This window comes from Pseudomonas sp. Marseille-P9899 (assembly GCF_903166565.1).
In the GTDB taxonomy this organism is placed as follows: domain Bacteria; phylum Pseudomonadota; class Gammaproteobacteria; order Pseudomonadales; family Pseudomonadaceae; genus Aquipseudomonas; species Aquipseudomonas huaxiensis.
In genome coordinates this window covers 169,360-226,390 of the sequence record NZ_CAESCG010000009.1, presented here as the reverse complement: position 1 = coordinate 226,390, position 57,031 = coordinate 169,360, and the positions used below count along the sequence as shown (strand labels likewise).

At 59.4% G+C, this 57,031-nt stretch carries 54 protein-coding genes and 1 pseudogene (2 of these 55 running past the window's edge); 41 read left to right on the top strand and 14 right to left on the bottom strand.

Going from position 1 to position 57,031, the window contains the following annotated elements; all coding sequences use genetic code 11:
• The 27 genes from mtnA to HWV67_RS28920 all read left to right on the top strand — a co-directional run.
• A protein-coding gene (gene mtnA, locus HWV67_RS29050) for an S-methyl-5-thioribose-1-phosphate isomerase (RefSeq protein ID WP_175653724.1) crosses the window boundary here: on the top strand, positions 1-289 show its 3' end. 788 nt of this gene lie to the left of the window's left edge; the window shows 289 of its 1,077 coding nt (coding positions 789-1,077); its start codon lies off the left edge, out of view; it ends in the stop codon at positions 287-289.
• A 261-nt stretch (positions 290-550) separates the two neighbouring features.
• Positions 551-3,202, top strand: coding sequence for a DNA gyrase subunit A (gene gyrA, locus HWV67_RS29045; protein WP_175653723.1), 2,652 nt, complete (start codon positions 551-553; stop codon positions 3,200-3,202).
• Positions 3,203-3,277: 75 nt separating this feature from the next.
• Positions 3,278-4,363, top strand: a complete 1,086-nt coding sequence (gene serC, locus HWV67_RS29040) for a 3-phosphoserine/phosphohydroxythreonine transaminase (RefSeq protein WP_110969366.1) — start codon at positions 3,278-3,280, stop codon at positions 4,361-4,363.
• Positions 4,363-5,457, top strand: a complete 1,095-nt coding sequence (pheA, locus tag HWV67_RS29035; RefSeq protein WP_095155495.1) for a prephenate dehydratase — start codon at positions 4,363-4,365, stop codon at positions 5,455-5,457. Before serC ends, pheA begins: the two co-directional genes overlap by 1 nt.
• A 40-nt stretch (positions 5,458-5,497) precedes the next feature.
• Positions 5,498-7,738 carry a bifunctional prephenate dehydrogenase/3-phosphoshikimate 1-carboxyvinyltransferase gene (locus tag HWV67_RS29030; RefSeq protein ID WP_175653722.1) on the top strand — a complete coding sequence of 747 codons (2,241 nt, stop codon included), beginning with the start codon at positions 5,498-5,500 and terminating at the stop codon, positions 7,736-7,738.
• Positions 7,735-8,424, top strand: a complete 690-nt coding sequence (gene cmk / locus HWV67_RS29025; RefSeq protein WP_110969237.1) for a (d)CMP kinase — start codon at positions 7,735-7,737, stop codon at positions 8,422-8,424. Before HWV67_RS29030 ends, cmk begins: the two co-directional genes overlap by 4 nt.
• 122 nt (positions 8,425-8,546) lie before the next feature.
• Positions 8,547-10,220, top strand: a complete 1,674-nt coding sequence (rpsA, locus tag HWV67_RS29020) for a 30S ribosomal protein S1 (protein WP_095155498.1) — start codon at positions 8,547-8,549, stop codon at positions 10,218-10,220.
• A gap of 224 nt (positions 10,221-10,444) precedes the next feature.
• Entirely contained in the window at positions 10,445-10,744 is a 300-nt protein-coding gene (gene ihfB / locus HWV67_RS29015; RefSeq protein ID WP_095155499.1) for an integration host factor subunit beta, read from the top strand.
• A gap of 21 nt (positions 10,745-10,765) precedes the next feature.
• Complete coding sequence (locus HWV67_RS29010) at positions 10,766-10,996, top strand: lipopolysaccharide assembly protein LapA domain-containing protein (protein ID WP_175653721.1); 231 nt, start codon at positions 10,766-10,768, stop codon at positions 10,994-10,996.
• Between the two features lie 134 nt (positions 10,997-11,130).
• Complete coding sequence (locus HWV67_RS29005) at positions 11,131-12,609, top strand: MBL fold metallo-hydrolase (RefSeq protein ID WP_175653720.1); 1,479 nt, start codon at positions 11,131-11,133, stop codon at positions 12,607-12,609.
• 392 nt (positions 12,610-13,001) lie between these two features.
• Positions 13,002-14,060, top strand: coding sequence for an LPS O-antigen chain length determinant protein WzzB (locus HWV67_RS29000; RefSeq protein WP_175653719.1), 1,059 nt, complete (start codon positions 13,002-13,004; stop codon positions 14,058-14,060).
• Between the two features lie 260 nt (positions 14,061-14,320).
• A complete protein-coding gene (locus HWV67_RS28995) occupies positions 14,321-14,641 on the top strand; it encodes an IS66 family transposase (protein ID WP_175653718.1) in 321 nt (106 codons plus the stop codon).
• A gap of 652 nt (positions 14,642-15,293) precedes the next feature.
• Complete coding sequence (locus HWV67_RS28990; RefSeq protein WP_175653717.1) at positions 15,294-15,860, top strand: acyltransferase; 567 nt, start codon at positions 15,294-15,296, stop codon at positions 15,858-15,860.
• 862 nt (positions 15,861-16,722) lie between these two features.
• Positions 16,723-17,997 carry a Wzz/FepE/Etk N-terminal domain-containing protein gene (locus HWV67_RS28985; protein WP_175653716.1) on the top strand — a complete coding sequence of 425 codons (1,275 nt, stop codon included), beginning with the start codon at positions 16,723-16,725 and terminating at the stop codon, positions 17,995-17,997.
• 324 nt (positions 17,998-18,321) lie between these two features.
• Complete coding sequence (rffA, locus tag HWV67_RS28980; protein WP_175653715.1) at positions 18,322-19,455, top strand: dTDP-4-amino-4,6-dideoxygalactose transaminase; 1,134 nt, start codon at positions 18,322-18,324, stop codon at positions 19,453-19,455.
• Positions 19,452-20,744, top strand: a complete 1,293-nt coding sequence (locus tag HWV67_RS28975) for an O-antigen translocase (protein WP_256680227.1) — start codon at positions 19,452-19,454, stop codon at positions 20,742-20,744. The genes rffA and HWV67_RS28975 overlap by 4 nt, the downstream gene beginning before the upstream one ends.
• A complete protein-coding gene (locus HWV67_RS28970) occupies positions 20,728-22,020 on the top strand; it encodes a glycosyltransferase (protein ID WP_175653714.1) in 1,293 nt (430 codons plus the stop codon). The genes HWV67_RS28975 and HWV67_RS28970 overlap by 17 nt, the downstream gene beginning before the upstream one ends.
• Positions 22,017-22,970, top strand: coding sequence for a hypothetical protein (locus tag HWV67_RS28965; protein WP_175653713.1), 954 nt, complete (start codon positions 22,017-22,019; stop codon positions 22,968-22,970). The genes HWV67_RS28970 and HWV67_RS28965 overlap by 4 nt, the downstream gene beginning before the upstream one ends.
• A gap of 393 nt (positions 22,971-23,363) precedes the next feature.
• Complete coding sequence (locus tag HWV67_RS28960) at positions 23,364-24,398, top strand: polysaccharide biosynthesis protein (RefSeq protein ID WP_175653712.1); 1,035 nt, start codon at positions 23,364-23,366, stop codon at positions 24,396-24,398.
• 3 nt (positions 24,399-24,401) lie between these two features.
• Positions 24,402-25,514, top strand: coding sequence for a UDP-2-acetamido-2,6-beta-L-arabino-hexul-4-ose reductase (gene wbjC, locus HWV67_RS28955; RefSeq protein ID WP_175653711.1), 1,113 nt, complete (start codon positions 24,402-24,404; stop codon positions 25,512-25,514).
• 24 nt (positions 25,515-25,538) lie between these two features.
• Complete coding sequence (gene wecB, locus HWV67_RS28950) at positions 25,539-26,669, top strand: non-hydrolyzing UDP-N-acetylglucosamine 2-epimerase (RefSeq protein WP_175653710.1); 1,131 nt, start codon at positions 25,539-25,541, stop codon at positions 26,667-26,669.
• Between the two features lie 6 nt (positions 26,670-26,675).
• Complete coding sequence (locus HWV67_RS28945; RefSeq protein ID WP_175653709.1) at positions 26,676-27,899, top strand: glycosyltransferase family 4 protein; 1,224 nt, start codon at positions 26,676-26,678, stop codon at positions 27,897-27,899.
• Between the two features lie 44 nt (positions 27,900-27,943).
• Positions 27,944-28,540 carry a sugar transferase gene (locus HWV67_RS28940; protein ID WP_175653708.1) on the top strand — a complete coding sequence of 199 codons (597 nt, stop codon included), beginning with the start codon at positions 27,944-27,946 and terminating at the stop codon, positions 28,538-28,540.
• Positions 28,537-29,163 carry an acetyltransferase gene (locus HWV67_RS28935; protein ID WP_175653707.1) on the top strand — a complete coding sequence of 209 codons (627 nt, stop codon included), beginning with the start codon at positions 28,537-28,539 and terminating at the stop codon, positions 29,161-29,163. Before HWV67_RS28940 ends, HWV67_RS28935 begins: the two co-directional genes overlap by 4 nt.
• A gap of 86 nt (positions 29,164-29,249) precedes the next feature.
• Positions 29,250-30,428: a DegT/DnrJ/EryC1/StrS family aminotransferase gene (locus HWV67_RS28930; RefSeq protein ID WP_175653706.1), complete on the top strand. Its 1,179-nt coding sequence runs from the start codon at positions 29,250-29,252 to the stop codon at positions 30,426-30,428.
• Positions 30,429-30,485: 57 nt separating this feature from the next.
• Positions 30,486-32,483, top strand: coding sequence for a polysaccharide biosynthesis protein (locus HWV67_RS28925; protein ID WP_175653705.1), 1,998 nt, complete (start codon positions 30,486-30,488; stop codon positions 32,481-32,483).
• A gap of 259 nt (positions 32,484-32,742) precedes the next feature.
• A complete protein-coding gene (locus tag HWV67_RS28920; RefSeq protein ID WP_175653704.1) occupies positions 32,743-33,060 on the top strand; it encodes a ComEA family DNA-binding protein in 318 nt (105 codons plus the stop codon).
• Between the two features lie 53 nt (positions 33,061-33,113).
• Here the strand turns inward: HWV67_RS28920 and HWV67_RS28915 are convergent, their stop codons facing one another.
• Positions 33,114-33,281 carry a DUF2897 family protein gene (locus HWV67_RS28915; RefSeq protein WP_175653703.1) on the bottom strand — a complete coding sequence of 56 codons (168 nt, stop codon included), beginning with the start codon at positions 33,279-33,281 and terminating at the stop codon, positions 33,114-33,116.
• A 177-nt stretch (positions 33,282-33,458) separates the two neighbouring features.
• On the opposite strand from HWV67_RS28915, the gene pyrF reads away from it, so the two are divergent.
• The gene (gene pyrF, locus HWV67_RS28910; protein ID WP_175653702.1) at positions 33,459-34,160 is read left to right on the top strand and encodes an orotidine-5'-phosphate decarboxylase; all 702 of its coding nucleotides are present in this window, start codon (positions 33,459-33,461) and stop codon (positions 34,158-34,160) included.
• Positions 34,161-34,207: 47 nt separating this feature from the next.
• On the opposite strand, the gene HWV67_RS28905 is transcribed toward pyrF, so the two are convergent.
• Positions 34,208-35,212 carry an NADP-dependent oxidoreductase gene (locus tag HWV67_RS28905; RefSeq protein WP_175653701.1) on the bottom strand — a complete coding sequence of 335 codons (1,005 nt, stop codon included), beginning with the start codon at positions 35,210-35,212 and terminating at the stop codon, positions 34,208-34,210.
• Between the two features lie 229 nt (positions 35,213-35,441).
• Here HWV67_RS28905 and HWV67_RS28900 point away from each other — a divergent pair, with 229 nt between their 5' ends.
• Complete coding sequence (locus HWV67_RS28900) at positions 35,442-36,203, top strand: SDR family oxidoreductase (RefSeq protein WP_175653700.1); 762 nt, start codon at positions 35,442-35,444, stop codon at positions 36,201-36,203.
• Here the strand turns inward: HWV67_RS28900 and HWV67_RS28895 are convergent.
• On the bottom strand, positions 36,196-37,482 hold the full coding sequence (locus tag HWV67_RS28895) for an MFS transporter (protein WP_175653699.1): 1,287 nt from the start codon (positions 37,480-37,482) through the stop codon (positions 36,196-36,198). The two genes, HWV67_RS28900 and HWV67_RS28895, sit on opposite strands and share 8 nt — an antisense overlap.
• Between HWV67_RS28895 and HWV67_RS28890 the strand changes: the two genes are divergently transcribed.
• From HWV67_RS28890 to HWV67_RS32315, 3 genes and pseudogenes are all read left to right on the top strand, one after another.
• A complete protein-coding gene (locus HWV67_RS28890) occupies positions 37,481-38,893 on the top strand; it encodes an aminotransferase-like domain-containing protein (protein WP_175653698.1) in 1,413 nt (470 codons plus the stop codon). The genes HWV67_RS28895 and HWV67_RS28890 overlap by 2 nt on opposite strands.
• A gap of 128 nt (positions 38,894-39,021) precedes the next feature.
• Positions 39,022-40,104 (top strand): annotated as a pseudogene (locus HWV67_RS32320) (HAMP domain-containing protein); the annotation flags it as partial.
• Complete coding sequence (locus HWV67_RS32315; protein WP_371929355.1) at positions 40,096-40,968, top strand: methyl-accepting chemotaxis protein; 873 nt, start codon at positions 40,096-40,098, stop codon at positions 40,966-40,968. The pseudogene HWV67_RS32320 and the gene HWV67_RS32315, both read left to right, overlap by 9 nt.
• Before the next feature lie 15 nt (positions 40,969-40,983).
• On the opposite strand, the gene HWV67_RS28880 is transcribed toward HWV67_RS32315, so the two are convergent.
• Entirely contained in the window at positions 40,984-42,177 is a 1,194-nt protein-coding gene (locus HWV67_RS28880) for a benzoate/H(+) symporter BenE family transporter (protein ID WP_175653696.1), read from the bottom strand.
• 146 nt (positions 42,178-42,323) lie between these two features.
• Here HWV67_RS28880 and HWV67_RS28875 point away from each other — a divergent pair, with 146 nt between their 5' ends.
• Entirely contained in the window at positions 42,324-42,926 is a 603-nt protein-coding gene (locus tag HWV67_RS28875) for a glutathione S-transferase family protein (protein WP_095155539.1), read from the top strand.
• Between the two features lie 68 nt (positions 42,927-42,994).
• On the opposite strand, the gene HWV67_RS28870 is transcribed toward HWV67_RS28875, so the two are convergent.
• From HWV67_RS28870 to HWV67_RS28850, 5 genes are all read right to left on the bottom strand, one after another.
• Positions 42,995-43,366, bottom strand: a complete 372-nt coding sequence (locus tag HWV67_RS28870) for a glutathione S-transferase N-terminal domain-containing protein (protein WP_110969261.1) — start codon at positions 43,364-43,366, stop codon at positions 42,995-42,997.
• 59 nt (positions 43,367-43,425) lie between these two features.
• Entirely contained in the window at positions 43,426-43,971 is a 546-nt protein-coding gene (gene folE, locus HWV67_RS28865) for a GTP cyclohydrolase I FolE (RefSeq protein ID WP_095155541.1), read from the bottom strand.
• A gap of 69 nt (positions 43,972-44,040) precedes the next feature.
• Entirely contained in the window at positions 44,041-44,598 is a 558-nt protein-coding gene (locus HWV67_RS28860; RefSeq protein ID WP_110969306.1) for a Smr/MutS family protein, read from the bottom strand.
• Between the two features lie 53 nt (positions 44,599-44,651).
• Positions 44,652-44,972 (bottom strand): hypothetical protein, encoded by a 321-nt coding sequence (locus tag HWV67_RS28855; RefSeq protein WP_175653695.1) that lies wholly within the window; start codon positions 44,970-44,972, stop codon positions 44,652-44,654.
• Between the two features lie 67 nt (positions 44,973-45,039).
• Positions 45,040-45,630 carry a cysteine hydrolase family protein gene (locus tag HWV67_RS28850; RefSeq protein WP_175653694.1) on the bottom strand — a complete coding sequence of 197 codons (591 nt, stop codon included), beginning with the start codon at positions 45,628-45,630 and terminating at the stop codon, positions 45,040-45,042.
• A gap of 187 nt (positions 45,631-45,817) precedes the next feature.
• On the opposite strand from HWV67_RS28850, the gene prmB reads away from it, so the two are divergent.
• Positions 45,818-46,726, top strand: coding sequence for a 50S ribosomal protein L3 N(5)-glutamine methyltransferase (gene prmB, locus HWV67_RS28845; RefSeq protein ID WP_175653693.1), 909 nt, complete (start codon positions 45,818-45,820; stop codon positions 46,724-46,726).
• Between the two features lie 48 nt (positions 46,727-46,774).
• Here the strand turns inward: prmB and HWV67_RS28840 are convergent, their stop codons facing one another.
• Together HWV67_RS28840 and HWV67_RS28835 are read right to left on the bottom strand one after the other, a co-directional pair.
• On the bottom strand, positions 46,775-47,572 hold the full coding sequence (locus HWV67_RS28840; RefSeq protein WP_175653692.1) for a hypothetical protein: 798 nt from the start codon (positions 47,570-47,572) through the stop codon (positions 46,775-46,777).
• Positions 47,573-47,666: 94 nt separating this feature from the next.
• A complete protein-coding gene (locus tag HWV67_RS28835) occupies positions 47,667-48,629 on the bottom strand; it encodes an alpha/beta hydrolase (RefSeq protein ID WP_175653691.1) in 963 nt (320 codons plus the stop codon).
• Between the two features lie 133 nt (positions 48,630-48,762).
• Between HWV67_RS28835 and aroC the strand changes: the two genes are divergently transcribed.
• The 3 genes from aroC to HWV67_RS28820 are packed head-to-tail and all read left to right on the top strand — an operon-like array spanning position 48,763 to position 51,622.
• Complete coding sequence (gene aroC, locus HWV67_RS28830) at positions 48,763-49,854, top strand: chorismate synthase (RefSeq protein ID WP_175653690.1); 1,092 nt, start codon at positions 48,763-48,765, stop codon at positions 49,852-49,854.
• A 37-nt stretch (positions 49,855-49,891) separates the two neighbouring features.
• Positions 49,892-51,037, top strand: coding sequence for an MFS transporter (locus HWV67_RS28825; RefSeq protein WP_175653689.1), 1,146 nt, complete (start codon positions 49,892-49,894; stop codon positions 51,035-51,037).
• 36 nt (positions 51,038-51,073) lie between these two features.
• Positions 51,074-51,622: an acireductone dioxygenase gene (locus HWV67_RS28820; RefSeq protein ID WP_175653688.1), complete on the top strand. Its 549-nt coding sequence runs from the start codon at positions 51,074-51,076 to the stop codon at positions 51,620-51,622.
• Positions 51,623-51,745: 123 nt separating this feature from the next.
• On the opposite strand, the gene HWV67_RS28815 is transcribed toward HWV67_RS28820, so the two are convergent.
• Positions 51,746-52,018 (bottom strand): DUF3509 domain-containing protein, encoded by a 273-nt coding sequence (locus HWV67_RS28815; RefSeq protein ID WP_095155551.1) that lies wholly within the window; start codon positions 52,016-52,018, stop codon positions 51,746-51,748.
• Positions 52,019-52,291: 273 nt separating this feature from the next.
• Here HWV67_RS28815 and HWV67_RS28810 point away from each other — a divergent pair, with 273 nt between their 5' ends.
• The gene (locus tag HWV67_RS28810; RefSeq protein ID WP_175653687.1) at positions 52,292-52,813 is read left to right on the top strand and encodes an ankyrin repeat domain-containing protein; all 522 of its coding nucleotides are present in this window, start codon (positions 52,292-52,294) and stop codon (positions 52,811-52,813) included.
• Positions 52,814-52,873: 60 nt separating this feature from the next.
• Complete coding sequence (locus HWV67_RS28805; RefSeq protein WP_175653686.1) at positions 52,874-53,404, top strand: hypothetical protein; 531 nt, start codon at positions 52,874-52,876, stop codon at positions 53,402-53,404.
• Here HWV67_RS28805 and HWV67_RS28800 read toward each other — a convergent pair.
• On the bottom strand, positions 53,401-54,342 hold the full coding sequence (locus HWV67_RS28800; RefSeq protein ID WP_175653685.1) for a ZIP family metal transporter: 942 nt from the start codon (positions 54,340-54,342) through the stop codon (positions 53,401-53,403). The two genes, HWV67_RS28805 and HWV67_RS28800, sit on opposite strands and share 4 nt — an antisense overlap.
• Positions 54,343-54,468: 126 nt before the next feature.
• Between HWV67_RS28800 and HWV67_RS28795 the strand changes: the two genes are divergently transcribed.
• Positions 54,469-54,660 (top strand): PLDc N-terminal domain-containing protein, encoded by a 192-nt coding sequence (locus HWV67_RS28795; protein ID WP_175653684.1) that lies wholly within the window; start codon positions 54,469-54,471, stop codon positions 54,658-54,660.
• Between the two features lie 6 nt (positions 54,661-54,666).
• Here HWV67_RS28795 and HWV67_RS28790 read toward each other — a convergent pair whose 3' ends face one another.
• Positions 54,667-55,140, bottom strand: a complete 474-nt coding sequence (locus tag HWV67_RS28790; protein ID WP_175653683.1) for a methylated-DNA--[protein]-cysteine S-methyltransferase — start codon at positions 55,138-55,140, stop codon at positions 54,667-54,669.
• Positions 55,141-55,352: 212 nt separating this feature from the next.
• Here HWV67_RS28790 and HWV67_RS28785 point away from each other — a divergent pair, with 212 nt between their 5' ends.
• Positions 55,353-57,031 carry the 5' portion of an LTA synthase family protein gene (locus tag HWV67_RS28785; protein ID WP_175653682.1) on the top strand. 406 nt of this gene lie beyond the right edge of the window, so the window shows 1,679 of its 2,085 coding nt (coding positions 1-1,679); the start codon lies at positions 55,353-55,355; its stop codon lies off the right edge, out of view.

The window sequence follows — 57,031 nt, the reverse complement described above, 5'->3', positions numbered from 1 at the left end:
GGCGGTCAACGCCATGCACCACGGCGTGCGGTTCATGGTGGTGGCGCCGAGTTCGACCATCGACCTCGCGCTGGCCAGCGGCGACGAGATCCCGCTGGAAGAACGCGACGGCGCCGAGTTGCTGGAAGTTGCCGGTCATCGGATCGGGCCGGATGTCGACGCCTTCAACCCGGTGTTCGATGTGACCCCTGCGGACCTGATTGACGTGATCGTGACCGAGAAGGGTATCGTCGAGCGTCCCGATACCGCCAAGCTGGCCCAGTTGATGTGTCGCAAACGCCTGCACTGATCCTCCTTGTGCGGGTGGTGGTCGGGACGTTTTCCTTCAAGCCGGGCGGCGCTTTGCCATACTCCCATGCCCCCGGCGACTGTGGTAACATCCGGCGGTTTCCAAGACCGCCCACAGGGGCCGTCTTTACTACGCAGATCCATGCTTTAACTCGTTGATTTGTCGTAAGTCGTTGCGGAGGAACTCCTCCGTGGCGGCGAGCTTCGTTTCTCCCCATATGGATGTGACGAAGTTTCACCAGAAAAAGGAATCAGGCTTCTCATGGGCGAACTGGCCAAAGAAATCCTCCCGGTCAATATCGAAGACGAACTGAGACAGTCCTACCTCGACTACGCGATGAGCGTCATTGTCGGGCGTGCACTGCCCGATGCGCGTGATGGCTTGAAGCCCGTGCATCGCCGCGTTCTGTTTGCGATGAGTGAACTGGGTAACGACTGGAACAAACCGTACAAGAAATCCGCCCGTGTGGTCGGTGATGTCATCGGTAAGTACCACCCGCACGGTGACACGGCCGTGTACGACACCATCGTACGTATGGCCCAGCCTTTCTCCCTGCGTTACCTGCTGGTCGACGGTCAGGGCAACTTCGGTTCGGTCGACGGCGACAACGCCGCGGCGATGCGTTACACCGAAGTGCGCATGACCAAGCTGGCCCACGAGCTGCTGGCCGACCTGCACAAGGAAACCGTGGACTGGGTGCCGAACTACGACGGCACCGAGCTGATTCCGGCGGTCATGCCGACCCGGATTCCCAACCTGCTGGTCAACGGTTCCAGCGGTATCGCCGTGGGCATGGCCACCAACATCCCGCCGCACCACCTCGGTGAGGTCATCGATGGCTGCCTGGCGCTGATCGACAACCCGGAAATCACCATCGATGAGCTGATGCAGTTCATCCCGGGCCCAGACTTCCCGACCGCCGCCATCATCAACGGTCGCCAGGGCATCATCGAGGCCTACCGTACCGGTCGCGGCCGCATCTACATGCGCGCTCGCTCCACCATCGAAGACATCGACAAGGTCGGTGGCCGCCAGCAGATCGTGGTTACCGAGCTGCCTTACCAGTTGAACAAGGCACGTCTGATCGAAAAGATCGCCGAACTGGTCAAGGAAAAGAAACTCGAAGGCATCACCGAACTGCGCGACGAGTCCGACAAGGACGGTATGCGCATCGTGATCGAGCTGCGTCGTGGCGAGGTTCCGGAGGTCATCCTCAACAACCTCTACGCCCAGACCCAGCTGCAAAGCGTATTCGGCATCAACATCGTCGCCCTGATCGACGGCCGTCCGCGCCTGCTCAACCTCAAGGACCTGCTCGAAGCTTTCGTCCGTCACCGCCGCGAAGTGGTGACCCGTCGTACCGTGTTCGAGCTGCGCAAGGCGCGTGAGCGCGGGCACATCCTTGAAGGCCAGGCGGTCGCGCTGTCCAATATCGACCCGGTCATCGCCCTGATCAAGGCTTCGCCAACGCCTTCCGAGGCCAAGGAAGCGCTGATCAGCACGCCATGGGAATCCAGTGCCGTGCAGGTCATGGTCGAGCGCGCTGGCGCCGACTCCTGCCGTCCCGAGACCCTCGATGCACAGTTCGGTCTGCGCGACGGCAAGTACTTCCTGTCGCCAGAACAGGCCCAGGCCATTCTCGACCTGCGTCTGCACCGCCTCACCGGCCTGGAGCACGAGAAGCTGCTGGCCGAGTACCAGGAAATCCTCAACCAGATCGGCGAACTGATCCGCATCCTCAGCAGCGCCGAGCGCCTGATGGAGGTGATCCGCGAAGAGCTGGAACTGATCCGTGCCGAATATGGCGATGTGCGCCGCACCGAAATCCTCGATGCCCGCCTGGACCTGACCCTCGGCGACATGATCCCGGAAGAAGAGCGCGTGGTGACCATCTCCCACAGCGGCTACGCCAAGACCCAGCCGCTGGCTGCCTACCAGGCGCAGCGTCGTGGTGGTAAAGGCAAGTCGGCTACCGGCGTCAAGGACGAGGACTACATTTCCCACCTGCTGGTTGCCAACAGCCACACCACGCTGCTGCTGTTCTCCAGCAAGGGCAAGGTGTACTGGCTCAAGACCTACGAGATTCCCGAAGCCTCCCGCGCCGCTCGCGGCCGGCCGCTGGTGAACCTGCTGCCGCTGGGCGAGGGCGAGCACATCACCACCATGCTGCCCGTGGAGGAATACACCGAGGGTCACTACATCTTCATGGCTACCGCCAACGGCACCGTGAAGAAGACCCCGCTTGAGCAGTTCAGCCGTCAGCGCAGCGTCGGTCTGATCGCTCTGGAGCTGGACGAAGGCGACATCCTGATTTCTGCCGCGATCACCGATGGCGAGCGTGAGGTCATGCTGTTCTCCGACGCCGGCAAGGTGACCCGCTTCAAGGAATCCGATGTCCGTGCCATGGGCCGTACCGCCCGCGGTGTTCGCGGCATGCGCCTGAACGAAGGCCAGAAACTGATCTCGATGATCATTCCGGAAGAAGGCAGCCAGATCCTGACCGCCTCCGAGCGCGGCTTCGGCAAGCGCACCGCGATCGGCGAGTTCCCCGAGTACAAACGTGGCGGCCAGGGCGTGATCGCCATGGTCAGCAACGAGCGTAACGGCCGTCTGGTCGGCGCGGTGCAGGTGCAGGAAGGCGAGGAAATCATGCTGATTTCCGACCAGGGCACCCTGGTACGTACGCGGGTAGGTGAAGTGTCGAGCCTGGGTCGTAACACCCAGGGCGTGACGCTCATCAAGCTGGCCAGCGACGAGACCCTGGTAGGTCTGGAGCGGGTTCAGGAGCCGTCCGAGGACGATGATGAGCTGGCAATCGACGCCGAAGCGGATGTCGATGGCGAGGCGGATATCGACGCCCCCGACGGGCAGCAGCGGGATGCCGCCGCTGACGAAGAGGCGCCACAGGACTGAGTTGTAGACGCGTAACCTTAAGGAAGCGGGGCAAGGCCCCGCTTCCTCGTTATCTTGAGCAGAGCGAGAGTGGATGTGAGCAAACGAGCCTTTAACTTCTGCGCAGGCCCCGCTGCGCTCCCTGATGCTGTTCTGCAGCGCGCCCAGGCCGAAATGCTGGACTGGAACGGCAAAGGCCTGTCCGTGATGGAAATGAGCCATCGTAGCGACGACTACGTGGCCATCGCCGAAAAGGCCGAGCAGGACCTGCGTGACCTGCTGACCATCCCCTCCAACTACAAGGTGCTGTTCCTCCAGGGCGGTGCCAGCCAGCAGTTCGCCGAGATTCCGCTGAACCTGTTGCCCGAGAACGGCACTGCCGACTACGTGGAAACCGGTATCTGGTCGAAGAAGGCCATCGAGGAAGCGCGTCGCTTCGGCAACGTCAATGTCGCCGCCTCGGCCAAGCCCTACGACTACCTGAACATCCCTGGCCAGAACGAGTGGACGCTGACCCCAGGCGCTGCGTACCTGCACTACGCCTCCAATGAAACCATCGGTGGCCTGCAGTTCGACTGGGTTCCGCAAGCCGGTGACGTTCCGCTGGTGGTCGACATGTCTTCGGACATCCTTTCCCGTGGTATCGATGTTTCGCAGTTCGGCATGATCTACGCCGGTGCGCAGAAGAACATCGGTCCTAGTGGCCTGGTAGTCGTGATCGTGCGTGAAGACCTGCTGGGTCGCGCGCGCAGCGCCTGCCCAACCATGCTCGACTACAAAGTCGCGGCCGATAACGGCTCGATGTACAACACGCCTGCAACCTACTCCTGGTATCTCTCCGGCCTGGTCTTCGAGTGGCTGAAAGAGCAGGGCGGCGTCGCGGCGATGGAGCAGCGCAACCGGGCTAAGAAAGATCGCCTGTACGGCTTCATCGACAAGAGCGATTTCTACACCAACCCGATCAGCCTGAACGCCCGCTCGTGGATGAACGTGCCGTTCCGCCTGGCGGACGAGCGCCTGGACAAGGCCTTCCTTGCCGGTGCCGACGAGCGCGGCCTGCTCAACCTCAAGGGTCACCGCTCCGTGGGTGGCATGCGCGCTTCGATCTACAACGCCCTGGGGCTGGAAGCGGTAGAAGCGTTGGTCGCCTACATGGCTGAATTCGAGAAGGAACATTCCTGATGTCGGAACAGGAACTCAAGGCGCTGCGGGTGCGCATTGACAGCCTCGACGAGAAAATCCTCGAACTGATCAGTGATCGTGCCCGTTGTGCGCAAGAAGTCGCACGGGTCAAGATGGGTTCCCTGGCTGAAGGCGAGGTGCCGGTATTCTACCGGCCCGAGCGCGAGGCGCAGGTGCTCAAGCGCGTCATGGATCGCAACCCGGGGCCGTTGGGCAATGAAGAAATGGCCCGCCTGTTCCGCGAAATCATGTCCTCTTGCCTGGCGCTGGAGCAGCCGCTGAAAGTCGCTTATCTCGGCCCTGAGGGTACGTTCACCCAGGCCGCTGCGATGAAGCATTTCGGTCACGCGGTGATCAGCAAGCCAATGGCGGCGATCGATGAAGTGTTCCGTGAAGTTGCCGCCGGCGCGGTGAACTTCGGCGTGGTGCCGGTGGAAAACTCCACCGAAGGTGCGGTCAACCACACCCTCGACAGCTTCCTCGAGCACGACATGGTTATCTGTGGCGAAGTCGAATTGCGTATTCACCACCACCTGCTGGTGGGCGAGAACACCAAGACCGACAGCATCAGCCGCATCTATTCCCACGCTCAGTCGCTGGCCCAGTGCCGCAAGTGGCTCGACGCTCACTACCCGAACGTCGAGCGCGTCGCGGTATCGAGCAATGCCGAGGCTGCCAAGCGGGTCAAGGGTGAGTGGAATTCTGCCGCCATCGCCGGTGACATGGCCGCCGGCCTGTATGGCCTGACGCGCCTGGCCGAGAAAATCGAGGACCGTCCGGACAACTCCACCCGGTTCCTGATGATTGGCAGCCAGGAAGTGCCGCCGACTGGCGACGACAAGACCTCGATCATCGTTTCCATGAGCAACAAGCCGGGCGCCCTGCACGAACTGTTGGTGCCGTTCCATGAAAACGGTATCGACCTGACGCGCATCGAGACGCGTCCGTCCCGCAGCGGTAAATGGACCTACGTCTTCTTCATTGATTTCGTTGGTCATCATCGCGATCCGCTGATCAAGGCCGTGCTGGAGAAGATCAGTCAGGAGGCGGTGGCCCTGAAAGTGCTGGGCTCGTACCCGAAAGCAGTACTCTGAGGCGCGTTAATGCATGATGTTTTGAACAGGGTCCTGCGCCGTGATTGAAGTTGAAACGCAACAGGGCGGGCCACTCGTCGGCCGCCTGGTGGTCGTGGGCCTGGGGCTGATTGGCGGATCTTTCGCCAAGGGCCTGCGCGAAAGCGGTCTGTGCCGCGAGGTGGTCGGTGTCGACCTGGATCCGCAATCGCGCAAGCTGGCGGTTGAGCTGGGTGTGGTTGACCGCTGCGAGGAAGACCTCGAGGCTGCCTGCGTCGGTGCCGACGTCATCCAGTTGGCAGTCCCGATTCTTGCCATGGAAAAGCTTCTGGCACGTTTGGCCGGGATGGACCTTGGGTCGGCCGTGCTGACCGATGTGGGCAGCGCCAAGGGCAATGTCGTGCGCGCGGCGCGCGAGGCGATGGCCGGTCGTTTGTCGCGGTTCGTGCCGGGCCACCCGATTGCCGGGTCCGAGCAGAGCGGGGTGGAAGCTTCCAATTCCACGCTGTTCCGCCGTCACAAGGTCATCCTCACGCCGCTGGCGGAAACCGATCCGCTCGCACTTGCCGTGGTTGACCGGCTGTGGCGCGCATTGGAGGCCGATGTCGAGCACATGCAGGTCGAGCGGCACGACGAAGTGCTTGCCGCCACCAGTCACTTGCCGCATCTGCTGGCCTTCGGCCTGGTCGATTCCTTGGCCAAGCGCAATGAAAACCTGGATATCTTCCGTTACGCTGCCGGTGGTTTCCGCGATTTCACGAGAATCGCGGGAAGCGACCCGGTCATGTGGCACGACATCTTCCTCGCCAATCGCGAGGCTGTTCTGCGCACACTGGATACATTTCGCAGCGATCTCGACGCTTTGCGCGACGCGGTCGATGCAGGGGATGGGCACCAGTTGTTGGGCGTATTCACGCGCGCCCGGGTTGCCCGCGAGCATTTCAGTAAAATCCTGGCCCGTCGGGCCTATGTGGACGCTATGAATTCCAACGACCTGATTTTCCTGGCACAACCTGGCGGCCGCCTGTCCGGGCGCATTCGCGTCCCAGGCGACAAATCGATTTCCCATCGCTCGATCATGCTCGGCTCCCTGGCGGAGGGCACCACCGAGGTGGAAGGCTTCCTCGAAGGTGAAGATGCCCTGGCGACGCTGCAGGCTTTCCGCGACATGGGCGTGGTGATCGAAGGTCCGCACCACGGTCGCGTCACGATTCACGGCGTGGGCCTCAATGGCCTCAAGCCGCCGCCTGGCCCGATCTACCTGGGTAACTCCGGCACCTCGATGCGTTTGCTGTCTGGTCTGTTGGCCGCGCAGAAGTTCGACACCGTGCTGACCGGCGATGCCTCGCTGTCCAAGCGTCCGATGAACCGTGTGGCCAACCCACTGCGGGAAATGGGCGCGGTGATCGAGACCGCAGCCGAAGGCCGTCCGCCGATGACTATTCGTGGCGGTCACACGCTCAAGGCGCTGACCTACACCCTGCCGATGGCCAGTGCCCAGGTGAAATCCTGTCTGCTGTTGGCCGGCCTGTATGCCGAAGGCAAGACCACGGTCACCGAGCCTGCGCCGACCCGCGATCACACCGAACGCATGCTGCGTGGCTTCGGCTATGAAGTGAATGTTGATGGGCCGACTGCGTCGCTGGTGTCTGGCGGCAAATTGACCGCAACGCATATCGAAGTGCCGGCAGATATCTCCTCGGCGGCCTTCTTCCTGGTCGCGGCGTCGATTGCCGAGGGCTCGGAGCTGGTGCTGGAGCATGTCGGCATCAACCCGACCCGTACCGGCGTAATCGACATCCTGCGTCTGATGGGTGGCGACATCACCCTCGAGAACCAGCGTGAAGTGGGTGGCGAGCCGGTTGCTGATCTGCGTGTTCGCGGTGCGAAACTCAAGGGTATCGATATCCCTGAGGACCTGGTGCCGCTGGCCATCGATGAGTTCCCGGTGCTGTTCGTCGCTGCCGCCTGCGCCGAAGGGCGTACCGTGCTGCGCGGTGCTGAAGAGTTGCGGGTCAAGGAATCCGACCGGATCCAGGTCATGGCTGACGGCCTGTTGGCCCTGGGCGTGAAATGCGAGCCGACTGCGGACGGCATTATCATCGACGGCGGCCAGATTGGTGGCGGTGAAGTGCATGGTCACGGCGACCACCGTATTTCCATGGCCTTCAGCGTGGCTTCGTTGCGTGCCAGTGCGCCGATTCGTATCCACGATTGCGCCAACGTCGCTACCTCTTTCCCTAACTTCCTCGCACTTTGTGCGCAAGTGGGTATTCGCGTGGCTGAAGAGGGCAAGTCGTGAGCACGCACGCACCGGTCATCACCATTGACGGACCGAGCGGCTCGGGTAAGGGCACGATCGCTGGCCTGCTGGCCCGGCGCCTGGGCTGGAACCTGCTCGATTCCGGGGCCCTGTATCGCTTGCTGGCCTTTGCCGCGGGTAATCATGGCGTCGATCTGACCAACGAAGAACTGCTGAAGGCGCTCGCCGCTCATCTGGATGTGCAGTTCTTGGCTGCGGAAGAAGGGCAGTTGCAGCGGATCATTCTCGAAGGCGACGACGTCACCAATGACATCCGCAATGAGACGATCGGCGCCGGGGCGTCGCAGGTAGCCGCGCTGCCAGCGGTACGTGAAGCGCTGCTGCAGCGCCAGCGAGCCTTCCGTGAGATGCCGGGCCTGATTGCCGATGGTCGGGATATGGGAACGGTGGTCTTTCCGGACGCACCGCTCAAGATTTTTCTGACAGCCAGCGCTGAAGAGCGAGCGCGTCGCCGTTACCTCCAGTTGAAGGCAAAAGGCGATGATGTTAGTCTGTCGAGTCTGCTAGATGAGATACGTGCGCGCGATGAGCGTGACACCCAGCGTTCGGTGGCTCCGCTCAAGCCCGCCGCCGACGCGATTCAGCTGGATTCCACTGAATTGTCCATCGAGCAGGTGCTGGAACGCATCTTGAGTGAAGTCGCGCTGCGCGACATCACCGGATGACCAGGGAGGCTGCAGGATCACCCAGTCAACGTCCTGCAGACGACCCTTACTATGAACGAAACCCACATTGTCTGGAATGTGGCTGATGGGCGGATTTATCGCCCGAATCTACAGGAATTAAAATGAGCGAAAGCTTTGCAGAACTCTTTGAAGAAAGCCTGAAAACCCTCAACCTTCAACCAGGTGCGATCATCACCGGTATCGTTGTCGATATCGACGGTGACTGGGTTACTGTCCACGCTGGTCTGAAGTCCGAGGGCGTCATCCCGCTCGAGCAGTTCTACAACGAAGCTGGCGAGCTGACCATCAAGGTCGGTGACGAAGTTCACGTTGCGCTGGACGCGGTGGAAGACGGCTTTGGCGAAACCAAACTGTCCCGTGAAAAAGCCAAGCGCGCCGAGTGCTGGATTGTTCTGGAAGCAGCTTTCGCCGCCGAAGAAGTGGTCAAGGGCGTTATCAACGGTAAGGTTAAAGGCGGCTTCACTGTCGACGTTAACGGTATCCGTGCGTTCCTGCCGGGCTCCCTGGTTGATGTCCGCCCAGTGCGCGACACCACCCACCTCGAAGGCAAAGAGCTGGAATTCAAGGTCATCAAGCTGGACCAGAAGCGCAACAACGTTGTGGTTTCCCGTCGCAGTGTCCTGGAAGCCGAAAACAGCGCCGAGCGCGAAGCTCTGCTGGAATCGCTGCAGGAAGGCCAGCAAGTCAAAGGTATCGTCAAGAACCTCACCGACTACGGCGCATTCGTGGATCTGGGCGGCGTCGATGGCCTGTTGCACATCACCGACATGGCCTGGAAGCGTATCAAGCATCCGTCGGAAATCGTCAACGTTGGCGACGAGATCGATGTCAAGGTTCTGAAATACGATCGCGAGCGTAACCGCGTATCCCTGGGCCTGAAGCAACTGGGCGAAGACCCATGGGTTGCTATCAAGGCGCGTTACCCAGAGAGCACCCGCGTTATGGCGCGCGTTACCAACCTGACCGACTACGGCTGCTTCGCTGAGCTGGAAGAAGGCGTTGAAGGTCTGGTACACGTTTCCGAAATGGACTGGACCAACAAGAACATCCACCCGTCGAAAGTCGTTCAGGTTGGCGACGAAGTGGAAGTCATGGTTCTGGACATCGACGAAGAGCGTCGTCGTATCTCCCTGGGCATCAAACAGTGCAAGTCGAACCCATGGGAAGACTTCTCTGGCCAGTTCAACAAGGGCGACAAGATCTCCGGCACCATCAAGTCGATCACCGATTTCGGTATCTTCATTGGTCTGGACGGCGGCATCGACGGTCTGGTTCACCTGTCGGACATCTCCTGGAACGAAGTCGGCGAAGAAGCCGTACGTCGCTTCAAGAAGGGCGACGAGCTGGAAACCGTCATCCTGTCGGTTGACCCAGAGCGCGAGCGCATCTCCCTGGGCATCAAGCAGCTGGAAGACGATCCGTTCTCCAACTACGTTGCTGTCAACGACAAGGGCGCTATCGTCAAGGGCACTGTGAAAGAAGTTGACGCCAAAGGCGCCATCATCACTCTGGCCGACGATATCGAAGCTACTCTGAAAGCTTCCGAAATCAGCCGTGATCGCGTTGAAGACGCGCGTAACGTCCTGAAGGAAGGCGAAGAGATCGAAGCCAAGATCATCAGCGTTGACCGCAAGAGCCGCGTAATCAACCTCTCCATCAAGTCGAAAGACGTTGAAGAAGAGAAAGAGGCTATCCAGCAAATCGCCAAGGCTCCAGAAGCCGCTGGCGCTACCCTGGGTGACCTGCTGCGCGCGGAAATGGCCAAACAGAACTAAGTTCTGCTTGATCAAAAAAAGGCGACTTCGGTCGCCTTTTTTTATGCCTGCTATTTCAGTTGTTTAACCGCGACAGCCTGTAGATATGGGGCTTTCAGCGCGAAGCGGCATCATCCAATTCTGGATTTTTTTCTTAAGTCAATAACCGGACTGTTCAAATTCATCAGCCCATGCTAAAACCAATGGAGGCAATGACCTAGCTGCTTGATACAGAAGGGAAAAAGATGACGAAGTCGGAGCTTATCGAACGTATTGTCACCCATCAGGGGCTGCTCTCATCGAAGGATGTTGAGCTGGCCATCAAGACCATGCTTGAGCAGATGTCCCAGTGCCTAGCTACTGGCGACCGCATTGAGATCCGGGGCTTTGGTAGCTTCTCGCTGCACTATCGCGCTCCGCGCGTGGGGCGCAATCCCAAGACCGGGCAATCTGTCAGCCTTGACGGAAAATTCGTGCCGCATTTCAAGCCCGGCAAGGAGCTGCGCGATAGGGTCAATGAAGAAGATGAGCTTCCTGAAGACTGATCTGTGCAAGAGGATTTGATCATGCGCAATATCAGGCGCCTTTTGTTGGTGCTATTTGTAATCGTGCTGGCGGCGCTGGCTTTATTCTTTGTCCTGGAAAACCAGCAGTCAGTCGTGTTGGTATTTTTTGGTTGGACTGCTCCAGCCGTTCCTGTCGCGGCACTTGTGTTGGCTGCGCTTGTTGCCGGTCTGGCCGTTGGCCCGTTGTTGGGCGGCCTTATCGTTCTCAAGGCTAGGCGTGGTCTGAGCTGAAACTTCATCGGACTCCTGGGTTTACAAGACGTCGTAATCCAGACGACTCCTACAGCCTCTACGGAATTTTCCTGCTGAGGGCTCCGAGTTAGATGTGGGGTAATGCTGCTCCTGGTCCAAGGAGTGCAGGCAGCATGGTTTTCCCCATCATTACCCATCACGGGGCCACGCAGGGCGTTACAGGCTCGTGTCATCAGCTTCATCTTGATGCGCAATGCAGCGTGCTGATTGACTGTGGGCTGTTTCAGGGGGTGGAGGCATCTACACAGCCATACCCGGTGATTGATTTCCCTGTTGAGCGTTTGAAGGCCCTGGTGGTGACCCACGTCCATCTGGATCACGTGGGACGCATCCCCGACCTGTTGGCCGCAGGCTATCGCGGGCCGATTCTCTGCAGCGTGCCCTCTGCGAAGCTGCTTCCTGTCGTGCTTGAAGATGCTATGAAGGTTTCCGGGCGTTGGTCGCCCGATGCTATCGAGCGCTGCCTGCGCCTCCTGAGTGTTGCCACTACCCCTTTGGCTTTCGATGAATGGCACGACATTGCTGATGTTTCGTTGTCGAGTTGTCGGGTGCGGCTACAGCGTGCAGGGCACTTGCTGGGTTCAGCCTATGTTGAGTTCGATATCCAGGGGCCGCAGCTGGAATCTGATTGTCGCGTGGTGTTTTCGGGTGATCTTGGTGCGGGAAGCAGTGCTTTGTTGCGTCAATCCCATTCGCCGGAGCGTGCAGATATCCTGGTGCTCGAAAGTACCTACGGTGATCGCTTGCATGCAGGAAGTAGCACCCGTCGGCGGCGTCTGGAGCAGGTTATAGAGCGTGCACTTGTTGACCGCGGTACGGTGTTGATCCCTGCATTCAGTATCGGGCGCACGCAGGAGTTGCTCTTCGAGCTTGAGGGTATCCTGCATGACAAGGCTCTTCTGATGCCGGATACCGGAGCCGGGCAGGTGGCATCCTCCACTCAATTGATCGACTGGCCACAGTTGCCGGTGATCCTAGACTCGCCATTGGCCGGCCGGCTTACTCAGATTTATCGTGATCTGGGTTTGTACTGGAATGAAGACGCTCGCCAGCGTCTGGCACAAGGGCGCTGCCCCTTTAGTTTTCGTCAGTTGATCAGCATAGACAGCCATCAACAGCATCAGCAGGTGGTCAACTACCTTGGCAGTACCGGCCGCCCGGCAATCGTGATTGCGGGTAATGGCATGTGCACGAGTGGTCGAGTTGTCAATTACCTGAAGGCCATGCTTGGCGATTCAAGACATGAGGTTGTGTTCACTGGTTATCAGGCACGGGGTACGCCTGGTGCGGTCATTCAGGCGAGTGAAGGCGCTGAGGGCTTTGTGATGGTCGACCTTGATGGGGAGATGCGCGAAATCAAGGCAAAGGTCACCACGGTCGGTGGATACTCGGCTCATGCCGACCAGGCTGGGTTGGTGGAATTTGTGGCGGGCATCCCCCGCTGGGCGGGTAGGATCCTTTTGGTTTATGGTGGTGCTTCGGCGAAGCAGGCGCTGGCGGTTGCGTTGAGGCCGCGTGGGGCAGAGCGGGGAGTATTGGCGAGAATCGAGGTTCCAGATGGTCGATCGCCTGACGGAGTGCCAGGAACTTGAGTTCGTATTGCTCCTCTGATGGGGTTGTACGCAAAGGCGATATCTGTCGGGAGCAGGCTACAGGTGTTGGTCCGGGGATTCCTTGCTGATGGCAGGATTGGAAAAACCTGCTTATCAGGTCAGGTTACGTCCATTAAGCCGAGTGGATATGATGCTTGTCCCATGAGTCCTTGGCGCTGTGCTGGGCGGACGAATGCACTACGCTAACGATAGTGGTGTTGGCTTGGAAGCAGGGTTGCTCTGCTGGTAGGCCCGCCACTTGAGAGCGGATCGTAGTAAGCCAATGAGGAAAATTGGCACGTTTTGACTTTCAATCGATCACGGTCGCCGTGTTGACGCTTTCATGCCAAGCCTAATAATTAGAAAAATTGACCCGAGGAAATCGAAGGTAAATGCACAACGACTATGAGCGCTCAAGAAATAATGATGAAGTCGATCTGGTCGAGTTACTTGCGGTAGTGCTAAGGGAAAGGTTTTTGATAATCACTCTCGTAATTTTGGCTGCATTGGGCTCTACCATTTATGTGTTGTTGGCCGCTCCGGTTTATGAGGCGAAGGCGGTTGTCGGACCGCCGACTCAGAGCGATATTTCGCAATTGAACTACGGACGTGGAGGTACATCGGACTTGGCGCTTTTGAAGGTCAAGGATGTCTACGATGTATATGTGAGCGCACTTCAATCGGAGTCACTCCGCCAAAAATTTTTCCGCGAGGTATATCTGCCTTCCTTGTCGGGAGATGATCGCTCGGGTGGGCAGGATGATTTGTATCGACGCTTCAATGAACTGTTAACGGTCCAGGTCGATCGCAAGGAGCCGTCGCTGCGGTTTGCCATAACCGTTCGTCTTTCCGACCCGCAAACGGTAACTCGCTGGGTGGTGCTGTACGCGCAAATGGCCGGTGCTCTAGCCAAGCAGGATGTTCTGGAGGACATCAAGGGGGATGCCGCTATGAAGGCAAGCCACTTGCAGCAACAGATATCCAGTGCGCAAGACAGTGCGCGCAGGCTGCGAGAGGATCAGATAACCCAGTTGCAAGAGGCATTGAGAGTTGCCAAATCCATCGGACTGGAGGATCCGCCCATCATATCCAACTCCATGTCGGTAGAAGTTTCTGCTGGCATGGAAGGAGCGCTTACCTACATGCGAGGAAGCAAGGCGCTGGAAGCGGAAATAGATAACCTGCAAAAGCGCCCATCTGACGATCCGTTCATTGACGGTTTGCGTGAGAAGCAGGTGGCTATGGCGGTATATCGTGCTTTGGAGGTAGATCCTTCCGCCGTGAGGGTTTATCGACAGGATGGTGATCTGGATATTCCAGATGGGTCGGTAAAGCCGCGCAAAGTTCTTATTGTGCTTCTCTCTACGCTGTTTGGCGCCGGCGCGGGTGTGTTTTTCGTGCTTGCTCGGCACTTCTGGCGGGGTGTGCGATCACGATATTCATCTGTTTGATTGAGAGATTGGTGCGCTGTTTGCCTCTCTCTTGCTCGCGATCAGAGGGACTGGCAAATAGATTCTCGCGCAACCGTCCGCAGAAGGTGTTGGCTTCAGGATTCGTGGACTGGCGGGTGCAAACCAGCGGACCCGCCCTTTGCCTGCTGGATAATCCTATGTGGCGAGTATCATCACTCGCTACTAAATCTGATGCGTGATCGTTTTCTGGAAAGTCCGATGGTCCACTGCGATGGCCAGCGGGTTGGAGGCTGGACAAAGTGAGCTCCCAAGTTACGCCGCAAAGTTTGCTGGGCAAGGCTGTGCACTATCTGGCAAATAAATGGAGCCGGTTGGGGGGGGTATGTCGGCGCTGGCAATTACCAATTGATAAAAGCCTTGCGAAGCATGCGATAAAGCCCGTTGCCATCGAGTGCAAAGCGTGGTTGTTCGGCGACACGCCCAAGGCCGTCAAGATCAACCGCTGCGAGTCCTATGCGTGGTTGTGCCAGGTGCTTGGGCGACAGTCGCGGCCTCTCAATCACAGTCTACGAAGCATTGCTGTTGTGAAACTGCTCGCCAGAAACGCCACGGGAAACTGAAGCCTCATTTTGTGGTAAATGGGGTGTCTGGATTGCGCTCTCTTTTTTGCATGCTGCTCACGTGAGGACCGTATAGGTGTTCCAGGCTTTTGGCTGATAGGGCCAGAGCGCCGAGCGAGTTCGGGCCTTGAGCAGTGTTGCCGGGATTTAACGGATTTATATTCGGGGGTCAGGCATGCGCTCGGAGCTCCCAGTCCCGGAAATGCTTCGGTTGTTTGTCCGGGCGGGTTGGTGTTAGCGTTGGGCTGCCTCCGTTAGTCGCTGAATTATACGCAGAGTAATGAGGGTTAGGCTCTGTATGAAAAGCCTTGATACTCGGTGATGCTGCGTTGAAAACAGCCTCGTGCGCGAGCCCGGTCGGAATGCTCATTTACAACCCGTAAACGTCGAGCGCGACCCCGGCCGTTCCTCGGCTGTTTTCGCCTTGCCTGACCTTCGTCTCAAGGCATTTCATACAGACCCTAGGGGGCGGAGGTGCTTAGTTACCGATGGGGTGTTCGTGCGGTATCGTGGCGTGCATCTTGTAAGATGAAGTCTGGAAAGCTTATGCAGGCAAGCGCACATGTGCTTGCCTGCATTGGCTTAATTTTGGTTGTGTGGTCCGTGCTGGTTATGGCTGTTTTCAAGCTTGCATGGGTTGCAGGGGGTGTGTGTGGCATATTTGACGAATGATCAGCTCCAGGAAATGGGTTTCAAGTTTCTTGGTAAAGGTGTAAAGATAAGTGATAAAGCCAGTATTTATAATGCAGATCAAATAGAAATAGGCGACTACTCTAGGATCGACGATTTTTGTGTTATTTCTGGGCGGGTTGTGTTTGGCAAGTACAACCATATAACCCCTATGTGTCTTGTTGCTGGTGGTTTGCCGGGTATTTTTTTTGCTGATTTTTGTACGCTGGCTTATGGCGTCAAGGTGTTTTCTCAGTCAGATGATTATAGTGGGGAGACGTTGGCGAACTCGCTACTTCCCAAAAAATACAAGAATGAATTTTTTAGCTCGGTAACTATAGGAAAGCATGCGATTGTTGGTGCGGGGTCAACTATTTTTCCGGGGGCCAATATCGCAGAGGGTTGCTCGATTGGTGCAATGAGCTTGATGCTCAAGAGCACAGATCCGTGGGGTATCTATGTCGGTATTCCTGGGCGGCGGGTGAAAGATAGAAAACGAGACTTGCTGGCTTTGGAGGCAGAGTTCCTGAAAGATCAGATTTCTTCTTGATTCCAGGTTATGCGCTGCCCCTGGGTGAGCTCACAGAGATGAGAGCTTGCCTCGGGTGGAGCGACTTGAGGACTTAAACCCTTAGCCTGGCTGTGAACGCTTTTGAGTCTGTCGCCAAGTGTAGGCTCAATGCGGGCTTTTGGGGTTAGGGTGGAGCAGGTTGTTGTCTGGAATGGGCGAGTATTCTGCTCGAGGCACTTTATTTCAGAGGGGGCATAAGCCCTACCATCGAAGCCATGCTGAGTATCCAGTTGCAGTGGGGCTGATCTCCACTGCTCGGCCTTTCCGTGAGGGGTGCAGCGCCATGCTCGCCGTGGTGAGCCGCTTTGCTTGGAGGGCATACCGTACTCCTGTTCCTGGAGGCACCAGGATCATGGGCTTCCAGTCATCTGCTGGAACCTTTCGTGGCAGTTATTTTGGGCGCCGCCAACGGTTTCTTGCGAGGCAAGTGGTCTGCTCGCTCGGTTTCTTGCTTAAGAGCTTCGCTGCTGGTGGGTTTCTGTCTGGTTGCGCTCAATGGGATGTGGCGGCGCTGCAGTCAATTAGTCTGCGTCACCTTTTTCGGAGTTTTGCACTGGCATTGCTGATATCGGAGGTCGCGGTCGGCAGCAACTGTAGGGCCTGTGGGGCGCCAAATCACTAGAAAAAATCTGCTGTGGAAGAGCAAATCTGCGATGTGGAAGTAGGACAATTTTGGCGGCTGCTTGGGTTCAGATTGATAACTGGCTCTTGTATTATTATGGAAATTTGTCAGAATCACGGGCTTTCCGAGTTTAATTGCTTAAGCGCAGGGATGCACTATGAAGTACGTAGTTCTTGCGGTTCAGCGATTTAATGTTCCCCTTGCCGCCAGATTTTTCTTATGACTACTTTAGCTAGAATTCCCGACCGTACGGCCGGCGAGGTCGACATTTCGGCGTTGATCCTCGGTGTTTGGGCGCAACGAAAACTGGTGGGCGTCAGTGCCGCGATCGGAGGCGTACTGTTTGCAGCCTATGCTTTTTTCGCCACTCCTGTGTACGAGACCACCACACTATTGCGTGCCGTACCGCTCAATGAACTCGATGCGTTGAATCGTTCCAATCTTTATGACCTTCCGCCCAAGCGGGCATTGCTGGAGGTTGGGGACGCGTTGCAATCCTACGAGGTCAGATTGGCCTATTTCCGTGAAAATCGTGATCTGTTTTCTCGCTTCGATGACCCGAGCCATTCTCTCGAGCAGAACTTTGAGGAGTTTAACCGCGAAGCGCTGGAAATTAAGCTCCCTGACGCTACACGCCCCTACTTGACACTGGAAATGACGTATCCCGAAGGGGTTGCGGGGCCCCAGATTGTCAATAGTTTCGTTGAGTTTGCTATCAACAAGAAGCGCCAGGAAATCAGCGCCGACATGGACGTGATTGTTCGTAACCGTTTGAGCGAGCTGAACTCGCAGGTCGAGGCTGCCAAAGCAGTTTATGACAGCGACAAGCAGACCCGGATTGCTTCGTTGATCGAGGCCGACCATGTCCAGCAGGCGCGTCTCGAGGACGAACTCAAGGCGTTGCGCCTTCAATTGAAGACGGGGCGAGGGGATCGGATAACTCAGTTGGATGAGGCGATCGCAATTGCAACTTCGCTGGGTATCAAGCGCCCCAGTACGCCGTCCTCCATGGGGGATGTAGAGAGGGCGGGGGCCGCCAACGTGGTACGCACCGAGGTCAATGGCCAGAGTCTGCCTCTCTATTTCATGGGGAGCGATGCATTGCAAGCGGAGCGTAAGGTGCTCCAGAGCCGAAAGAGCGATGACTTCACCGCTGGCCGTATAGCCGAAATCCAAAAAGAGTTGCGGTTGTTGGCAAACAACCGGCAAGTGGAAGCGCTGAACGCGCGCAAGGATGAGTCGGTTTTTCTGGACGGGCTCGAAGGGGTGCGCAAGGAAATGGTTCGCTTGAAGACGCTTGACATCAACCTTGATCGATTGGGGCTGGTGTCGGTTGATCGCAAGGCATTGCAACCCACCAAGCCAGTGAAGCCCAGGCGGTTGCTCTTGTGCGTTGGTGGTCTTGCTGCGGGGCTTTTTCTCGGCTTGATCATTGCTGCGTTGCGTTATTCCATGCGTCAGCGTGTTCGGAGCCCCCGCGAAGCTGGTATCTAGCAGGACTGATGCGGCGATAGCACCATTGACCATCACTCGGTGGCGGCAAGCAGAGAACTTACTCGTTTCTGCTGACCGTTTCATCGAGGGAACGCGATATGATTCGTGATGCGGCGGCTTGCTGTGAAACTGCCCCAGGCGGTGTGTAGTTGCAGCAGTCGTTTTAGTTTAGAGGTCGGCAGCGGGCAAGTGCCTGTCACCAATTACCCGACAACGTATGGCATCTGCTTGATGCGAACGGGAAGGTTTGTGATTGGCGGTTGCTGGTCTGCAAGCACAATGAATGTGCCGAAGCTTGATAATGAATTCTAAGTGAGCAGAGATATGATTCCATTCAACAAACCACCTTACACCGGCGACGAGGACAGTCATGTACTCAAGGCTATGCGCGCCGCAAAGATGTCTGGCGATGGTGAGTACACAGTCCGCTGCCATGAATGGTTCGAGCGTAATCTAGGGAGCCCAAAGGTCCTGCTGACGCCATCCTGCACGCAAGCGTTGGAAATGGCGGCTCTGCTCATTGATATCCAGCCGGGTGATGAGGTCATCATGCCGAGCTACACCTTCGTAAGTACGGCGAATGCTTTCGTGCTTCGGGGTGCCAGGATCGTTTTCGTGGATGTGCGTCCCGATACCATGAACATTGACGAGACGCTTATCGAGGCGGCGATCACCGAGCGCACAAAAGCTATCGTTCCCGTTCACTACGCCGGTGTGGCGTGTGAAATGGATGTGATCATGGCGATCGCGGACAAGCACAACCTCTATGTCATCGAAGATGCCGCGCAAGGCATGATGTCTACCTACAAGGGAAAACCACTGGGGACCATTGGCCATTTGGCGGCCTACAGCTTCCATGACACAAAAAACTATACGAGTGGCGGCGAAGGCGGCCTTCTGCTGATCAATGACAAAAAGTTCATTGCGCGTGCAGAGATTATTCGGGAAAAGGGTACTAACCGTAGCCAGTTTTGGCGCGGCATGGTCGATAAATACACTTGGGTAGATGTTGGTAGCAGCTATTTGCCTTCGGAGTTGCAGGCGGCTTACCTGTACTCTCAACTTGAAAATGCCGAGCGGATCAATAGTGCTCGTCGTCGACTGTGGCATGGTTATTATGAGGCGTTCTCCGGCCTCAGCGGCGCATTGCTCGAGCTGCCGGTGGTCCCGCAAGAGTGCGAGCATAATGCTCATATGTTTTATTTGAAGCTGGCTAGCTTGCAGGTGCGCACGGCATTCATCGATAGCCTGAAGGCTCAGGGCATCATTGCGGTCTTCCACTATGTTCCACTTCATTCCTCTGCGTATGGTGCAAGCTGGAGTACTTTCCATGGAGAGGACAAGTACACCACGCAAGAAAGTGAACGGCTGGTGCGGTTGCCGATCTGGTACGGCATGACTGACGCAGAGCAGTCCAGCGTTATTGCGGCTGTTCGGAAAGCGCTGGAAACGGTGTGAGTCGATACAGCGCGATCAAGAGTGCTTTCCTGACAGGTGTTGCTCATCTGTCAAGAATTGCGGTTGCCTTTTTGCTCATAAAAGTAATTGCCTACTATCTCGGCCCGGACGGGCTGGGCGCTCTTGGGCATTTCATGAGTTTGGCAACCATGCTTTATATGGTTGCCGGTGGAGGCATCACCAACGCTGTGATCAAGTACTCATCTGAGTACAATCAGTCTCCGCGCCGCCTTGCCCGGGTGGTGTCGGCTTCTGCCAGCTATTCGCTTGTATGCTGTCTGGCAGTCGGCGTGATTGGTATCGTTTTCAGCAAACCCGTGGCCGGCTTCGTATTCAATGATAGCGGCAAGTGGTGGCTTGTAGTTCTGTTGTCTCTGGCACAATTTTGTTATGCCTACGTCAATATTGTTGTCGGGGTAGGGAACGGATTGCTGGCAACCCATGTCTACTCCAGGATTCAGATCATTGGCAGCTTGCTTGCAATGTCGCTTGTTGCATGGTTGGTGCCAGTTTTGGGTTTTGAAGGTGCGGCGTTGGCCACGATTGCCATTTATCTGGCGCCGGTCTTGCCTGCCATTTACTTTCACTTGCGCTTCAGGCTCAGACGGCATGTAAGGCTTGTGAAGTTATCTACTTCAGAGGTTCGCGGCTTTGCAAAGTTTAGTGGCATGATGATTGTTAGTGCTGCTAGCTTTCCTGTAGTAGAGATTACAGTTCGTCAGTTTTTGATCAATGGTTCTGGTTACGAGCAGGCGGGGTTGTGGCAAGGGCTGATGAAGTTGTCCTCTGCTTACCTGGGGTTCTTTACTATTTTTCTCTCCTATTATTTCATGCCGCTGATTTCCAGGGAGAATAATAAGGGTGTTATTAGAGGGCTCACGCTGAAAATGCTCTCGGCTGTGACGGTGTTGTTTGTTTTCGGGGCAAGCTGTTTATATGTTGGACGTGACTTTTTTATTGGTCACCTGCTTTCCGCAGAGTTTGGAAAGGCTGCAGATTACCTAGGGTATCAGCTTGTAGGTGATGGCTTCAGGGTTGCTGCATATGTCATTGGGTTTGTGGCTGTTGCTAAAGCTTCCGTTAAGCTGTATGTGGGCGCTGAAGTCCTGCAAAATGGTTTGTTTGTGTTGTTTGTCTATGGTTTTGGTGCGCAGTCGAGTGCTGTGCTGACAGTGGTTCAGGCTTACGCGCTGACTTACGTGATTTATTTCCTTGTCGCAGTCGCCTGCTTTGTTCTCTACGTAAGTCGTAAGTGTTCCGGAAGGGGGACTAATGCTGTTTCTTGCTAATGTGCTTGAGTTGAACGGTGGAACAACTTTCCTTTTGCGCGTGGCGAGAGAGTATGCATCCAGGGGGCAGCGAATTGGTGTGCTGGTAATGTTTGACATCTTTGATGAAAAACTTAAAGCACAACTGTCTGAATGTGCTGACCTGTATCGCCTGGGCGATTACTCCAGTGGAGCGCCTGCTCCGCTGTTCGGTTCTCAGTTGGCTACATTCATGCCACTTGATTTCGATCCCATCAACGAACTCATTTCTCGTCATGGCGGCCATGTGCATGTCATGGGCGTGTTTGGTGTTTTGCTGCTCAAGCGTTTCGTAGCAGCAGGCGTGACCCTGAAAAGCGTCAGTTTCGGGATCTACCATCAAAATGAGATTATGTACCGGAACGTTGGCGCTTACTTTTCGAAAAAAGCACAGGCGCTCTTCGCTGCCTTGCCTGCCTCCTCGATGGTCTTCTTCAACGAGCTAAACAAGCGTTCGCACGCGCATTTTTTTGATCGAGACTATAGCCTGTCTGAGATATTGCCCATCGGGGTCGAGTTGCCAGAGTGGAAGGGGCGTTCCGTCGGTGATGCTGATTCGTTGAGGATAGTGTCAATCGGGAATCTGCATCCTTTCAAGGCTTACAATGCTCACATTATCAGAATGCTGGGCAGGTTGCGTGAGTCACGTCCTGGGCTGATTTATGAAATCTATGGTTCTGGCACAAATGAGCTTGCGCTGAAGGCGTTGGCTCAGGAGCACGGTGTAGAGCACTGTGTCGAATTCAAAGGTGTCATTGGCTATAGCGATATCCCAAAGGTGTTGGCGGGTAGCTTTGCATTCGTTGGAAGCGGTACCTCCATCATTGAATCTTCAGCATTGGGTATTCCCTCCATTGTTGGCATTGAATCTATCCCCGAGCCGATGACCTATGGGTTCCTGTCGGATGTCGAAGGTTACTCTTATAACGAAATGGGTAGTGGGCAAGCGCTCGTGTCCATTGAAGAAAAACTGCTTTCCCTGACCGACCCCGATACCTGGACGGCGGTGGCCAATAGCTGTCGTGTAAAAGCTGAAACCTTCTCAATAGTTCATACGGTCAACGGGTTGGAGCGGATTTCGGCTGAGTCGAGCACGCTCTCCGATTTCAGGTCATGTGGTTACTCTAATTGCTTGGCTTTCCTGTCCTTTTTGGTATGGGGCGTAAAAGAAAAAACAGGATTCTCATCTGCATTCTCGATGCGTCGAGAGCAGGGTAGCGTGTCGGATTCATCTAGTGCGCCGGCGCGCAAGGCATGAAAGTCAACGCTGAAAAATTTACCGCTTTCTGTTGGGCGTTTCCTCTTTCTTGCATTGGCCTCTTGCTGCTTTCTTACGCTGTTGGAGGCGATCAACAGTTCTACAGGGCCTTTTATGAGAACATTCAGGGGCTATCGTTAGCCGATGGGTTCTATGCCTACAAAAATCAACTGGGAACCAGTGAGCCTGGTTACTTCCTGGTGGTTTATCTGGTTTCTGAGTGGTTGCCTAAGGATGTTGTATTTTCAATAGTCAATTTTATTTTTTATTATCAACTGTTTTTGTGGCTGCTTCGTCATAATGTGTCTCAGCTATTGTTTCCGTTGTTGGTCTGCAATTTCTATTTGTTGGTCCTTAGTTTTTCCGCAGAGAGGTTGAAGCTTTCGCTTGCTATTTTTTTAGTGGCCTATTCTTTGCGCGGAGTGCTGAAGTATGCATTGCTCGGGTTCTCGCTGATCAGTCATGTGCAGGTCATTCTTCTGTTGATAGGTACGCAGGTCGAGGCCGCGCTTCATGTGCTCCGGCGCTTGGTGCGCGGACGAGTGGGGTTGGGTTTTCTTTCGTTATTGTTGACAGTGGTTTGTGTGGCGGCACTGTTGCTCTTGTTGCGTGAGCATATTGAATCGAAGCTTTCTTATTACTATGGCGCCTGGGGTGGTCCTGCGGCAGTGGTTAAACCGCTCGTGTTCATGGCCATGGCGATTTTTTATTCCAGAGGGCGGGGTGCCGAGGCGTTTCTGGCATCGTTACCTATGGTGCTGGCTTCGTTCTTCATCGGTTCTGAGCGGGTGGTCATTTTTTCCTACTTCGTCTTCATGTACTACGCAGCACCGTATCGCAGAGGGTTGAATATTGGTGTTCTTGCCTCCGCACTCTTCTTTGCGTACAACGGCATCCATTTTTTAATGAGAATGATTGAGTTTGGTGACGGATTCGCAGGGATCTATTGATTTTTCGCGTGCAGGAAGGAATCTAGCGAAGAAAGCGGCAGGGCGGGGAGGTATTCCTGGCTGCGAGAGCCGGCAAGTCGGCGATTGGTGTCAAAACGCCATCCACTTCTCATGATCAGGGATTTCCAAGGGGCCCAATCGGGTTACTGTTTGGTTTACAATGGCGAAATTGTTCGCTTTTAGCTCGGGTTGATCAGTCGGGCGTGATTGCGGATAGGCCTCAGGATGTCAACTCGCTCAGCTGGGCATAAGGCCTGTGCCATCGAGTTGTAAGTGCACCCATCGGCTGGATGTTTAATACACGACAGACTCGCTCTCCGCACGCAGAAGCAATGACAGATATTGGAATCGGAAGCTTGCTGAAAGCGCCGTTCATGGACCTCGGGAAATACTATGTTTAGCGGAAAAACTCTTCTTATCTCTGGTGGCACTGGTTCGTTTGGCAATGCCGTGCTCAAGCGCTTTCTTGACAGCGATATCGGCGAAATTCGCATTTTCAGCCGTGATGAGAAAAAGCAGGATGACATGCGCAAGCGCTACGCGAGTAGCAAGCTGAAGTTTTACATCGGTGACGTGCGTGATTATCAGAGCGTTCTCAACGCCACCCGTGGAGTCGATTTCATCTTTCACGCCGCAGCGCTCAAGCAGGTGCCTTCCTGCGAGTTCCATCCGCTCGAGGCAGTGAAGACCAACGTACTGGGTACCGAGAACGTACTCGAGGCGGCGATCCAGAATGGTGTCAAGCGAGTGGTTTGCCTGAGCACGGATAAAGCGGTCTATCCGATTAACGCCATGGGTATTTCCAAGGCGATGATGGAAAAGGTGATGGTCGCCAAGTCGCGCAATGTCGACAGCGAGCGCACGATCATCTGTGGCACGCGCTACGGTAACGTCATGGCTTCGCGTGGCTCGGTCATCCCTCTCTTCATCGATCAGATCCGGGCAGGGAATCCCTTGACCCTCACTGATCCCAACATGACGCGTTTCATGATGACGTTGGCGGATGCTGTTGATCTGGTGCTGTTCGCCTTTGAACACGGCGAGAATGGTGACCTTTTCGTGCAGAAAGCCCCTGCCGCGACTGTCCAGACGCTGGCGCAAGCCTTGACCAGCCTGGTCGGAAAGCCTGAGCATCCTATTCAGATTATTGGCACGCGTCATGGTGAAAAACTTTACGAGGCGTTGCTCAGCCGCGAGGAACTCGCTTGCGCGCAGGACATGGGCGACTACTACCGCGTGCCACCAGACTTGCGTGACCTGAACTACGCCAAGTTCGTTGAGCAAGGGGAAGAGAAGATCTCTCGTGCTGAAGACTACAACTCTCATAACACTGAGCGTCTGGATGTCGAAGGCATGCAGAAGTTGTTGCTCAAACTTGAGTTCATGCAGGCGATCCAGCGCGGTGAGCACGCTGTTCCCGAGGAGTGATCGATGAACGTACTCATCACCGGCGCCGATGGTTTTATCGGTAAGAACCTGTTGGTGCATCTGCGGGAACTGAAGGATGTGGTTATCGACACCTTCACCCGCAGCGATGACGTGGCGGCGCTTGCCGAGAAAGTGGCCAAGGCCGACTTCGTCTTCCACCTGGCAGGTATCAATCGTCCTCAGGACCCGCAGGAGTTCACCACCGGCAACGTTGACCTGACCCGTGCCTTGGCCGACGCCTTGCGTGCAGGTGGGCGGCAGGTCCCTTTGTTGTACACCTCCTCTATTCAGGCCGCGGCTGACAATGTCTATGGCGTCAGCAAGCGCGGAGCCGAAGATGTTCTGCTCGAGTTGCAGGCCGTTATCGGTTCGCCAGTCTATTTGTTCCGCTTGCCGAACGTATTTGGCAAATGGGCTCGCCCGAACTACAACTCGGCGGTTGCCACGTTCTGTCATAACATCGCTCGTGATCTGCCGATCCAGATAAACGATGCGCAGGCACGTATCAACCTTGTTTATATCGATGACGTAATCCGATGCTTCCTGGAAGTGATGCGCGGTGAACACATCGGTAATGCCTATGTGGATATACAGCCTCAGTACGATGTAAGTGTGGGCGAGGTTGCCGAGCACTTGCATGCGTTCCGTGACAGCCGCGCCAGCCTGATTACCGAACCGGTGGGCACGGGCTTCCTGCGAGCACTGTATTCGACCTATGTCAGCTACCTGCCGGTGGATCGCTTCACCTATCAGGTGCCTAAGTATGGGGACGAGCGCGGGGTGTTCGTCGAGATGCTGAAAACCGGCGACAGCGGCCAGTTCTCGTACTTCACTGCCCATCCTGGTGTGACTCGCGGCGGGCACTACCACCATACTAAAACCGAGAAATTCCTTGTCATCAAAGGCACGGCAAATTTCCGTTTTCGCCACATGGTGTCCGGGGAGTTCTACGAACTGCAGACCTCTGGCGAAACCCCGGTCATCGTTGAGACTGTCCCAGGCTGGACCCACGACATCACCAATATCGGCGACACGGAGATGGTCGTCATGTTGTGGGCCAATGAAGTCTTCAATCGCGAGCTTCCGGACACTTACGCGAAGTCGCTGAGCGCCTGAGCGTCCAGATCACAAGGAATCGAAATGAAAAAGTTGAAGGTTGTCACCGTAGTTGGTACTCGTCCCGAAATCATTCGCCTGTCGCGTGTGATGGTAGCCCTGGACCAGCACTGCGAACACGTGCTGGTTCACACCGGACAGAACTACGATTACGAACTTAACGAAATCTTTTTCCAGGACCTGGGCATTCGCAAGCCTGACCATTTCCTCAATGCCGCCGGCAGTACCGGCGCAGAGACGATCGGCAACGTGATCATCGCCGTTGACAAGGTCCTTGCCGAGGTCGCGCCTGAAGCTCTGCTGGTGCTGGGTGATACCAACAGTTGCATGGCTGTGATTCCGGCCAAGCGCCGCAAGATCCCTACCTTCCACATGGAAGCCGGCAACCGCTGTTTCGACATGCGGGTTCCTGAGGAGATCAATCGCCGTATCGTCGACCACACCGCCGACATCAATTTGACCTACAGCACCATCGCTCGCGACTATCTGTTGCGCGAAGGCCTGTCGCCGGACATGGTGATCAAGACGGGCAGCCCGATGTTCGAGGTGCTCAACCATTACCGCCCGTCAATCGATGCTTCTGATGTGCTCCAGCGCCTTAACCTGGAGGCTGGTCGCTTCTTCGTTGTCAGTGCCCACCGCGAAGAAAACATTGATGCCGACCAGAACTTCCTGAAACTGGTGGATGTGCTCAACACCGTAGCTGAACAATACGGGTTGCCGGTGATCGTTTCGACTCACCCGCGCACCCAAAAGCGTGTCGATGCGTTGAACATCAAGTTCCACGCTAATGTGCGCCTGCTCAAGCCCCTCGGTTTCACCGACTACAACAAGTTGCAGTTGGCGTCGCGGGCTGTGCTGTCCGATAGCGGTACCATCAACGAAGAATCGTCCATCCTCAATTTCCCCGCCCTGAACCTGCGCGAAGCCCATGAGAGGCCGGAAGGTATGGAAGAGGCTGCGGTGATGATGACTGGCCTGGAGGTCGAGCGCGTACTTCAGGGGTTGGCGCTGCTGGAAAGCCAGCCTCGCGACGAGGTTCGAGGCTTGCGTCTGGTTGCCGACTACAGCATGCCCAACGTTTCCGAGAAGGTGGTGCGTATCATTCATAGCTATCGCGACTATGTAATGCGCACCGTCTGGAGAAGGTACTGATTGGTCATGGCTCAGCGTGTGCTTTTGTTGACCCAGTGGTTCGATCCTGAACCTACTTTCAAGGGCATCGTTTTTGCCCGGGCGTTGGTGGCTCAAGGCTTCGAGGTCGAAGTGGTAACCGGTTTTCCGAATTACCCCGGCGGCAAACTGTACCCGGGATATCGGATACGGCCCTTGCAGCGTGAGGTGATTGATGGTGTCCAGGTCACTCGGCTTCCGCTTTACCCCAGCCATGGACAAAGCGGCATTGGCCGAGTGCTGAACTATGCCACCTTCGCCGCGAGCAGCTTGTTGTACGGGCTCTTCGGTGCTCGTCGTCCCGACGTGATCTATGCCTACCATCCGCCGTTGACGGTAGGCATCAGCGCGGCGCTTATCCGTCTTTTCCGCCGTGTGCCGGTGGTCTATGACATTCAGGACATGTGGCCCGACACATTGCGTGCGACGGGTATGTTTTCCAACGAACGGGCGCTGGCCCTGGTCGGCCGGGTCTGCGACTGGGTCTATCGTCGAGTCGATCAGTTGGTCGTGTTGTCACCAGGTTTCAAGCGCTTGCTGATCGAGCGGGGCGTACCGGCGGAAAAAATCGACATCATCTACAACTGGTGTGCCGAAGACATGATCGGCTCACCCAATGCTTCGCTGCCTGAAGCGTTCCCGGACGACAGCACCTTCCGCGTGCTGTTCGCCGGTAACATGGGTAAGGCTCAGGCGCTGGGCGCTGTGATGGATGCTGCCGAACTGCTCAAGGCTCGATCCGCCAAAATCACCTTGGTTTTTCTTGGTGGAGGCGTGGAAGTCCCTCGTCTGCAGGAGATGGTTCGCGAGCGCCAGTTGGACAACGTGGTGTTTCTACCCGGAGTACCCATGGCTGAGGTCGGGGTTTACCTGGCCAGTGCCGACGCTTTGATGGTGCACTTGAAGCGGGATCCGCTCTTCAGCATCACCATTCCGTCCAAGACCCAGGCGTATATGGCCGCCGGAAGACCCATGATGATGGCCGTCGAAGGCGATGCGGCAGATCTGGTACGCAATTCGGGATGCGGGGTGGTCGCAGAGTGGGAGAACCCGCATTCGCTGGCCGATGCGATGCAGCAGCTGGCTGATCTCGATGCCGACACACGCAGGCAGATGGGTGAGAAGGGCAAGGCCTATTACGAGCAACACCTGTCGTTGAAGGTCGGGTCGGAGCGGTTTGGCGAGCATTTTCGGCGTTTGGGCAAAAAGTAGTCATTGTCCGCGCTGCAACGATAAATCCGGGATTGGATGCTGCGATGTTGAAACGACTGTTTGATATAGGGGCTGCCAGCCTGGGGCTGATTGCCCTGGCGCCGGTCATTTTGATCGTGGCGCTGTTGATACGCCGGCGCCTGGGATCTCCGGTACTGTTTCGGCAGGTTCGCCCAGGGCTGGGCGGCAAGGCGTTCGAGATGGTCAAATTCCGGACGATGCGTGATGCGGTCGATAGCCAAGGCAATCCTCTGCCTGACAGCGAACGCATGACGCCGTTTGGCGCGTTCCTCCGCTCCAGCAGCCTTGATGAGTTGCCGGAACTGTGGAATGTGATCAAGGGCGACATGAGTCTTGTCGGGCCGCGACCACTCCTCATGGAGTACGTGCCACTTTACGACGATGAGCAGGCGCGTCGCCATGAGGTACGCCCCGGGGTGACCGGCTGGGCGCAGATCAACGGACGCAATGCGTTGAGTTGGGAAGACAAGTTCAAGCTTGACGTCTGGTATGTAGAAAACCGTTCGTTCTGGCTTGATCTGAAGATCATATTCCTGACGATCAAGAAAGTCGTGGTGCGTGACGGAATCAGTGGGCAGGGTGAAGTAACCATGTCCCGGTTTACCGGGACGCGAAAATGAGGCGCCTGGCAATTCTAGGTGCCAGTGGGCATGGCAAAGTTGTGGCGGATGCCGCACAACTGAGTGGTTGGGACAGCATCGAGTTCTTCGATGACGCCTGGCCGCAATGCCGCGTCAATGGCGCGTGGCCGGTGCTGGGTGACAGTGCCTGGTTACTTGACCACCTCAGCGAATTCACCGGCGTAGTGGTTGCCATCGGCAACAATGCCGTGCGCCGAAAGAAGCTGGTGCAATTACGGGAAGCTGGTGCCTTGCTGGCAACCATCATTCACCCATCGGCGGTAGTGAGCCGGCACGCTCGTATCGGTGCCGGCAGCGTGATTTTCGCCACGGCGGTGGTCAATCCGTTTTGTGAAATCGGTGAAGGCGCAATCCTCAATACCGGTTGCAGCGTCGATCATGATTCCAGGTTGAGTGATTGCGTGCATGTAAGTCCGGGTGCCCGGCTTGCGGGCGGAGTTACCGTAGGGGATGAAAGCTGGATTGGCATAGGTGCCTGCGTACGCCAGATGATAAACATCGGTGAGCGGGTCGTGGTCGCTGCTGGCGCTGCGGTGGTAAACGATATCTCTGATAACATGACCGTCGCAGGTGTTCCCGCGCGCGCCCTTGTCAGTAAGTAATAGCTCCGATACTTGGCACATGGATGCAAGGACCGCAGGGTCCGTAATGGTATCGACAATAGAATCCGGATAGCAGGTACGAAGCTGTGTTGAATACTTCTTTTTCCCCTTGGCCATCGTTCAGTGAAGAAGAGGCCGAGGCTGTTCGCAGTGTGGTTCTTTCCAACAAGGTCAACTACTGGACTGGCCAGGAATGCCGTGAATTCGAGAAAGAATTTGCTGCCTGGGCGGGCACAGAGTATGCCATTGCCCTGGCCAACGGTACGGTAGCTCTCGACCTGGCATTGAAGGCGCTGGGCATTGGTCAGGGTGATGAGGTTATCGTCACTCCCCGTACCTTCCTGGCTTCGGTTTCGAGCATCGTCAATGCTGGGGCCATACCGGTATTTGCCGAGGTCGATGCTGATACCCAGAATATCACCGCGCAAACCATCCAGCAGGTACTGACCCCTCGGACCCGCGGTGTGATCTGCGTCCACCTTGCAGGCTGGCCCTGCGACATGGACCCGATCATGGAGCTTGCGGCGCAACACGGTCTGAAAGTGATCGAGGACTGTGCCCAGGCTCATGGGGCTTCCTACAAGGGCCGCCCAGTCGGCTCCATCGGCCACATCGGTGCCTGGTCGTTCTGCCAGGACAAAATCATGACCACCGGCGGTGAAGGCGGCATGGTCACGACCAACGACCGTACCTTGTGGGCCGATATGTGGGCATTCAAGGACCATGGCAAGAGTTGGGACGCTGTTTACCAGCGTGAGCACGCACCAGGGTTCCGCTGGCTGCACGAAAGCTTCGGTACCAACTGGCGCATGCTGGAAATGCAGGGCGCGATCGGACGCATCCAGTTGCGTCGTATGCGAGCCTGGCACGAGGCGCGCCTGCGCAACGCTTCCGCTATCTGGGATTGCGCAAAAGCGCTACCGGGCCTGCGCGTGCCTGTGATCGAAGAGACCATTGGCCATGCCGCTTACAAATGCTACGTCTTCGTCGAGCCGCAGAAACTGCGTCCAGAGTGGTCGCGCGACCGTATCATCGGCGAAATCGTTGCCCGTGGTGTGCCGTGCTATTCCGGCTCCTGCTCGGAGGTTTATCTGGAAAAGGCGTTTGATGGCACCGGCTGGCGTCCTGAGCAGCCATTGCCGGTGGCGCGTGAGTTGGGAGAAACCAGCCTGATGTTTCTCGTTCACCCAACATTGACCGACGATGAAATCGAAAAGACTTGTGACGCCTTGCGCGATGTCATGGCGTTGGCTGTTGCCCCATAGCGTGTGAGGCACGGATGCAGAATAAGGTGATTCGAGGTTTGTGGTGGGGTTTAAAGGATGATTGATACGTTGCGCAGGAAATTGCTGCAGCTTCCCCGGCGGCAGAAGCGCCTGCTGCAGGTGCTGACGGATATAGTTTTGGTCTGGGGAGCGCTGTGGCTGGCATTTCTTGTCAGGTTGGGCATCGACGATCTCGCCAATCCGTTGCTGGATCACGGCTGGCTTTTCGCTGCCGCACCGATTATCAGCATTCCACTGTTCATTCGTTTCGGAATGTACCGGGCGGTGATGCGGTATTTCGGCAACGATGCCCTGGTGACCATCATCAAGGCGGTAAGCCTGTCGGCGCTGATTCTGGGGTTGTTTGTCTACTGGTACAGCAATCACGAGCGTCTGGTGCCGCGTTCGGTCATCTTCAACTACTGGTGGCTGAGCCTGATAATGGTGGGTGGACTGCGCCTGGCCATGCGTCAGTATTTCCTGGGTGACTGGTTTGCCGCCGCCCAGCACGTACCATTCACCAACCGTGATGACGGTCTGCCTCGGGTGGCCATCTATGGCGCCGGTGCTGCCGGCAACCAACTGGTTGCAGCGCTTCGTATTGGCAAGCTGATGCGCCCGGTCGCCTTCATTGATGACGATGAAAGCATCGCGGATCGGGTCATCTCGGGACTGCAGGTATACAAGCCTCGCCATATCCAGAAGATGATCGATGTGACCGGTGCCCAGGAAGTCCTGCTGGCGATTCCTTCGGCATCGCGCGCGCGGCGTCGGGAAATTCTGGGTTACCTCGAGGGTTTCCCTTTGCACGTACGCAGTGTGCCGGGCTTCATGGACCTGGCCAGTGGGCGTGTGAAGGTGGACGACATCCAGGAAGTGGATATCGCAGACCTGCTGGGACGTGATCCGGTACCGGCTCAAGAGGAGTTGCTTGAGCACTGTATTACCGGACAAACGGTTCTGGTCACCGGCGCAGGAGGCTCGATTGGCTCGGAGCTGTGTCGCCAGATCCTGGCTCTGTCGCCGAAGGCTCTGCTGCTGCTGGAACACAGCGAGTTCAACCTGTACAGCATCACGTCGGAACTTGAGCAAAGGGTCGCTCGTGAGGCGCTCTCGGTTGCTCTGCTACCCATTCTCGGCTCGGTGCGCAACCAGGATCAGATGCTCGATGTCATGAAGACCTGGCGTGTCGACACGGTCTACCATGCGGCGGCCTACAAGCACGTACCGATGGTGGAGCACAACATCGCCGAAGGCGTGCTGAATAATGTCATTGGTACCCTGAACACTGCGCAAGCGGCCGTTCAGGCGGGTGTCGCCAACTTCGTGCTGATCTCCACCGACAAAGCCGTTCGGCCTACCAATGTGATGGGGAGTACCAAGCGTCTGGCTGAAATGACGCTCCAGGCGCTCAGTCGCCAGCAAGCGCTGGTTCTGTTTGGTGACGACAGCAATATTTCCTATGTGAACAAGACCCGTTTCACCATGGTTCGCTTCGGTAACGTACTGGGATCCTCCGGTTCGGTGATCCCTCTGTTCCACAAGCAGATCAAGGCCGGTGGCCCGCTGACTGTGACTCACCCGAAGATCACTCGCTATTTCATGACCATCCCGGAGGCCGCGCAGTTGGTGATTCAGGCCGGTTCGATGGGCCTTGGCGGAGATGTGTTCGTCCTGGACATGGGCGAGCCTGTGCGCATCGTCGAGTTGGCTGAGAAAATGATTCACCTGTCTGGTCTCAGCGTGCGCTCGGAGCGAAATCCTCACGGCGATATTGCCATCGAGTTCACCGGCTTGCGTCCTGGGGAGAAGCTGTACGAGGAGTTGCTGATTGGCGATAACGTGGTCGCCACCCAGCATTCGATGATCATGAGCGCCAACGAAGACTTTCTGGATTGGGACGTGCTCAAGGTACGTTTGTCGACGCTTTTGTCGGCTGTGCGTCAGGATGACTACGGAGCCGTTCGCCAGCTCCTGCGCGAGACCGTCAGCGGTTATGCGCCGGACAGCGAGATCGTTGACTGGATTTATCAGCAGCGTCGGCAGGAGCCATGAGCCTTTGATCGCTACGCAGATGCAGGGGGCATAATGGTCAAGGTCAGTCAGCCACGACTGGCTGACTGACTGCCAGTCCGCAGGCCAAAGGATCCGGTGCTTGAAAACGAGCACCGGATTTTTTATGCCCGGTCAGAAATTCAGATTTGGTAAAACATCGCGCCCATCAGGAATTTGACTCTCCCGGCTAACGATCTAGGTTTGAGAGGCAGCCAAGGAAACGCTGCCTTCGTTATCGAGAACCCAAGGAGTTTCACTCATGCGCCACGCTTATCTTGCTTCGCTTCTGTTGGCCTGCTTCGGCATCTTCTCCATGCCCATCAATGCGGCTCCCTCCGCGCCTGTGCCGGCGGCAACCGTGATGGTGGAGCTTCAACAGCCGCTGATCGACCTTAACAACGTCGATGCTTCAACACTGCAAAGCCAATTGAGCGGTATTGGAAAAGCCAAGGCCGACGCTATCGTTGCCTACCGGGAAGCGAATGGGAACTTCGCTTCGGTGGACGAGCTTCTGGAGGTCAAGGGTATTGGCAAAGCGTTGCTGGAACGTAACCGGGACAAAATAGTGGTGAACTGAAGCCACAAAAAATGAGGCCGATCTTGGGTGATCGGCCTTTTCGTTCACGCAGGTCAGCGATCCTTCGCTTCCTTCGCATCCATTTCCGCATTCCTTTCATGAACCCGCCTGAGCTGCTCTTCCGTCAGGGGCAACTTTTTCGCGGTGTCCCGTAGCATCATGAGGCCGCCGACGATCGAGCCGATCGCTACCACCAGAATCAACCAGGCATACCAGGGCATGGCACTCTCCTTTGCACGGCGAATAGGGCCGTATCTGTAATTTCGAGTAAAACTTCTCTGTGTTGGTTCAATTATAGGGGGTAACGCCGAGAGGGAATTCGCGATGACTGACCCCCGTTGCGCCGCTGCATCGTTTACAATGCGCGCCGTTTTCGACTTGCCAAAGAGACCTTGCCCATGTCCGTCTGCCAGACGCCCCTGATTGTCGCCCTGGATTTCCCCACTCGTGAGGCCGCCCTGAAGCTGGCGGATCAGCTGGATCCTGCGCTGTGCCGGGTGAAGGTCGGCAAGGAGCTGTTCACCAGCAGCGCTTCCGGCATCGTCGAGACTCTGTGCAGCAAGGGCTTCGAAGTTTTCCTGGACCTGAAATTCCACGATATCCCCAACACCACGGCAATGGCCGTCAAGGCCGCGGCGGAAATGGGTGTGTGGATGGTCAACGTGCATTGCTCCGGCGGCCTGCGCATGATGTCGGCCTGCCGTGACGAGCTGGCCAAGCGCAGCGGTCCGCAGCCGTTGCTGATCGGCGTGACCGTGCTGACCAGCATGGAGCGCGAAGACCTGGCTGGTATCGGCCTGGATATCGAGCCTCAGGAGCAGGTGCTGCGGCTGGCAGCGCTGGCGGAGAAGGCGGGGATGGACGGTCTGGTCTGTTCGGCCCTGGAAGCACCGGCGCTGAAGGCCGCGCACCCGTCGCTGCAACTGGTGACGCCGGGCATTCGTCCTGCCGGCAGCGCCCAAGATGACCAGCGTCGCATCCTGACCCCGCGTCAGGCTTTGGATGCCGGCTCCGATTACCTGGTGATCGGTCGCCCGATCAGCCAGGCGGCCGATCCGGCCAAGGCGCTGGCGGCGGTGGTTGCGGAAATTCGCGGCTAAGGCCAGACCAGACAAGACGGGGCTCCCAAGGGGGCCCCGTTTTCGTTTCAGACTTTCAGCACTAGCTTGCCGAAGTTCTCACCGCTGAACAGTTTCAACAGTGTCTCGGGGAAGGTTTCCAGCCCCTCCATAATGTCTTCCTTGCTCTTGAGCTTGCCGCTTGCCAGCCATCCGGCGATTTCCTGGCCAGCCGCGCCATACTGCGCGACATGGTCCATCACCACGAAGCCTTCCATGCGGGCGCGGTTGACCAGCAGCGACAGGTAGTTGGCCGGGCCTTTCACCGCCTGTTTGTTGTTGTATTGGCTGATGGCACCGCAGATCACTACCCGGGCCTTGAAGTTCAGGCGGCTGAGCACGGCGTCGAGGATGTCGCCGCCGACGTTGTCGAAATACACGTCTACCCCTTTCGGGCACTCGCGTTTCAGGCCTTCCAGCACGTCTTCGGCCTTGTAGTCGATCACCCCGTCAAAGCCCAGTTCTTCTTTCAAGTAGGCGCATTTCTGCGCACCACCGGCGATGCCCACCACGCGGCAGCCTTTGATCTTGGCGATTTGCCCAGCGATGCTGCCCACTGCGCCGGCGGCACCGGAAATGACCACGGTCTCGCCTTCCTTGGGCGCGCCGACGTCGAGCAGGGCGAAGTACGCGGTCATGCCGGTCATGCCCAGCGCCGAGAGGTAGCGGGGCAACGGCACCAGTTTTGGATCAACCTTGTAGAAACCCTGCGGCTCGCCGAGGAAATAGTCCTGGACGCCCAGTGCACCGTTGACGTGATCGCCGACGGCGAATTTCGGGTTACGTGAGGCGATCACTTCACCGACGCCCAGTGCGCGCATCACCTGACCGAGGCCCACCGGTGGGATGTAGGACTTGCCTTCGTTCATCCAGCCGCGCATGGCCGGGTCGAGGGACAGGTAGAGGTTCTTCACCAGCACCTGGCCGTCGGCGGGTTCGCCTACCGGCACCTGCTCGTAGCTGAAGTCGTCCCGGGTCACGGCGCCTACCGGGCGTTTGGCGAGCAGGAAGCGGCGGTTGGTCTGGGCAGTCATGGAAGCCTCGCAAAGGTTGGGCAAAAGCTTTGTGATAGACCTTCATGGCGCGCTCGGCAAGTGCTGCCTTTGCGGCGAATACCTGACTATCGAGCAAGGTGATGAAGCACGGCGTTGATAATCACCTGTTCTCATAGTGCATCAACCGGAACCCTGATGATGCTGCCCATCTGCTCTATCGGCTGACTAGACTCACGCCACTTTCCTCACCTTGTTGCAGGAGCTTTCGATGAGTATGACGTTTTCCGGCCAGGTCGCTCTGGTCACCGGTGCCGCCGCAGGTATCGGCCGTGCCACGGCGCAGGCGTTTGCCCGGCAAGGGCTGAAGGTGGTGGTGGCCGATCTGGACGTAGCGGGTGGCGAGGCCACGGTGGCGTTGATCCGCGCAGAAGGTGGCGAGGCAATCTTCGTCGCCTGCAACGTGACCAAGGATGCCGAGGTGCAGCAGTTGCTGGCGCGGACCGTCGAGGCCTATGGCCGCCTGGACTACGCGTTCAACAATGCGGGTATCGAGATTGAGCAGGGCCGCCTGTCCGAAGGTAGCGAGGCGGAGTTCGACGCGATCATGGGCGTCAACGTCAAAGGCGTGTGGCTGTGCATGAAGTACCAGTTGCCGCTGATGCTCGCTCAAGGCGGTGGCGCGATCGTCAATACCGCTTCGGTTGCCGGCCTTGGCGCGGCGCCGAAGATGAGTATCTACAGCGCCTCCAAGCACGCGGTGATTGGCCTGACCAAGTCCGCTGCGATCGAGTACGCCAAGAAGAAGATCCGGGTCAACGCCGTTTGCCCGGCGGTAATCGATACCGACATGTTCCGCCGTGCCTACGAGGCCGACCCGCGCAAGGCGGAGTTTGCCGCCGCCATGCACCCGGTTGGCCGCATCGGCAAGGTCGAGGAAATCGCCAGCGCCGTGCTCTACCTGTGCAGCGACGGCGCAGCCTTCACCACCGGCCAGGCCCTGGCGGTGGACGGTGGTGCCACGGCTATTTGACGGCCAGCATGGCCTGGACTGCGGCGTTTCTGCTGGAGCGCAGCAGGGCGCCGGCGACCACCAGGCAACCCCCCAGCAACAGGGCGCCGAACAAGGTCAAGGCGGTGCCGGCACCGAAGCGGTCGGCCAGCAGGCCGGTGAAGATCACCGGCAGGCTGAAACCCAGATAGGCGAGCAGGAAGAATCCGGCGCTGGCGCGGGTTTTTTCTGCTCCCGCCAGCGCATTGACCGCCGACAGCCCGCCCAGATAGATAAACCCGTAACAGGCACTGCTGGCCCCGATTGCTCCCAGCAATACAGCTGGCAATATGCCGCTATGCGCGCCCCACGCCAGCAGTGCGTAACTGCATGGCAGCACCAGCAAGCCCAGTCCGGTCGAGCGGGCTGGTGTCATGCGTCGCGCCAGGGGCTGGAACAGCAGGCCACAACTGATGACACAGAACGTCGACATCCCCGACCAGTTGGCCAGATGATGGCGTGCCAGGATCGACGGCATCAGAGCGATGACCAGGCCGACACAGCCCCAGGCCAGCAAGATCGCCAGACCGTAGGGGAGGCTTCCTGTCGGGTAGAACGGCAGGCGCAGCAGCGCGGTTTGGCGACGGACGCCAGGATCCGGCAACCCCAGTACCGCCAGCAGCGCAACCAACGCCAGGCCCAGATGCAGCGCAAAGCTGCCGGGTACGAGTGTGGGACCTTGTAGCAGGAACAGGCTGGTGACCGCCGCGCCGAGGCCAAAGCCCAGCGAGGTGCTGGCAGTGACCCGATTGGCTGCGGCGCGGTTGTCGCCGTTGCGCATCAATTCGCCCATGTACGCGGTGCCGGTAGCCGATGCCAGCGCAGTCCCGACGCCCAGCAGGGTGCGGGCGAAGGCGAGGGTGGTCAGGCCGGGCGCGAGCATCGTCAGTACCGTGGCCAGCATCGACAGGCAGAGCGCCGCAATGATTAGCGGCTTGTGGCCGATCCGGTCCGCCAGTCCGCCGAGCAACAGCAGTACCGGCAGGACGCCGACGACATAACCGGAAAACGCGACCGCAGTCGCCGCCGCCCCCTGACCGGAGAGCGCCGCATAGGCGGTGTACAGCGGGGCCTGGAGATTGACGGCAAAGGTGACCAGGCACAGGGCGAAAGCCAGTACGGCGGACGCATGGCGGGTAATCATGGGGGACTCCTTGTAGTGACAAGGCGATTTTCGGGTGACTGTTGGCAGGGGGAAAGGCACACCCCTGAGTCTTTTGTGATTAACTGTTCGGCCAAAATGACCAAACACTCGAGCCATGAAACTGAACCTTGATCGGCAATTGACGGCCCCGCTGGTGCAGCAGTTGGCGGATGGCCTGCAGGGCTGGATTGCCGCGCAGCGGCTACGTCCTGGCAGCCGTCTGCCGTCGATTCGTTATTTGGCGAAAGAGCAGGGGGTCAGCCAGTCCTGTGCCATCGAGGCCTACGACCGGTTGGTATCGCAAGGCTGGCTGGAGGCGCGTCACGGTGTCGGGTTTTTCGTCGCCGAGCGTAAGGGCCAGGCGCCTTTCGCCGAAGAACCGCACTGGGAAGAAGGCATCGACGGGCGCTGGCGGTTGTTCAGCGACGATCGTGATGCCCTGCTCAGGCTCGGCTGCGGCTGGCTGCCGGACAACTGGCGGCAAAGCGAGGAAATTGCCCTGGCAATTCGTCAGGTCAGTCGCGGTGCGGGGCAGGATCTGTTCGGCTACGGGCCGCCGTTGGGGCTCACGGCCTTGCGCCAGCAGGTGCGCAAGCGCCTCGGGTTGTTGGGGATCCAGGTGCAGCCCGAGCAGATTCTCACCACCCAGGGTGCCAGCCAGGCCCTCGACTTGCTGGTGCGCACTTTGCTCAAGCCGGGCGATAGCGTGCTGGTGGAAACGCCCGGCTATTACAACCTCTACAACCTGCTGCGCCTGCACGGTGTGCGCATGCTGCCGGTGCCGCGCACGGTGGACGGCCCCGATCTTGAGGTGATGGCTGATCTGCTGCGCGAGCACGCTCCGCGTTATCTGTTCATCAACAGCCTCTACCACAACCCCACCGGCACCAGCCTGAGCCCGCGCACCGCCCAGCGCTTGCTGGAATTGGCCGGCGAATTCGACGTGCGGATCATCGAGGACGATATCTATGCCGACTTTCAGGACAGCCAGGCGACCCGCCTGACGACCCTCGACAGTCAGCAGCGGGTGATTTACCTCGCGAGCTTTTCAAAGACCCAGAGCAGTTCGCTGCGGGTCGGTTACCTGGTCGCTGATGCGGGGCTGATCGCGCGCCTGGCCGAGGTGAAGATGATCACCGGAATTGGCACGTCGCGGTTCGCCGAGCAGGTGCTGGCGCAGTTGCTGGCCAGCGGGGTGTACCGCAAGAGCGTGCAGCGCTTGCGCGTGCGTCTGGCCCAGCATATGGCCAGTGCGTTGCGCCTGCTCGAGGCCACCGGCTGGGAGGTTTTCGCCGAGCCTTACGGCGGCATGTTCGTCTGGGCCCGCTGCCCGGGTGTCGACTCCAGCGCGCTGCAACAGATCGCCCAGCGTGAAGGCGTCGTGCTCTCGCCGGGTTCGGCATTCGATCCCGAGGGCGCCGACAGTGACTGGCTGCGAATCAATGTCGCCTACACCCAGGATGTGCGTGCTCAAGCGTTTTTTCAGGCGGTTGGCCAACTATCGTCGCGACGACCTTCAGTTTCCTGAAAACGACGGCTCCGTAGCTTTTTGCCATTATTCCGGCGCCGGTGTCTTGTGCTGCCACGGGCGCCGTTGCCACTCTGCACCCTTGGCGATGCGGCGAGTTTTCCAGGGGCACAAGGGGGCAGCGAGCAATGAAATCGGGCGCAAATGGTGGTTTCGCCAACCTGGGCATGGCCCGCAAGCTGGGGCTGGGATTCACCCTGGTGCTGTTATTGACGGCGGTTGTGGCCGCGATCGGTATTGCTGCGCTGTATGGCCTCGGCCAGCGCGTCGATGGGCTCAAGCAGATGACCGCGTTCAACAACGGGGTGCTGGCCTTGCGTCTGGACGAGCAGCGCTTCGCCCAGCGTTCTGATCCCAAGGCGGCTGAGGCGTTGCGCAAGGGTGTGGAAGCCTTGAGCGCCCAGGCCGGGCAGTTGCCGGAACTTGCCAGCAGCGATGTCGGCGCCGAGCTGAATGCCTACCGCCAGGCATTCGACCAATTCGTCGAGTTGACCCAGGCCAAGGAGCTGGCGCTGGACATGGCCAGTTGGTCGGTGTCCAGCGTTGCCAATAACCTGGATGTGTTGCAGTCCGGGCTGGCGGACGATGGCACCTGGACGCTGAAGGACTCCCAAGGCCAGAAGGGCGCCGAGTTCGTCGAGCAGGCCGGCCAGGTTGGTCAGGTGGCGCGGCTGATGCTGCAGGCGATGGATGAGGCGCGGGTGCGCCTGGAGCAAAACCGCAAGGGCGCCGACGATGTACGCCAGGGACGCATCGAGCAGGCTGATCAGGCCGCGGAACTGGCCGCGCAACTCAAGGGAAGTATCGAGGACCCTGGCTATCAGAGCGTGCTTGGCGAGGTGACCACCCACATCGCCAGCTTCGGCGAGAAGCTTGGTGAATACACGGACCTGCTGGCCCGCGAGGAGCAATTGCGCCAGCAATTGCAGGCGCGGGCCGAACAGGTCACGGCGCGGGTCGAGCAGATCAACGCGGCCATCGATGCCGGAATGCAGGCCGAATTGAAGCGTAATGCCTTGCTGATTCTGGCGTCGTCATTGCTGGCGTTGCTGGTGGGCATTGTCGCGGCGATCCTCATTACCCGAGCCATCGTGCTGCCGCTGCGCCGGGTGATCAGCCGTGCCCAGGAAATTGCCGCAGGGGATTTGCGCGGCGAAATCAACGTCGATCGCCGTGATGAAGTGGGGCAGTTGCTGCTGGCCATGCAGCAGATGGGCAGCGGCCTGAGCGGCATCGTCAGTGGCTTGCAGTCCGGGATCGACAAGCTGGCCAGCAACGCCCACACCTTGTCGGCGGTGACCGAGCAGACCAACCGCGAAGTCAGCAGCCAGAAAGAGGAAACGGATCAGGTTGCCACCGCCATGCAGGAGATGACGGCCACCGTGCACAGCGTCGCCCGTGATGCCGAGGAGGCTGCGCAAGCCGCGCAATCGGCGGACGGCAAGGTGGAAAGCGGCCAGCAGGTGGTGCGCCAGAGCATGCAGCGCATCGAGCGACTGGCCAGTGCCGCCGATTCGGCCAGCCACAGCATCGAGAACCTCAGCGCCGAAATCCAGCACATCGGCTCGGTGCTGGAAGTGATCAAGAGCGTCGCCGAGCAGACTAACCTGCTGGCGCTCAACGCCGCCATCGAAGCTGCCCGCGCGGGTGAGCAGGGTCGCGGTTTTGCCGTGGTGGCGGATGAAGTGCGGGCCCTGGCCAAGCGTACCCAACAGTCCACCGAAGAGATCGAGCGTCTGGTCAGCAGTCTGCGGGCCAATGCCCAGTCATCGGTGACGCAGATCCAGAACAGTGGCGAACTGGTCAAGCTGGCGGTGGCTGATGCGCTGCAAACCGAAAGTGCGCTGGGCAGCATCGCAGCGGCAGTGTCGTTGATCCAGCAGATGAACCAGCAGATTGCCGCGGCGGCAGAACAGCAGAGCTCGGTGGCCGAGGAAATCAGCCGCAGCGTGACCCAGATTCGCAGCAGCGCCGATCAGTCGGCGATGGCCATGCAAGGCAACGCCAGCTCGAGTATCGAGCTGGCGCAGTTGGGAGCGGAGTTGAAAGGGATGGTCGGGCATTTCCGGATCTGAGTCCGGAAATGCCTGTCAGGCGCTTTTACGCCAGTGGAGGATCAGCAGCGTCAACACGCCAGCGACGATGCCCCAGAAGGCCGAGCCGATGGAGAACAGGGTGAAGCCCGAGGCGGTGACCATGAAGGTGATCAGCGCCGCTTCGCGTTCCTTGGCTTCGTTCATCGCCACGCTGAGGCCATTCATGATCGAGCCGAACAGCGCCAGGGCGGCAATCGACAGCACCAGCTCCTTGGGCAGGGCGGCGAACAGCGCCGCCAGGGTGGCGCCGAAGGTCCCGGCGATGCCGTAGAAAATCCCGCACCAGACGGCTGCGGTGTAGCGCTTCTTGGGGTCTTCATGGGCATGCGGCCCGGTGCAGATCGCCGCGCTGATTGCCGCCAGGTTAACCCCGTGGGCGCCGAACGGTGCCAGCACCAGCGAGGCCAGACCGGTAACCGAAATCAGCGGCGAGGCGGGCACTTGATAGCCATCGGCGCGCAGCACGGCGACGCCGGGCATGTTCTGCGAAGTCATCGCCACCACGAACAACGGAATGCCGATGCTGATGGTCGCGGCGAGGGAGAAGCTCGGCGTAGTCCACACCGGTGTCGCCACTTCCAGCTTGAAGCCGCTGAAGTCCAGCAGGCCAAGCGCGCCGGACAGCGCCGTACCCACCACCAGCGCGGCGAGCACCGAGTAGCGCGGCGACACCCGCTTGATCAGCAGGTAGCTGAAGAACATCCCCAGTACCAGGGTGGTGCGGTGCTGGGCGGCGACGAAGATTTCGCTGCCGATCTTGAACAGAATCCCGGCCAGCAGCGCCGAGGCCAGCGACGCGGGAATGCGTTTGACCAGGCGTTCGAAACTGCCGGTCAGGCCGCAGATCACCACCAGCACGGCGCAGGTGATGTAGGCGCCAATGGCCTCGCCGTAGGTCACGCCGCCGAGGCTGGTGATCAGCAATGCCGCGCCCGGCGTCGACCAGGCAACGGTCACCGGCGTGCGGTAACGCAGCGACAGGCCGATGCTGCACACCGCCATGCCGATGGACAGCGCCCAGATCCACGAGGAAATCTGTGCGCTGGTCAGCCCTGCGGCCTGGCCGGCCTGGAACATCAGCACCAATGAGCTGGTGTAGCCGGTGAGCATGGCGATGAAACCGGCGACCACCGCGGAGGGTGACGAGTCGGCCAGCGGCCGCAATTGTGCGGAGGTGGCGTCGGGCATGGCGAAATCCTTATACGGGTGTCAGCAGATTTTTCAGACTACCGTGCGACAGGGTGTCGATTGCAATACAGCAACCGTTGCATTTAGCCGTACAGTCGCCAACCATGAAGGTCGGTTCGCTTTTGCAGAAAAGGGGGAGGGGCAAGATGTACAAGGTCTATGGGGATTACCAGTCGGGCAACTGTTACAAGATCAAGCTGATGCTGCACCTGCTCGATCTGCCTTACACTTGGCAGCCGGTGGATATTCTCAAGGGTGAGACACAGACGCCGGAATTCCTGGCAATGAACCCCAATGGCAAGGTCCCGGTGTTGCAACTGGAAGACGGCACCTGCCTGTGGGAGTCCAACGCGATTCTCAATTTCCTCGCTGACGGCAGTGAGTTCCTGCCCTCTGAACCGCGGTTGCGCACCCAGGTGCTGCAATGGCAGTTCTTCGAGCAGTACAGCCACGAGCCCTATATCGCGGTGGCGCGTTTTATCCAGTTCTATCTGGGGCTACCGGACGAGCGCCTGGAGGAATACCGCAAGCTGCACAAGGGCGGGCACAAGGCGCTGAAGGTGATGGAGCGGCAACTGGAAGTGACGCCGTATCTGGTGGGCGACCGCTATTCGATCGCCGACGTGGCGTTGTATGCCTACACCCATGTCGCGCATGAGGGCGGCTTCGACCTGAGCGCTTATCCGAAGGTGCGGGAGTGGCTGGCGCGAGTGGCAGAGCATCCGCGGCATGTAGCGATGGAAGGCTGAGGTTCAAGGAGCGAGCTTGTCGGGGCGCCGAACCGTCGCGAAGGCCTGCACAGCAGGCCCCGAAAGGATCAGGCAGCCGAAAAACGCTGGTCCAGATAGGCGATGATCGCCTTGGACTCGTACATCCAGGTGGTCTTGCCGTCTTCTTCGATACGCAGGCACGGCACTTTGATCTTGCCGCCTTCGGTGAGCAGGGTCTGACGATCCTGTTCGTTGTTCTTCGCGTCGCGCAGGGTGACCGGCACGTTCAGGCGGTGCAGGGTGCGGCGGGTCTTCACGCAGAACGGACAGGCGTGGAACTGGTACAGGCTCAACCCACGGGCTTCCTGCTCGACCCGCGCCTGGGCGGCGGGGTCACGCTTGCGTTTGGCCGGGCGGCTGATCCAGTCGAGAAAGACGATCACCTGGCCGAGGCCGACCCGCAGTGCTTTGACGATCATGGCAACTCCTCAAAATGAAAAAGCCGACCTGGACAGGTCGGCTCGCGTAACGCTCCCGATCACTTGATCAGGCTGAGAAACTCGCTGCGGGTCGCGGCGTTATCGCGGAACTCGCCGAGCATCACCGAAGTGATCATCGACGAGTTCTGCTTCTCGACGCCGCGCATCATCATGCACATGTGCTTGGCTTCGATGACGACGGCGACGCCCAGGGCGCCGGTAACCGTCTGCACCGCCTCGGCGATTTCGCGGCTCAGGTTTTCCTGGATCTGCAGGCGACGGGCATACATGTCGACAATCCGTGCCACCTTGGACAGGCCCAGCACCTTGCCGCTCGGGATGTAGGCGACGTGCGCCTTGCCGATGAAAGGCAGCAGGTGGTGTTCGCACAGCGAGTACAGCTCGATGTCCTTGACCAGGACCATCTCGCTGTTGTCTGAGCTGAACAGAGCGCCGTTGGTCACTTCTTCCAGGGTTTGGGTGTAACCGCGGCAAAGGTACTGCATGGCCTTCGCGGCCCGTTTCGGCGTGTCGAGCAGGCCTTCGCGGGAGACATCCTCGCCGAGCTGGCCGAGGATTGCGGTGTAGTTCTGTTCCAGGGACATGGATCTACCTGTGGTGTATTTCGCAAACGCGAAGGGTACGGCGGCTGTGGCGGCGCCGCAAGTCCGGCGTTACTCGTCGCGACCTTCGAGCATGGTCCGGCGCAGCATCACATACACAGCGCCAGTGCCGCCGTGTCTGGCCTGGCACGAGGTAAAGCCCAGCACTTGGGCGTGCTGGCGCAGCCAGGTATTGACGTGGCTCTTGATCATCGGGCGCTTGCCATCCAGGCGCACGGCCTTGCCGTGGGTGACGCGCACGCAACGGATTTCGAAGCGGGTGGCCTCGGCAAGGAAGGCCCAGAGGGTTTCGCGCGCTTTCTCGACGGTCATGCCGTGCAGGTCGAGGCTGCCTTCAAAGCCGATCTGGCCGAGCTTGAGCTTGCGCATCTGGCTTTCCTGGACGCCGTCGCGGCTCCAGTGCAGATCGTCTTCCGGGCCCACGTCGATGACGAACTGATCGGACAGGCCGTCGACCACGGTCTGGTCGCTGCGCACCGTCGCGTTCTGCCGCAGGTTGTTCAGTTGCTTGCGATCAGTCTTGGGTTTGCCGGTGTCGGCGCGATCATGCTTGATCGGCTTGACGCCGCGCACCTCGCTCTTGAACAGGGAAAAATCGTCGTCTTGCATGTAGGTCTCCGCCGCGAGCGGCGCAGTTTACGCGAGTCCACACGCCGTTGCAGTCAATCGTGTTTTTTCATCAGGTGGGGCGACAGGTTAAGTTCGCGGCCGCGGCGCAGACGCAGGCGACGTCGGCGCCAGAGCCACACGCCCAGGTACAGAACCAGCAAACCGCCGCCGAGCACCAGGCTTGCGGCGGCGGGGTTGGCATTGAGCTCGCCCAGTGCGGCGGGGTGGCCCAGCAGGCTGGCGGCTCCGGCCATGGCCAGCAGCACGCCGACGCTGGCCAGCAGGGCCGAAAACACCGCGGCCAGGCGCGAACGCCAATTGCCCGGCTGGCGCGGACGCAGGCGTTTGGCGTCGAAACCGTCGGATATTTTCATTCCGATTTCCTCAGTGAATATCCGGTTTTGGACCGAAAGTCGTGGAGGTGGTTCCGCGCGCCAAGGGTCAGATCAGACTGTTGGTAGGGGTCACGCAGGCAAAGTTGTCGGCCATGATCGCCATTTCAGTCTGCTGGATCTGTGCGGCGGGGATCACGCCATCCTTGAACGGCAGGTCGCGGGTGGCGCAGGCGTCTTCGACCAGGGTGCAGCGGTAGCCGTAGTCTTTGGCGCGGCGCACGGTGGTGCTGACGCTGGAGTGGCTCATGAAGCCGCAGACGATCAGGTCGAGGTGGCCGAGGTTCTGCAGGGTTTCATGCAGGCTGGTGTTCTTGAAGGCGTTGGGCATGCGCTTTTCGATGATGACTTCATCGCCCTGTGGCTCGAGGCCTGGGATGAATTCGCCGCGCGCACCCTGAGGATCGAACAGACCGCCGACGGTGCCCAGGTGACGCACGTGAATCACCGGACGACCGGCCTTGCGCGCCGCGTCGAGCAGTTTGCCGATGTTCGCCACTGCCTCGTCCATGCCCGACAGCGCCAGGGGACCGCTCAGGTACTCTTTCTGCGCATCGATAATGATCAGGCTGGCGTTGCTCAGTTTGGCGGGCGGATAGCCACGTCCGCTGAGGTGGAACATCGTCATTGGAACAGACATCAGGGGCTCCTTCGGGTAGGGCTTTTTACCTATTCTCCCCTGCTTGGACACTTATGTGAATCGCTTAGCGTACAAGTGGCGTGGTTAGTGGCTCTCAGCCATGTCAGCCAATCGCCCGTCGATGCAATTGCGGCCACTTGTTGCGCGAGGCTGGTAGAATCGCCGGTCGTCTTCCAAGGAGTCTGCCGTGATCACTTCCCGCCTGCGCACACTGCGCGACCACATTCGCTGGGCCGTCAGCCGCTTCCACGAGCATGAGTTGTTCTTCGGCCATGGTGCCGACAACGCGTGGGACGAGGCTCGGTTGCTGGTGCTGGGAGCGGTTCACCTGCCTTGGGAAGTGGCTGACAGCTATCTGGATTGCCGCCTGGAAGACGACGAACTGGTGAAGCTGCAACGCCTGCTCAAGCGCCGCATCGAAGACCGCGTGCCGACCGCTTATCTGCTGGGCGAGGCGTGGTTCTGCGGGATGTCGTTCATCGTCGATGAGCGTGTGCTGGTGCCGCGTTCGCCGATCGGCGAACTGATCGAAAAGCGCTTCGAGCCGTGGCTGGCCGACGAGCCGGCGCGCATTCTCGACCTGTGCACCGGTTCAGGTTGCATCGGTATCGTCAGTGCCGAAGTCTTCCCCGACGCCGAAGTGGTGTTGGCCGACCTGTCTTTCGAAGCGCTCGAAGTGGCCAACCAGAACATTGAGCGACATGGCCTGGAACAGCGCGTCTACACCGTCCAGGGTGACGGTTTCGCCGGTCTCCCGGCGCAGCGTTTCGACCTGATCCTGTCCAACCCGCCATATGTCGATGCCGAAGATTTCGCCGACATGCCGGCCGAGTATCAGCACGAACCGGAGCTGGGTCTGGCCTGTGGCAACGATGGTCTGGATCTGGTGCGGCGCATGCTGGCCGAGGCGGCGGATCACCTGACCGAAAAGGGCTTGCTGATTGTCGAGGTCGGCAACAGCCAGGTGCATGTCGAGCAGTTGTACCCGGAAGTGGATTTCGCCTGGCTGGAGTTCGAGCGCGGCGGTCACGGCGTGTTCATGCTCACTGCCGAGCAATGCCGCCAGCATCAGGCGCTGTTCGCTTCGCGGGGCTGATGATGTTGTTGCGCGGGACGGCGTGTCAGCCAGTCCCGCGCTTCGCCCTCAGCGGTGGGTGGCGATCCAGATCAGCAAGCCGGCCTGGAACACTGCGAACGCCACCAGGCAGGTGATGGTGAACCGCAGGCCGCTGTCTTCGCGCCGGTACTTGGAAACCCGCTCGTCGCGCTCGCGCAGTTGCGCTTCCTTCTCCTGCAACTTCTGATCGGCCTGCTGCAACATGTTGGCCGCTTCGATGATCTCGACCCGCTGCAGCTTGTCGGTATTCCAGCCGCCTTTCAGCTCGCCGACCTGGGTTTCGACGTAGCGGCCCTTGAGGTGCTGGGCGTCGGCGTACTCGACTTCCACGCCGTGGCTACGCAGGACATGGTCGCGGCGCAGGCGGGTGTCTTCGTTGAGTGCGTCCTTGTTCGCCAGGGCGCCGCCCTCGAGCCGGTAGTGCGACCACTTGCGCTGTGCCCACTGCACGGCCTGGGCCCGCATGAAACGGCCGATTCCGCGGTTCCGTGGTTCGATCTGCAAGCCGCTGTCGGGGCCGATGGTCACCAGGCGCTTGTCGTGGTCGACACGGATATCCAGCACGTTCTGTTCTTTGCGCACTTTCTGCCCGGGCAAACGGATTTCCATGCGCAGCAGGCTGTGTTCCTTGCTGTGGCGCTCGGCATGGCCGAACTCGACGAAACGCAACGGACGCGCGCCGCTGTTGCGGTCGGTCGGCAGCGGCGCCAGGCGCAGCAACTGGAAATGTTCGGGTGCCAGGTCCGCCCAGGGCAGCGGGGCGGCTTCCGGAACAACCGGTTCGTCGGCCGCTGCGGTAGCGTCCTGGGTGGGTGCATCAGTCATCACAGGGTCCTCGTGTGCGCAACAGGCCGTCTACGGTGACAGCGCCTGCATCGGATTTATCGGCCGATTCGTCGAGGACTGGAGCCCGATTTGCTCAGGCGGATGTCAACTGCCGCACAAAAACCACGATCCGTTCGCCCAGTGCGCTGGCCAGGGGCAGTGCCGGATTGGTGTAGCTGTCGCGCTGCTGGCCCATGCCTGGCGGACTGATGCGCAGCATGTGGTTCATGCCATCGATCAGCGCAAGCTGCGCATCGGGCTTGGCCGCCTGCAGGGCCTTGGCGTCGGCCGGGCTGACCTGGATGTCGTTGCGGCCCTGAATGATCAGCGCCGGAATCTGCAAGCGTGCGAAGGCCGCCGCCGGGTCCTGGCGGAACAACGAAATCAGATAAGGCTGCACGCTGGGGCGCAGGGTATTGGCGAGTGCCGGCGGCACGTTGCTGCTCGGCTGGCCGGCCTTGAGTTGATCGATCACCTGTTGCGCTTGCTTGAGTTGGGCCGGGGGCAGGCGTTCGGCCAGTTGTTCGCGCAGCACCTGGTCTACCGGACGGCCGCTGCCGGCCAGGGCGATCACCGCGCTGGCGCCGGCCGGCTCCGCAGCCAGGCTGGCGATCAGTGCGCCTTCGCTATGACCGAGCAGGATCAGCGGGCCGAAGCGTGGGTCGGCTTTGATCTTGTGGCTCCAGGCCACGGCGTCGGCGACATAGCGCTCGACGCTCAATTGACGCTCGTCCGGGGTCGCCGCCAGGCTCTCGGCAACGCCGCGCTTGTCATAGCGCACGCTGGCGATGCCCTGGGCAGCCAGTTGCAGGGCCAGGCGCTTGAGAATGTCGATGCGCCCGACTGCAGGGTTGTTGCCGTCGCGGTCGGTGGGGCCGGAGCCTGCGATGATCAGCACCACCGGCGGCGGGGTGTCGCCGCGCGGCAGCAGCAGGCTGCCATGAAGAATGCCCTGGCCGGTGTCGAGGCTGACCGGGCGCTGGAACACGGCGGGGGCGGCGGCCTGGGCGAGGCCGGAAACGATCAGGAGGAGCAGGACGGCGAGGCGCGACATCATCGGGCTACATGCGGGGGGATGCCGGGTGGACCTGACCCCGTGCAGAAGGTTCGCCAGCAGGGATGAACTGAATGGTTAGCCTGCGTATACTGGCGGCCTTGTTCAAATCAGGCTGATTCGCGGAGCGTCCTGCATGTCCGGCAATACCTACGGCAAGCTGTTCACTGTCACCACCGCTGGCGAAAGCCATGGTCCGGCGTTGGTCGCCATTGTCGATGGCTGCCCGCCGGGTCTGGAGATTTCTCTGGAAGACCTGCAGCGCGACCTGGACCGGCGCAAGCCCGGCACCAGCCGCCACACCACCCAGCGCCAGGAAGCCGACGAGGTCGAGATTCTCTCCGGCGTCTTCGAAGGCCGTACCACTGGCTGCTCCATCGGCCTGCTGATCCGCAACACCGACCAGAAGTCCAAGGACTACTCGGCGATCAAGGATCTGTTCCGCCCGGCCCATGCCGACTACACCTCCCACCACAAGTACGGCGAGCGCGACTACCGCGGCGGTGGCCGCAGCTCGGCACGCGAAACCGCCATGCGCGTGGCCGCCGGTGCCATTGCCAAGAAATACCTGGCCAGCCAGGGCATCCGCATTCGTGGCTACATGAGCCAGCTCGGCCCGATCGAAATCCCGTTCAAGACCTGGGATTCGGTGGAACAGAACGCGTTCTTCAGCCCGGACCCGGACAAGGTCCCGGAACTGGAGGCGTACATGGACCAGTTGCGCCGTGACCAGGATTCGGTCGGCGCGAAGATCACCGTGGTCGCCGAGGGTGTGATGCCCGGTCTGGGCGAGCCGATCTTCGACCGCCTCGACGCCGAACTGGCCCATGCCCTGATGAGCATCAACGCGGTCAAGGGTGTGGAAATCGGCGCCGGCTTCGCCTCGGTTGCCCAGCGCGGCACCGAGCACCGCGACGAGATGACGCCCGAAGGCTTCCTCAGCAATAACGCTGGCGGCATCCTCGGCGGCATTTCCTCGGGCCAGCCGATCGTCGCTCACCTGGCGCTCAAGCCGACCTCCAGCATCACCACGCCGGGCCGTTCCATCGACAAGGATGGCAATCCGGTGGACGTCATCACCAAGGGCCGTCATGACCCGTGCGTCGGGATCCGCGCCACGCCGATCGCCGAAGCGATGATGGCGATCGTGCTGATGGACCACCTGCTGCGCCATCGCGGACAGAACGCTGACGTACGTGTGAGCACCCCGGTACTGGGCCAGCTCTGATGCCCCGCACTGCCCATCGCGCCACGGCTCTTTAGCCGTGGCGTTGCCTTACTGGCGCCTGTCCAGTTTCTACCTCTTCTACTTCGCCCTGCTCGGGTCTACCGCGCCGTTCCTGGCGCTGTATTTCGATCACCTCGGGTTTTCCAGCGCACGCATCGGCGAGCTGGTGGCCATTCCCATGCTGATGCGTTGCGTGGCGCCAAACCTGTGGGGCTGGCTGGGCGACCGCAGCGGCCAGCGCCTGTTGATCGTGCGCCTCGGCGCGCTGTGCACCCTGGCCAGTTTCGCGCTGATCTTCGTCGACAAGAGCTACGCCTGGCTGGCGCTGGTCATGGCGTTGCACGCATTCTTCTGGCATGCCGTGCTACCGCAGTTCGAAGTCATTACCCTCGCGCACCTGCAAGGCCAGACCGGCCGCTACAGCCAGGTGCGGCTCTGGGGATCGATCGGTTTTATCCTCACCGTGGTCGGCCTGGGTCGACTGTTCGAGTGGTTGAGCCTGGATATCTACCCGGTGGCGCTGGTGTGCATCATGGCCGGCATTGTTCTGGCCAGCTTGTGGGTGCCCAATGCCCAGCCTGTGGAGCAGGCCGAGCGTCCGTCCGGTGGCGGCTTCCTCAAGCAACTGACCCGCCCCGGCGTGCTGGCGTTCTACACCTGCGTGGCGTTGATGCAGCTCAGCCACGGTCCGTACTACACCTTCCTGACCCTGCACCTGGAAAGCCTCGGCTACAGCCGTGGCACCATCGGCATGCTGTGGGCGCTGGGGGTGCTGGCCGAGGTGTTGCTGTTCATGGTGATGAGCCGGATCCTCGCGCGGGTGTCATTGCGCCGGGTGCTGCTGGCGAGTTTCCTGTTGGCGGCGCTGCGCTGGCTGTTGCTGGGCAGTTTTGCCGAGCACTTGCTGGTGCTGCTGTTCGCCCAGTTGCTGCACGCGGCAACCTTCGGCAGTTTCCACGCCACCTGCATCGCTTTCGTCCAGCGCAGTTTCGGCGCGCGCCAGCAGGGCCAGGGCCAGGCGTTCTACGCTGCGTTGTCCGGCACCGGCGGCGCCTTGGGCGCGCTGTATGCGGGCTATAGCTGGAAGGCTCTGGGCCCGGGTATCACCTTTAGTATTGCCGCCGTCGCGGCGCTGGCCGCAGCCGTTATCATTGCGACCCGGTTGAAAGAGGACGCTATCTAGCGTCCGCGTCATGTCATGAAAAAACAGGAGTTGCCCTTGAGCATCCTCAGCGTTTATCACCAGTCCACCCCGGATACCCCCAACAAAGTCCTGACCCACGATGACGATATCGCCGCGACACTGGCCGAGCAGGGCGTGCGCTTCGAACAGCGGGAAGTGGCCGAGCGGATCCGCCCGGGGACTGCCGCAGAGGAGGTGATCGCGCTGCTGGATCAACAACTCCAGGCGCTGAAAGCCGAGTGTGGCGCGGTGATGGAGGTGTTCAGCGTCAATCCCGAACATCCGCAGAAGGATGAACTGCGTGCCGGCTGGATCGACGAGCGCCGTCATTCGGCAAAGGGCGCGCACTTTGTCATTAGCGGGCGCGGCCTGCTGAATCTGCGAATCGGCGATTACGTGTATGCGCTGGTGGCGGAGCGGGGCGCTCTGGTCAGCGTTCCGGCGGGGACTGCGCACTGGTTCGATATCGGCGAGCAGCCGAATCTGGTGCTGGTGCGGTTGTTCGAGAATGAGGGCGGGCGGGCGCTGGAATTGACGGGAGATGAAAGTGCCCGGTTGTATCCGGGGCTGGATGACACGTTCTAAACCTTCACGTTCTTCATTGCTGCGGTTCGGCGCTCCGACAAGCCAGCGCCCACAAGGTCCGGTGAATCCTGTACCTGTGGGGGCTGGCTTGTCGGGGCGCCGAACCGCAGCGATGCATTCAGCTCAACGATAAGTCGGCAGTGCAAAGCGCTGCTGGCTTTGCAGCATCGAAATCACCGGCAATTCACTGGCCTGTTCGGCCAGGTCACGGCGAATGGCGCTGATGGCCCACGACAGTTGTTCGGCGCTGTGCAGTTGGGCGTAGGAAATCGAGCGTTTGACCTGTGTGCCGTCGGCAGCACGCAGCGTCAGCAGGATGCCGCCATCAGGGCGGGCTTGAGTGGCCACTTGGTAGGCAGAGAATACCGAGGCGAATTTTTCCTGAATGAGGTCCATATCAGCTCCTGGCTGTGGGTGGCAGACATGGAGTGATGGGTGCAGCGACTGTGCCAGCTTTTTGGTAATTAAAAATTCGTTATAAATCAGTTACTTATTGTTTTGTGGCAATAAGGCCGCCGTGCATTGTGCAAGGTCGTGCATTTTGCACAGTGCATTTTGCAAGGGTCGTCCGCCCTCGCGTTTTTTCTGCCGACGCTATGGAATTATCCACAGCGATTGCGGGACCAATCCTCACAAGACTTGGGCTTTATCCCCGTCAGGAGGTTCCGTATGTCCGATCAACGTCAGCCCGTCACCATGGACGCCGATGAAGCCGCTGCCTTTGCCGCGGAGGTCTTCGACCGAGCCCGCCAGGGCGATGCGCCGATGCTTGCCCGCCTGCTGGAGAACGGTCTGCCAGCCAATTTGCGCAATCAGAAGGGCGACACACTGCTGATGCTCGCCAGTTATCACGGTCATCTGGAAGCGGCGCGGGTGCTGTTGCAGCATGGCGCCGATCCGGCCATCTCCAACGACAATAACCAACAGCCGTTGGCGGGCGCGGCGTTCAAGGGAAACCTGGAAATGGTCCGGCTGCTGGTGGAGCAGGGTGCCGAGCCGGATGCGGCCGCAGGCGACGGGCGCACGGCGTTGATGATGGCGGCGATGTTCAACCGCACAGCGATCGTTGACTACCTGCTGGCGCAGGGCGCCGACCCCAAGCGCCGCGACGCCCGTGGCATTGATGCCCTCGGCGCCGCCCAGGCCATGGGCGCCGCTGACACCACGCAGCAGTTGCAAGCGCTGGCCTAACCGGCGGGAGGCTTTTGCGGCTATCCTTGGCGACTTTTTTCCAGCGTCGCAGGGCCTCTCATGAAAAACCAACTGGTCGAACTCCTTGGCAAAATCAGCTCCGGCTGCATGACCGAGCAGGACATCGAGCGGATCGCCGACGAAGCGGTGCAGGCCTATGCCGACCCTGCGGGCTTCCTCGCCGCCAACCCCGATATCAACTACGACGACACCTTCCCGATCCCGCTGGGTGAATGGGTGGTGGTGGGCAGCCTGCCGGACACCGTGCTGTTCCAGGCCGACAGTTACCAGGACCTGCTCGCGCAGATCACCGATTCGTTTGACCAGAGCGTCCCGTTCAATATCAAACCCAAGCAACTGGCCAAGGTCGAGGCGCTCACCGCGCTCAACCGCCTCCAGATCCAGATGGGCAGCATGAACAAGGAAGCCGGTGGCTATGTGCTGATGAACTTCAGCCAGTTGCTGGACGACGAGTTGCAGATGGTGCTGGTGTGCGGCAACGACCTGCCGCGGGTGCTGGAACTGTGCGCCGAACTGAACATCACCGCAGCGCCGGCCCTGGAAGCGCTGCGGGTGGCGCTGCACGTTTAACCCAGCGCGGTATCGAGGAACATCATCACCGCGAAGCCGCCCATCAGGCCGAGGGTCGCCGAGGTCTGATGGCCATTGCGGTGGGTTTCCGGGATGACTTCATGGGACACCACGAAGATCATCGCGCCCGCCGCCAGGCCCATGCTCACCGGGTAGGCGATGGCGAAACCGCTGGAAATCCCCAGGCCGATCACCGCGCCAATCGGCTCCATCAGACCCGAGCCAACCGCCACCAGCGCCGCCTTCAATGTTGACAGCCCCGTGGCGCGCAGCGCCAGGGCCACCGCCAGGCCTTCGGGAATGTCCTGAATGGCGATGGCGCTGGTCAGCGGCAGGCCGACACTCAGGTCACCCGTGGTAAAGCTCACGCCGATGGCCATGCCCTCGGGGAGGTTGTGCAAGGTGATCGCCAGCACGAACAGCCAGACCCGATTGATCCGCTCGGCCTGCGGGCCGCAAGGGCCAGTGCTTTCGTGTTCGTGCGGGGTGAAGCGGTCCAGGCCAAGCATCAGCAGCACGCCAAGGCCCATGCCGACCACCACCGTCAGGGCCGCGTAGGGGCCGCTGCCGGTAATCTCCCGGGCGGCGTCGAGGCCCGGCAGGATCAATGAAAACGAGCTGGCGGCGAGCATCATCCCGGCGGCGAAGCCGAGCATCACGTCCTGCATCCGGCTGCTGATATCGCGCAGCACGATGGCCAGCAATGCGCCCAGGGCGGTGGCGGAGAAACCGGCCAGCCCGCCGAGCAGGGCCATGTGCAGGTTTTCCTGGTGGTCACCGTGAATCGCGTTCCAGGCGCTGGCGCCCATCAGCCAGAGCACCGCCAGCAGGCTCAGACCCAGGCCGGCACTCATCCAGGGCGAGGATTGCGCCTGCTGCAGCCACGCGGTGTAGAGCGGCACGGGGGCGGAGTGGCTGTGGCTGGACGTCGAGGGCATAACGCATTTCTCCGAAAGGCAATGGCGCGAGTGTAAGCACAGCGGCAGGGCGGAGCCGAAGCAAACGCGTCTATCAGGCCAATAGCCAGCTATCCTGAAGGCTCACTCATACATGGGAGCTTCATCATGGGTTCCGCGTTCAACGGGCTGGTTGGCCTGATCATTCTGGCCCTGGATATCTGGGCGATCATCAACGTGCTCAAGAGCAGCGCCGGGGTTGGCGCCAAGGTGCTGTGGATCCTGCTGATCCTGCTGTTGCCGGTGCTCGGCCTGATTATCTGGGCCATCGCCGGGCCGCGGGGGAATGTGCGGCTGTAGGCCGGTTCAGATCAGCCAAGCGCCTTCCAGTTGCAGCAACAGTTGCTTGCGCTCAAGGCCGCCGGCAAAACCGGTGAGGCTGCCATCGCTGCCGATCACCCGGTGGCAGGGCACGATCACTGCGATGGGGTTGGCGCCATTGGCCGTGCCGACGGCCCGGATCGCCTTGGGCCGGTCGATGGTGCGGGCCAGTTCGGCGTAGCTGGTGGTGGTGCCGTAGGGGATATTCACCAGCGCGCGCCAGACGTCCTGTTGAAACGGCGTGCCGCGGGCGGCAAGGCGCAGTTCGAAGCGCTCGCGCTTGTGGGCGAAATACTCGTCCAGTTGCCGCGCCACGTCGTCGAGCTGGCTGTCGGCCTGGCGCCAGGTGGCGTCCAGTTCCCAGGGGTGGGCGCTGTCCATGTGCAGAAGGTGCAAGCCTTGTTCGTCGCCCGCCAGCAGTAACTGGCCAATGGGGCTGGGGTGATAGCGATAGTGCATGTGGGTGGGCTCTTTGCTTGAGAGGGCAATAAAGATAGCCTGATCCGCGGCCCCGGTGTTCTCAACGAAATTTTCACAATCGATTGCAGACAATCCGCGCGCGCAATTATCCATTCGCCTAATGGTTCGGCACTTTTCGGGTATAACCCGAGCCGCTGCCGCCGCTTCGCGTCAATGCCTTCCACAACCGAATCCCAGGGATCTTCCAATTCATGGCTAATACGGACGCCTTGAGTCAACAGCGGGCTGCTTCGCGCCTGTTGCAACCAACGGTCAAATCACACCTGCTCTATACCCTGCTGTGCGGCCTGGCGATCATGGCGATGCTCAGCCTGGTACGGCTTGCGTTGCTGGCCTACAACAGCGACATGGTTGGCGACACGCCGTCGTCCACTGTCGTGGAAGGTTTCCTCAACGGCCTGCGTTTCGACCTGCGGGTGGTGGTGTACCTGAGCATTCCGCTGCTGCTGGCGATCCTCAGTGCGCGGGCGATGGCGGCGCGCGGTTTCTTCCGCCTGTGGCTGACCCTGACCTCCAGCATCGTGCTGTTCCTCGGCCTGGTGGAGATGGACTTCTACCGCGAGTTCCACCAGCGCCTCAACGGCTTGGTATTCCAGTACATCAAGGAAGACCCGAAGACCGTCGGCAGCATGCTGTGGTACGGCTTCCCGGTAGTGCGCTACCTGCTGGCGTGGGTCGGCGGCACGATCGTGATGAGCCTGGCGTTCAAAGGCATCGACCGTCTGACCCGGCCCCGTGGCGAGTACCAGAGCAACCTCGCCGGTGCTCGCAGCGTGGCGCCGTGGTACGTGCGCGGCGTGGTGTTCTTCATGATCCTGCTGGTGGCCGTGATTGCCGCCCGTGGCACCCTGCGCCAAGGCCCGCCCATGCGTTGGGGTGATGCCTTCACCACCGACTCGAACTTCGTCAACCAACTGGGCCTCAACGGCACCCTGACCCTGATCGATGCCGCCAAGAGCCGCATGTCCGAAGACCGCGACAACATCTGGAAGTCGACCCTCGATCAGAAGGTCGCCCAGGACACCGTGCGCCAGATGCTGCTGACGCCGAGCGACAAGCTGGTCGACGCCGACAGCGCCGCGATTCGCCGTGACTTCACGCCGCCGGCCGAGAACACCCTGCCGATCAAGAACGTCGTGGTCATCCTGATGGAGAGTTTCGCCGGCCATTCCGTCGGCGCGCTGGGGGCTTCGGGCAACATCACCCCGTACTTCGACAAACTGGCCGAGGAAGGCCTGCTGTTCGACCGCTTCTTCTCCAACGGCACCCATACCCACCAGGGCATGTTCGCCACCATGGCCTGCTTCCCGAACCTGCCGGGCTTCGAATACCTGATGCAGACCCCGGAAGGCGGCCACAAACTGTCGGGCCTGCCGGCGCTGCTCAGTGCGCGGAAATACGACGACGTCTACGTCTACAACGGTGACTTTGCCTGGGACAACCAGTCCGGTTTCTTCGGCAACCAGGGCATGACCACCTTCATCGGCCGCAATGACTTCGTCAATCCGGTGTTCTCCGACCCGACCTGGGGCGTGTCCGACCAGGACATGTTCGACCGTGGTAACCAGGAACTGGCGAACAACTATGGCAAGAAACCGTTCTATGCCTTGCTCCAGACCCTGTCCAACCACACCCCATATGCCCTGCCGAACGACCTGCCGGTCGAGCCGGTGACCGGCCATGGTCGCCTGGACGAACACCTCACCGCCATGCGTTATTCCGACTGGGCCCTGGGCCAGTTCTTCGAGAAGGCGCGCAAGGAGCCGTACTTCAAGGAAACCCTGTTCGTCATCGTCGGTGACCATGGCTTCGGCAATAACCAGCAGGTCACCGAGCTGGACCTGGGCCGCTTCAACGTGCCGCTGTTGCT

Bases quoted from the DNA above. Each gene is read 5' to 3' on its own strand.
- HWV67_RS28965 (WP_175653713.1), top strand. From the start codon at position 22,017: ATGAAAGTCAACGCTGAAAAATTTACCGCTTTCTGTTGGGCGTTTCCT.
- HWV67_RS28870 (WP_110969261.1), bottom strand. From the start codon at position 43,366: ATGATCGTCAAAGCACTGCGGGTCGGCCTCGGCCAGGTGATCGTCTTT.
- HWV67_RS28860 (WP_110969306.1), bottom strand. From the start codon at position 44,598: ATGCAAGACGACGATTTTTCCCTGTTCAAGAGCGAGGTGCGCGGCGTC.
- HWV67_RS28805 (WP_175653686.1), top strand. From the start codon at position 52,874: ATGAAAAACCAACTGGTCGAACTCCTTGGCAAAATCAGCTCCGGCTGC.
- HWV67_RS29000 (WP_175653719.1), top strand. From the start codon at position 13,002: ATGCACAACGACTATGAGCGCTCAAGAAATAATGATGAAGTCGATCTG.
- HWV67_RS28815 (WP_095155551.1), bottom strand. From the start codon at position 52,018: ATGGACCTCATTCAGGAAAAATTCGCCTCGGTATTCTCTGCCTACCAA.
- rpsA (WP_095155498.1), top strand. From the start codon at position 8,547: ATGAGCGAAAGCTTTGCAGAACTCTTTGAAGAAAGCCTGAAAACCCTC.
- HWV67_RS28905 (WP_175653701.1), bottom strand. From the start codon at position 35,212: ATGACTGCCCAGACCAACCGCCGCTTCCTGCTCGCCAAACGCCCGGTA.
- HWV67_RS28920 (WP_175653704.1), top strand. From the start codon at position 32,743: ATGCGCCACGCTTATCTTGCTTCGCTTCTGTTGGCCTGCTTCGGCATC.
- HWV67_RS28840 (WP_175653692.1), bottom strand. From the start codon at position 47,572: ATGACTGATGCACCCACCCAGGACGCTACCGCAGCGGCCGACGAACCG.
- HWV67_RS28880 (WP_175653696.1), bottom strand. From the start codon at position 42,177: ATGCCCGACGCCACCTCCGCACAATTGCGGCCGCTGGCCGACTCGTCA.
- HWV67_RS28835 (WP_175653691.1), bottom strand. From the start codon at position 48,629: ATGATGTCGCGCCTCGCCGTCCTGCTCCTCCTGATCGTTTCCGGCCTC.
- HWV67_RS28900 (WP_175653700.1), top strand. From the start codon at position 35,442: ATGAGTATGACGTTTTCCGGCCAGGTCGCTCTGGTCACCGGTGCCGCC.
- HWV67_RS28940 (WP_175653708.1), top strand. From the start codon at position 27,944: ATGTTGAAACGACTGTTTGATATAGGGGCTGCCAGCCTGGGGCTGATT.
- HWV67_RS28850 (WP_175653694.1), bottom strand. From the start codon at position 45,630: ATGTCTGTTCCAATGACGATGTTCCACCTCAGCGGACGTGGCTATCCG.
- HWV67_RS28800 (WP_175653685.1), bottom strand. From the start codon at position 54,342: ATGCCCTCGACGTCCAGCCACAGCCACTCCGCCCCCGTGCCGCTCTAC.
- HWV67_RS28890 (WP_175653698.1), top strand. From the start codon at position 37,481: ATGAAACTGAACCTTGATCGGCAATTGACGGCCCCGCTGGTGCAGCAG.
- HWV67_RS28790 (WP_175653683.1), bottom strand. From the start codon at position 55,140: ATGCACTATCGCTATCACCCCAGCCCCATTGGCCAGTTACTGCTGGCG.
- HWV67_RS28915 (WP_175653703.1), bottom strand. From the start codon at position 33,281: ATGCCCTGGTATGCCTGGTTGATTCTGGTGGTAGCGATCGGCTCGATC.
- HWV67_RS29005 (WP_175653720.1), top strand. From the start codon at position 11,131: ATGGTTTTCCCCATCATTACCCATCACGGGGCCACGCAGGGCGTTACA.
- HWV67_RS28855 (WP_175653695.1), bottom strand. From the start codon at position 44,972: ATGAAAATATCCGACGGTTTCGACGCCAAACGCCTGCGTCCGCGCCAG.
- HWV67_RS28895 (WP_175653699.1), bottom strand. From the start codon at position 37,482: ATGGCTCGAGTGTTTGGTCATTTTGGCCGAACAGTTAATCACAAAAGA.
- folE (WP_095155541.1), bottom strand. From the start codon at position 43,971: ATGTCCCTGGAACAGAACTACACCGCAATCCTCGGCCAGCTCGGCGAG.
- HWV67_RS28935 (WP_175653707.1), top strand. From the start codon at position 28,537: ATGAGGCGCCTGGCAATTCTAGGTGCCAGTGGGCATGGCAAAGTTGTG.
- HWV67_RS28960 (WP_175653712.1), top strand. From the start codon at position 23,364: ATGTTTAGCGGAAAAACTCTTCTTATCTCTGGTGGCACTGGTTCGTTT.
- HWV67_RS32315 (WP_371929355.1), top strand. From the start codon at position 40,096: ATGCAGCAGATGGGCAGCGGCCTGAGCGGCATCGTCAGTGGCTTGCAG.
- HWV67_RS28925 (WP_175653705.1), top strand. From the start codon at position 30,486: ATGATTGATACGTTGCGCAGGAAATTGCTGCAGCTTCCCCGGCGGCAG.
- rffA (WP_175653715.1), top strand. From the start codon at position 18,322: ATGATTCCATTCAACAAACCACCTTACACCGGCGACGAGGACAGTCAT.
- aroC (WP_175653690.1), top strand. From the start codon at position 48,763: ATGTCCGGCAATACCTACGGCAAGCTGTTCACTGTCACCACCGCTGGC.
- HWV67_RS28985 (WP_175653716.1), top strand. From the start codon at position 16,723: ATGACTACTTTAGCTAGAATTCCCGACCGTACGGCCGGCGAGGTCGAC.
- wecB (WP_175653710.1), top strand. From the start codon at position 25,539: ATGAAAAAGTTGAAGGTTGTCACCGTAGTTGGTACTCGTCCCGAAATC.
- ihfB (WP_095155499.1), top strand. From the start codon at position 10,445: ATGACGAAGTCGGAGCTTATCGAACGTATTGTCACCCATCAGGGGCTG.
- HWV67_RS28945 (WP_175653709.1), top strand. From the start codon at position 26,676: ATGGCTCAGCGTGTGCTTTTGTTGACCCAGTGGTTCGATCCTGAACCT.
- pyrF (WP_175653702.1), top strand. From the start codon at position 33,459: ATGTCCGTCTGCCAGACGCCCCTGATTGTCGCCCTGGATTTCCCCACT.
- HWV67_RS29010 (WP_175653721.1), top strand. From the start codon at position 10,766: ATGCGCAATATCAGGCGCCTTTTGTTGGTGCTATTTGTAATCGTGCTG.
- HWV67_RS28875 (WP_095155539.1), top strand. From the start codon at position 42,324: ATGTACAAGGTCTATGGGGATTACCAGTCGGGCAACTGTTACAAGATC.
- gyrA (WP_175653723.1), top strand. From the start codon at position 551: ATGGGCGAACTGGCCAAAGAAATCCTCCCGGTCAATATCGAAGACGAA.
- wbjC (WP_175653711.1), top strand. From the start codon at position 24,402: ATGAACGTACTCATCACCGGCGCCGATGGTTTTATCGGTAAGAACCTG.
- HWV67_RS28795 (WP_175653684.1), top strand. From the start codon at position 54,469: ATGGGTTCCGCGTTCAACGGGCTGGTTGGCCTGATCATTCTGGCCCTG.
- HWV67_RS28970 (WP_175653714.1), top strand. From the start codon at position 20,728: ATGCTGTTTCTTGCTAATGTGCTTGAGTTGAACGGTGGAACAACTTTC.
- HWV67_RS28810 (WP_175653687.1), top strand. From the start codon at position 52,292: ATGTCCGATCAACGTCAGCCCGTCACCATGGACGCCGATGAAGCCGCT.
- pheA (WP_095155495.1), top strand. From the start codon at position 4,363: ATGTCGGAACAGGAACTCAAGGCGCTGCGGGTGCGCATTGACAGCCTC.